The following is a 57,671-nucleotide window of genomic DNA, read 5'->3' as shown; positions in this document are numbered from 1 at the left end:
GCTCGAGCACAAGGCCGCGGTCCTGCTCGGGATGAAGGCCGGCGACGAAAAGGTCGAGAGGTTTCTCTCGAGCGGAATGAAGAATATCAATGGCTGGAACGTCGGTGCGTTCTTCGGTGATCAGGCGTTCTACCAGTCCAACTGGCTCATGCGGGCCGGTGCCGCGAAGGGCGGCCTGTACGGCAACGACGCCGCCGAGGCGATGTACCCCTATACGCGTACCGACGGCAGCGGCCAGACGCTCGATACCAGCAAGCACAATTACACGCTCACCTTCGCGGGCGGCAAGCTGCCGCCCGTCAATGCCTTCTGGTCGGTGACGATGTACGACGGCAAGAGCCAACTGCTGATCAAGAATCCGCTCAACCGCTACCTGATCAATTCGCCGATGCTGTCAGGCATGACGAAGAACGCGGATGGCTCACTGACCCTTTACATACAGAAGGATTCGCCGGGCAAGGCCAAGGAGGCCAACTGGCTGCCCGCGCCTGACGACACGGTGTACCTGGTGATGCGTCTCTACTGGCCGAAGACCGCACCGCCCTCGATTCTTCCCGCCGGTAACGGCAGCTGGCAGCCACCGGCGCTGGTGGTCGCGAAGTAGCGTGAATCTTGCGGCTGTTTGCGTCTGGCAAGCAGCCGTTCGCGCGACTGGCCGTGGGGTGAGTCCGATTTACGGATAACTAAACGCTTTCACCAACGTCAACTCCCCCACCGCCCGCATCGGCACCAGGAACGTCTCCATTTTCTCGCTAGGCGTCCCCTCCTCGGTAATCACGGTCACCTGCGCCGTCGTCAGCGGTTGCACCGCGTCCTCCTGCCCCTCTTCATCGCTGCGATAGCCACCGCCGAAGTAGTTCACATACACCAGGTACTGCCCCTTGATCGGCGCCGGCATGGCGAAGATTTCCGGGCCGTAGCCGGTGGTGACGTCGACATCAAGGGCGGCGCCGTTTGCCACGGCGCGGTCGCCGTACCAGATGTGGGCGCCGTCCGGGGTGATCAGGTGCAGGTCGAGGTCGGTGCCGTCGCTGTCCCAGGCCAGCAGCACGCGCAATTTGGCGGGTGTGGCGCCGACGCTGGTATTGAGGAATTGGGTCCGGTGGCGCTGCTGTCCGTCAGGGCTGCGGACTTCGACGCTGTTGCTGCCGTTGGGGAATGAGAATGGCCGATCGAAGCCGCCCTCTGGATCGATTTTCAGGGGCATGCTGACGCCGTTGACGATCAGCCGGCCGGGTTCACCGTTCTTCGGCGCTGTTTTGATCTGACCGGCGATGCGCGCGGTGTTTGCCTGCCCAGCCGGGGTGTTTACCGACGATGCCGGGTAGTTGACGACCTGACGAAAATTCTCGCCCTCACCTTCGGCGGCGCCGGTTCGCCAGCCGCCAGAAGGGGTGTCGAGTTTGACACTGTCGGCGGCGGTTGCCGGCGATAGCACGGCGAGCGCGCAGAGCAACAGCAAGACCTGTGGATAACGATGGGTCATGGTCTATTCCAGCAAAAGGTGGCGGGCGAGCCCTTCGATGTAGGTTTCATCCTGGCCGTTGGGGTGTGCTTCGAAGGCCAGGTGCAGGTATTCGTGGGTCAGGTCGAGGCGGTCCTGCAGCGAGAGCACGCCGCGCGCGTAGATGCGCTGGCGTTCGCGGTCGACAAAGGGGCGGCCGAATGCCAGGCGGCATACGGCGAAGGTACTGACTTCGTTGTAGCCGGCTTCGCTTTCAAGACGGGGTCGCCAGCCGCGGCGCTGTTTTTGCAGCCAGTCTTGCGCGGCGGGCAGCGCTTCACAGGAGGCAACAGGATTGTCCCAGCGGCTAAGGCTGGCCCGTGGGTAGGCGTGGAGCAGGATGGCGTCGAAGCGCTGGCCGGCGCTGGCTTGTTCCACGGCTTGTTGCCAGGACAACCTGTCGAGGCCTGGCTGGTTGGAGTGGTAGGTCACGGTGCTGCCGGCGAGTACCAGGTCGCTGGTCCAGGCGGCGATGCTGCGTGCTTGCGTCGTGGCCGGGCGTGGGGCGACGCGTTGGCGTTGACTGCTGTCGTCGATGCTCATGCAATCACCGCGGCGCGTGGCGTTTTGCAGCAGGTAGGTGCGGATGGCCACGGCGAGGGCCTTGGCGGCTTCCGCGGGTTCGGCACTGGCTTCACGCTGCAGCACACGGGCGACATACTCTTCACGGTCCAGGCGGGCGACCAGCTTGGGTGAAGGGCTGTCGTTGAGCAGAAACAGTTCGCCGTCGCTATGGATATCCAGTTGGTTGCCATTGGCGAACTCGACACGGTAGTCGCCCAGCAACTGGCGGGACGACATGACAGGGTCACCTGACACGACCCGCTGCAGTGGATAGCGAGAGAACAGATCGACCTCGACACACTTCCCCGCCTCCACCGGCCAGGACGTCGGCAGCACCGCCGACAACGCCTGGGCGTAATCGCGCAGGACCCGCTGGCTGGTTCCGCGCCCTCCCGCCCAGATCGGCGTGCCATCCACCGTCCAACCGGCGAACCCACCCTGACGCGACGCGGCATCCCGGTCCCCCAGCCAGCTCCAGGTCTTTACCCGCAAGCGGCTGCCGAGTTCGCCCACGACGTTGCCATCCGCCGCGTTCAACAGCACATCCAGCAACACGCGACGCGCCTGGTCCTGCGCCGGCATCCGCGCCAACATGCGCAGCAATTCCACCACCGGAACCCGGGTGGCAGGCTGCAAAGATGACAAATCCAGCAGCCACTCTGGCGCCTGTCGTGCCTGCCAATATTCGCGCCAGGCGCCTGGGTCGAGCGCCAGGCGCGCTGGCTCGAAATACAGCCCGCAGGATTTCACCAACGCCTGATCCCGCTCGATCTTGCCACCAGCAGCGCAGCAATAGACTTCCTCTCTCGATTGCCCGCGACAGCTATACGCCGGCTCGCGCGCACCGGTATCCACCAGCCAGCCGTACACGAACAGCTTCCAGACACTGCCCAAGGGTGCCTGCAAACTGTCGGATAACGGTTCGCGGGATATCAGTTGCGTGCGGCTCAACGTCAGCAATTGATCCTTGAAGGCCAGCCGCAACGGTTCTTCCTGCGCGGTGGCCAGCGCAGGAATCAGACTCAGCAGCAACCAGACCCAAGGCCGACGCATATCAGTGAACCGTCACCGAACCGAGCGCCGGCTTCTGCTCCTGGGCCTGATGCTGTGGCGCGTACACCTGGGTGAAGCGCGCCGGCGGCAGGCTGAACTGGCCTTTCTGCGAGAAACGCACCAGATGACGCAGACGCAGTTCGCCGCTCAAGGCATCCACCGGCACCGCGTAGGCCATTTGTCCCGGCTCGAAACGGGCCTTCTCCAACGCTGTCGGCTCGGTCCCGGCCTTGCCCATGAGCTTGATGCCCCAGGTGGTGCGTTCGACATCCGCGCCCGGTGGCAGCGGCACTTCGAGCAGGCCATAACGCAAGGGCCTGGCGGCTTTGCTGGTCAGGATCACTTCGTCGAGATACAGGTTGTCGCTGGACAATGGGGCATTGCCGACCGGCTGCAGCTTGAAGGTGAAGGCTTCATCGCCTGGCACCAGTCGCGACAGGCGACGGGTGATGGTCACCGGCAGCGGATCGACCGCTGGCTGTTTGCTCTGGAAGCTCAACGAGGCACTCAGTGGATGCTCCTGCGCACCGCTCAGCGACAACACCCCGGGTACCTGCGCGCCTTGCCATGTCCAATAGACTTCACCCGTCGCGCCCTGCTCCTGCTTCCAGCCGTCACCCGGTTTCAGGGCTGCAGCTGGCGCAGCCTGTTCGATACTGCGTTGCAACCAGGTCAGTGCCAACGCACGTTCCAGCGTGGATTGTTGTGGCAATAAACGCAGCAACAACGCTTGCGCATGCGCTAGATCGAACGGCTGCAGCGATGCATTCAGCGCCTCGGCAAAGGGTTCGGAGCTGGTCGTCAGTCGCTGCTGCGCATCGGCCAATTGGCGCTTGAATGCGTCCGGCAGAGCGACCTTCGATTGCCTGGCCAGCGAGGCGCTCAACGCCCGCGCAGCGGCCAAGCCCAGTGCCGAGTCCGGATCACCCATGACCAGGCTATCGCCAGCCACGTCCATGACGTTTGCGGTACTGCCCTCACCGGCGCGCATCAGGTCTTCCATCAATCCGCTGAGCAGGGTGTCGACCGGCAACTGCATCTGTTTGGCGAATGACAGAATCAGCGCCCGTTGCAACAGCGGCGTGTTTTTCGCTTGTTTCGCGTACACCTCCAGTACCCGTTGCCAGTGCTCCGGTGGCAAGCTCAGTTGCAGCACCCGGCTGGCGTGCCAGTCGGCGTAGTACGCGTAGGCGGTGAGAAACGCGTCCGGCTCGCCGTCCATGCCCCACCAGGTGAAGCTCGCCGAAGGGCCCGCCATTTGCACCAGGCGCAGGCGGCTGTTCTGCATGATCAGACGCAGGCGATCGCGAACCTGTGGGTTCGACGACAAGGCTGGATAGGCAATGCTCAACGGCAGCAATTGACTGGCGGTTTGCTCGACGCCGCCGTACGGGTAGCCCAGCAGATCATCGAGGGCAGAACGGAACAACGCTTGCGGGCTGTCATCCAGACGCAAGCGAATCTCCGATGCATCCGCCGGCAGGCTCAACGGCGTGTCTGCGCTGGTCACGTCCAGGCGTTGGCTTTGCGTGACTTGCCAGCCTTCACCGGTTGCTCCCAGGTGCACGGCCAAGGCATCGACGGTTTTGCCGTCCTGCACAAGCTCGGCACTCCACTCGCCATTGACTAACCCGAATACGGGTAGCGGTATGTAGTTGATGCCGCTGTCGAGCGTGACGGGAACCCGCTGTTCGCTGCCTGCGTAATGAATCACCAGCTCAGCCTTGACCTGGTTTTGCGCCTGGCTGAAAGCAAACACACCGAGATCCGGTTTATCGCCGACGCGGAATCGGGTTGGCCCGCTCCACTTCAGGTACAGCGGTTTCTCCGAGCGCAGGAATTGCTTCTTCTGCCCGACCTGGCCGTCGTCGGCAATGGCCCGGGCGGTGATGCGCCAGCGGGTCAGCGAGTCCGGCATCTTGAAGGTGAAACGGGTCTTGCCATTGGCGTCGGTCACAAGCTCCGGTTGCCAGGCGGCGGTGTCGACGTCTTCCCGACGGGGACGCTCCAGCACTTTCACACCGCGCTCGCTGCGGTTGGCCTTGCCCGGCGCACCGGGGCTGCCGGGCAACGCGACGTCGTAGCTGATGAACGAAAGACTGGCGCTGGTGCGCACGTTGTTGCGGCGCGGATGGTAGAAGAACTGGTCGATGGTCGGCGCGATTTCCGGTTGCAGGGCATAGACCATTTCGTCGACCACACTGACCGTCAGATGCGCCGGGATCGGCTTGCCGGCGAACTGCGTGGTCAGGTCGACCGACACGGTGTCGCCGGGCCGGTAGGTCTCTTTGTCAGTGGCGATGGCGACGTCGATCTGCGGTGTGATCACCTTGATGCCGGCGTTCTGGAAACTGTACTGACCACCCTTGGTGTACAGCACCGAGAACGTCAGGTTCGGCGCGAAGCTGTCCTGCACCGCAATGCGTGCGCGGTATTGGGTGTCGCTGAGTTTTTCCAGCTTCAACCAGTCGCCGCCCTTGGACAACAGCGCCGTCGCCTCGACCTTGTCGCGCTCCAGCGACAGCAGCGCATCGCTGATCGGCTCAGGGAAGGTGATCAACGCCAGCGCTTCATCGCCGGCTTTGTACTCGGGTTTGTCGAGGACGATTTCCACGGTTCCAGGTACCGCCTTGACGCCCTCGCCGGTGACGGAATGCCCCGTGGCGCCGAGCGTTCGGCCATGGTCATCCTTGAGCGTCAGGTTGTAGGTCCCCGGGCGCTCGAAGGCCAGGGTGAAGCCCTTGTCGGTTGCCGCGAGTCTGCTTTCGCCAGTGCTCTGGTCTTCCAGGCGAACCCAGCCATAGCTGCTGGGCGTGACCGCCTCAGCCTGCTCGCTTTCATTGACGTAGCTGAACGCAACCTTGTCGCCCACCGCACTGAAGCGCTGCGGCGCACTCAAGCGAAAATTCGCCGCACCGCGGTCGATGAGGATTTCCTTGGTGGTCTTGACCCGAAACGCCGCGCCATCGCTGGCGAACACGGTGAGCATGTAGCGACTCGGTTTCTCGGCGGCCGGTAAATCGAGAACGGCATTGCCCTTGGCATCGGTGGTCAGTTCGGTGCTGGTCAGCTCCACCGGGAATTGCCCGAGGTATTGCAGTTCGTTGTCGACCATCGACAGTTGCTGGGCGCGCAGGCTCAAGGTCAGCCTGGCATTGGCCACCGGCTTGCCGTCCGGATAGAGCAGCACCAGGTTGCCCTTGACCGGCTCGCCAGTGCGGTAATCCTGCTTGGCCAGGTTCAGGGAAATCTCGAAGTGTGGCTTGATGTATTCGGCCACGCGAAAGGCACTGCTGTAGGCCTGGTCCTTGTAGTTGAAACGCAACTCGTAACCCCCGGCCACCGCATTGTCGGGCAACTGGAAACGGCCTTGGGTGCCGGCCTTGGAGTCGAGCTTCAAATCGAGGGTTTGCAGCGCCGTACCGGTCGCATCCAGCACGGTCACGTTAACGTCGGCCGCGACGGGCTGCACTGAATCACGGGCATTCTTGAACTCGCGCCCGACGATCTTCAGCGACACCCAATCCCCTGGCCGGTACAGTGGCCGGTCGGTAAAGGCAAAGAGTTTGGTGTCGTAGATTTCGCTGTCGTAGTAGAAGTTTTCCGAGACGAAAACGCCGCCCTCTTCGTCCTCGCCAATCACGAACGAACGCTCGGGGCTGACGTGTTTCAGACGCAGCAAACCATCGGCATCGGTCGCGCCGCTGCTCATCACACCCAGGCCATCGGTCCACAGCACGTTGACCTTGGGCACAGAGCTGCCCTCGTGTTTGCGCGCGGCCCACACCAGCAACTCATCCCCGGTAATCTTGCTCACCGCCACGGTGTTGGAGACGAAGACCATGGTGGTGGCGCGGTACTTGCCGATCAGCGCTTCCACCAGGTACAGCCCCGGTTTCAAGTTGCCCAACGGGATGTAGACGTTGCCCGGCGCAACACTGACGAACTCGCTGGAAGACCCGGCGAGGTTCACGCCTTCGGGCGGCTGGATCGGTTTGGCTTGCCACAGCGGATAACGAAACTGGCTGACCACCGGCAGGCCCGGAATCAGGGCGAATTGTGGGTGCGCGTCGTAGGGGGTTGGCGCAGCCATGGCGCTACCCATCTTCAGTTCCGGTACTTCCTCGGTAACTTGTTTACGCGACTCGTAGGAAAACGCCCGCTGCATGACGCGACGGGATTTTCGGTACCAGTTGTCCCACAGGTAGGCGAGCGTATTCGACAGGCCTTCGCCCTTGAACTGGCCGTCACTGACTACCCGGTGCAGGTTCTTCTGCCGCTTGAGGAAGTCCAGCGGCTTGTCGATGCGATACACCCGGATGTCGGCGCCGCCGTAGGGTTCCATGCGCAGGCGACGATAGTCGCGACCCGGCGCTTCAAGGCGGACCATCGCCTGTTCGTCACTGGCGAAACTACTGTCGGCCAGCAGGAAAAAACTTTCACCGGCCACCGGCGTGTAGCCACTTGGCTCCACGGTATCGTCGGCGTTGACCGTCGAAAAAGGCAGCAGCAAAGCCAACAGCAGAGGCAGAAAACGCAGCATGCGGGCACCCATCATTGGGAGAGAAAATTCAGTCGATAGACGCCGATGAAGTTTGGGTTGGCTGCATCGGGTATCCATCGGGTGTCCTTCCATGTCATGAGTTGTTGCAGGCTTGCCGAACGCATGCCGTTGTCAGTGGGGCTGGTGGTGCCGGTGTGATAGGCGATGTAGCGGCCCATCCAGATCATCAGGTGCTGGTCGTCGCCCTGGTCGAAAAACATCAGGTCGCCGGGGCGCGCCTGTGCGACATCGCGGCCAACCAGCCGGCTGTTGAACTGGATCAGCTTGATCGCGTTGACGTAGGGGCCGACCTTGCCGCCACCCTGCTGCCATTGCTGGGCCAGGCCGCGCTGGGCCGCACTCAATTGCAGCTCCGGTGGTAGGTAGCGGTTGGACAGGCCATTGCTGCGCAGCCATTTGTCGTCATGGACTTTGAGCGCTTCGTTGGCGGCAAAACGCACCAGCCCCGCGCAGTCCTGCTGATACCAGCGTGGGCTTGGGCCCCGGCTCAGTTGCTCCTGGGCGATGCGCACGAACCAGGCGCGGAACACCTGGGATTGCTGCGGATCGAGTGCCGGTGTCTCGATCGCCCAGGCGCCCGCGCTCAATAGCAAAGCGAGCACGCCGAGGCTGCGGATCAGTACGTTCACAGGGCTTTCCATTGCAGCGGCAGCCATTGCCAGTGGCCATCGGGCTCGCTGCCCTCGGGCAGGGTCAGGGCGTACTTGCCGTATCCGCCGAGCTTGCGCAGCTTGGGGATCAGGTAGGTTTGCGCCGCGTTGTAGAACACCGGTTCCATGTCTTGCGGCAGGCTGTCGAGGGTTTCGCGCTGCATCAGTTGCGCCATGGCGTCCGGTCCGAAGTACACCGGCATCAGCAGGTCTTTGGGCACCACGTCAGCCATCGGCGGGAAGCGTTTGTCGAGGGTGCCCAGGGCCTTGTCCAGCAGTTTGTCATCGAGGGAAAACAGCAGCGTCGAACCGTGGCGCGCCAGGCTGACGTTCATGAATGCCTTGCCGGTGATCGCCTCGGGGTTCTCGGCATCCTTGGCCGCATACGGACCGAAACTGGAACTGACCTGACGCTGCCATTGGCGGTTCTGACCTTGCTGTTTCTCGACCACCGCAAACGCGTGCTCATCGACCTTGCTTTCATAAGCGCCGACCATCGAACCAAACAGCTTGCCCAGTTCGCCATCGAGGCTGGCGCTGTCTTCATCCTTGAGGCTCGCCACCATCAGTGGCGTGTACAGCCGCGAATCGGCGTACCAGCACAGGCCCGCCGCGCCAGCCATGTGCTCGGTCAACGCCTGGGCCGCGGCCTCGTCAGCACCGAGCTTGAGCAGCAGAGGCTTCTGTTGTTCGGCGGCCAGCGGCAGGGCCACGCAAGCGCTGGCGCCCATGGGCATGGCTTGCCAGATCGGTTTGAAATCGAAGTCCGGCTGGTCGTCCAGTTCATCCATGGCCAGGAAGCTGTGCCAACCCTTGTCATCCATGTCGAAGCGCAACCCGGCGAAATTCGGAATGAAGCGCTGATACCCCATGGCCAGCACGCTGGCATTGACCGATAGCCGCTGCTTCACCTCAGGCGTGCGAGGTTGCAGGCCAAAGGCTTCGGGGAACAGTTTGTCACCGTTGAGCAGCGCGGCGATGGCTTGGGTCGAGACACCGCCCGATTCCTGCGTTGCCCCACTTTGCGGGTCGTAGAGTTTGGTCGGATTGGACAGCACCACCAGTTTGTCACCATGGGAAGCAAACAGCAGCGCCTTGCTGGCGTTGTAGCTGAGCTGATAAAGCGCCACGTCGTCGTTGCCGACTTTCACGACTGCGAGTTTGCTCAACTGCGCATCATCCAGCGCCACTTTGGCCAGCGGCTCCAGCACCTTGGCCAGGCCACCGCGGTCCATCACCAGCAGGAAATCCTTGAGCCGGCCATCCGCCCCGCGCCACAACGCAACATCCGCCGGCTGATCGAACAGTTGCTCGATCAGCGTGTCCTGCAACTTCAGGTCGTGCTCGTAAATGATCCGCCGCAGGCTGCCGATCAGCCCGAGGCGATCGGCGTGGGTTTCGTAATAGAAGACGAAATCTTCGGTCAGGGTTTCCTTGAGGAACGGCACCGCCAGCAGGTCCTTGGGCAACTGGCTAAGGGAGTGGGTCTCGAGCAAACCATCGGGACGGCTCATGCCGAGTTTTTCCGCCGCCAGTTGCGGTGCCGGGGTTTTGCCTTTCTGCATCAGCCAGCCCATGCCAGCAGCCACACCCACGACCAGACACAGCCCTGCCACAACGGCCGGCCAACGGCGGGGCGACTGGGGGCTCGGTGTTTCGGCGCCCGGGGATGCCGCCGGTAAAATAGTGCTATCGCTCATTTCACAAAACCCAGTTCATCCGTGGAGCGGGATGCTTAATAGTTGAAAGTCTTGACCAGCAGCAGGTCACCGATTGCGCGCAGGGGCACGATGAAGGTTTCGCGTTTTTCGTCGACGGTGTTTTCGTTCAACACCAGGTTGATCTGCGAGGTGATGACCTCGTTCTGGTTGCTGGTCTCATCGAAGTTATAGCCGCCGCTACCGAAGTTGCCCCAATAGTTGACGTAAACCAGATAGGTGCCATGCAGCGGCGCGGTCATGGTGAACATTTCCGGGCCAGGGCCGTCGACGCCGTCCGGGTCCAGGCCACCGCCATTGCTCATCGCCGGCCGGGCCCAGAACGCGTGCTGGCCGTCGGGGGTAACGATGTGCAGATCGAGTTCGGCTTTCGGATCGTCCCAGCCCAACACCACGCGAATCCGCGCCGGGGTGCGCAGGTTGTTGGCTTCATAGAACTGCACGCGCTTGAGCGACTGGCCCTCGGCACTGCGCACTTCGACGCTGTTGGAACCGGCACCGAACGCATAGGGCCGGGCGAAACGACCCTGGTCGTCGGTGTACAGGTTCAGTGGGTTGCCGTTGACTGCCAACGTGTGGGGTCCACGTTGCGTGCCGATGGCCTTAAGCTGGCCCTGGATCATCGTGCGATTGCGCTGAACACCGCGGTCGATGGGCGGCGTAGGATAGGCGACTTGCGGATTTTCCGTTCGATCCAGCAAACCGTTGAAGCGCCAGCCGCCCACCGGGTCCGACAACTCGGCACTCGGCGCGGCCAGGGCAGACGCACAAACCCACCCGATCAGCAGCAAAAGAAATGAGCGCATGTGACGCCTCCTGCCATGCATGACGAAACCTTGCGCCTGATCCTCGGCGCGTTACAGAGGTGGATACTGCGTTTCGTCTGAAAGACCCATGAATAGCGGGTCGTCGATGACGCGAAGGTTAGACGTGCGGGTGTTTTTTAACAATTGAATGCGTCAGGAATTGCGGGGAGAGTCACGGTGAGCCGATTAGCGTTCCTATTCGGCTCACAAAATGAGCCGAATAATTGTAGAGTCGAGTCGCCACAGGACTGGTTCCACTCAGGAAACGATGGCTGAAACACCCCGCTCATTTGCCCATAAACCCCCTATCTGCTAGTGTCGCGCCGGTTTAACGTCAACCGGAAATCGCCGCCATGGCCCGCAAAAAAGCTGCACTGGATTTCGAACAGTCCCTCGCTGACCTGCAAACGCTGGTAGAGCGTCTGGAGAATGGCGAATTATCGCTGGAAGACTCGCTGGCCGCTTTCGAGCAAGGCATCGGCCTGACCCGCGATTGCCAGGCGGCGCTGGCCCAGGCCGAGCAAAAGGTTCAGGTGCTGCTCGAGCATGATGGCGAGTTGGCCGAGGAACCCTTCGACGCGGATCAACCAGAATGATTGCAGCGTATTCGGCGACCAGCCAGGCCCGCGTCAACGCCGCCATGGAAACCCTGTTTGTCGCGCCTGGCCCTGAGCTGGCGCGTTTGTACGAGGCCATGCGCTACAGCGTGATGAACGGCGGCAAACGCGTGCGCCCGCTGCTGGCCTACGCCGCCTGCGAAGCGCTGGGCGGCAAGGCCGAGCAAGCCAATGGCGCGGCCTGCGCGGTGGAATTGATCCACGCCTATTCGCTGGTGCACGACGATTTGCCGGCCATGGACGACGACGATCTGCGTCGCGGCCAGCCGACGACGCACAAGAAATTCGATGAAGCCTGCGCGATCCTGGCTGGCGATGGTTTGCAGAGCCTGGCGTTCAGCGCCCTGCTCGACCCACGCCTGAGCGATGCCGACGCAGAGATCCGCCTGCAAATGGTCAGTGCGTTGGCACTGGCTGCAGGTCCGGCGGGCATGGTTGGCGGCCAGGCTATCGATCTCGGCTCGGTCGGCCTGAAGCTCGACCAGAAAGCCCTCGAATACATGCACCGGCACAAGACCGGCGCGCTGATCGAAGTCAGCGTCAAGCTCGGCGCCCTGGCCAGTGGCCGCGCCGAGAAGGACGAACTCAAGTCCTTGCAGACTTATGCACAGGCCATCGGCCTGGCCTTCCAGGTGCAGGACGACATTCTCGACGTCGAAAGCGATACCGAAACCCTTGGCAAACGCCAGGGCGCCGACATTGCCCGCGACAAGCCAACCTACCCGGCACTGCTCGGCCTCGACGCTGCCAAGGCCTACGCCCTGGAACTACGCGATCAGGCGCTGCATGCGCTGCGACCGTTTGACGCGGCTGCCGAGCCACTGCGCGAACTGGCCCGCTACATCGTCGAGCGACGCAGCTGACGACGTATCCGCCAAAAAAGACCAACGCGTGGGCAGGGGCCGATGCATCAGGTAAACTGCCGCATCTTTTATACCTATAACGATTCGCCTGATGCCCACGACGTTTCATGAGATTCCCCGCAAGCGCCCGACCACGCCCCTGCTCGACCGCGCGAATACGCCGGACGGCCTGCGCCGGTTAGGCGAAGCCGAGCTGGAAACCCTGGCCGATGAGTTGCGCCTGGAATTGCTCTACACGGTCGGTCAGACCGGTGGGCATTTCGGTGCAGGTCTGGGCGTCATCGAGCTGACCATCGCGCTGCATTACGTCTTCGACACCCCGGACGACCGGTTGGTGTGGGACGTGGGTCATCAGGCTTATCCGCACAAGATCCTCACCGGTCGTCGCGAGCGCATGGGTACTCTGCGCCAGAAGGACGGCATTGCCGCCTTCCCGCGCCGTTCCGAGAGCGAGTACGACACCTTTGGCGTCGGCCATTCCAGCACGTCGATCAGCGCAGCCCTGGGCATGGCCATTGCCGCCCGCCTGCAGAACAGCGATCGCAAGGCGATTGCCGTGATCGGCGACGGCGCACTGACAGCCGGCATGGCGTTCGAAGCGCTGAACCATGCCCCGGAAGTGGACGCCAACATGCTGGTGATCCTCAACGACAACGACATGTCGATCTCGCGCAACGTCGGCGGCCTGTCGAACTACCTGGCGAAAATCCTTTCCAGCCGCACCTACGCGAGCATGCGCGAGGGCAGCAAGAAAGTCCTGTCGCGCCTGCCCGGCGCCTGGGAAATCGCCCGTCGCACCGAAGAATACGCAAAAGGCATGCTGGTACCCGGCACCCTGTTCGAAGAGCTGGGCTGGAACTATATCGGCCCGATCGATGGCCACGACCTGCCGACCCTGATCGCCACCCTGCGCAACATGCGCGATCTCAAGGGCCCGCAGTTCCTGCACATCGTCACCAAGAAAGGCAAAGGTTTCGCCCCGGCGGAAGTCGACCCGATCGGTTACCACGCCATCACCAAGCTCGAACCCCTGGACGCCCCGGCCAACCCGCCGAAAAAGGCCAGCGGACCGAAGTACTCCGGCGTGTTCGGTGAATGGCTGTGCGACATGGCGGCTGCCGACCCGCGCCTGGTCGGGATTACCCCGGCGATGAAGGAAGGCTCGGACCTGGTGGCCTTCAGCGAGCGTTTCCCGTTGCGCTACTTCGACGTGGCGATTGCCGAGCAACACGCCGTGACCCTGGCGGCCGGCATGGCCTGCGAAGGCGCGAAGCCGGTGGTGGCAATTTATTCGACCTTCCTGCAACGCGGCTACGACCAGTTGGTGCATGACGTCGCGGTGCAAAACCTCGATGTGCTGTTTGCCATCGATCGCGCCGGCCTGGTGGGCGAAGACGGTCCGACCCACGCGGGCAGCTTCGACCTCTCGTTCCTGCGTTGCATCCCCGGCATACTGGTGATGACCCCGAGCGACGAAAACGAACTGCGCAAGATGCTCACCACCGGCCATCTGTATGAAGGCCCGGCGGCAGTGCGCTATCCGCGCGGCAACGGCCCGAATGCGACCATCGAGAAAGACCTCGAGCCGATCGAAATCGGCAAGGGCGTGGTTCGCCGCCAAGGCAACAAGGTCGCCCTGCTGGTGTTCGGCGTGCAACTGGCCGAGGCGCTGAAAGTCGCCGAGACGCTGGACGCGACCGTGGTCGACATGCGCTTCGTCAAACCGCTGGATGAAGCGCTGGTTCGCGAAATCGCTGGCAGCCACGAGCTGCTGGTGACCGTCGAAGAAAACGCCATCATGGGCGGTGCCGGCGGTGCGGTCAGCGAATTCCTCGCTCGCGAGAACATCCTCAAGTCGATGTTGCACCTGGGCTTGCCGGACATTTACGTCGAACACGCCAAGCCTGCGCAGATGCTGGCTGAGTGTGGCCTGGATGAAGCCGGGATCGAGGCTTCGATCCGCGAACGCCTGCAACTGCTTGCCATCTAAATACCATCCCCTGTAGGAGCCGGCTTGCCGGCGAAGGCGCCCTCACGGGCGCCAAAAGCTTCGCTGGCAAGCCAGCTCCTACAAGGACCGCGCCGTCCTTGATACACAAGAATTGACCATGAACTTCACTCGCCTGGCCCTGACGCTGACCCTGCTGCCAGCCGGCCCGCTGCTGGCCGACACCTTCGAACGCGACCAGGCCCTGAAGCTGCCCGACGTGTTGATCAGCGCCAACCGTCAGGTCGAGGCGCGCAATGACAGCAGCGCCGCCAACACGGTGTTCACCCGCGAAGACATCGACCGACTGCAACCCAACAGCGTCACTGATCTGCTGCGTCGTGTGCCGGGGGTGCAAGTGGCACAAACCGGCGGGCGCGGCAGCCTGCCGGGGATTTACATTCGCGGCACGCAATCGGCCCAGAGCCTGGTGCTGGTGGACGGCCAACGGATCGGCAACTCGTCCTCCGGCGACAGCAACCTGCAACACATCAACATCGACCAGGTCGAACGCGTGGAAGTGCTGCGCGGCTCCCGCTCGGTGATCTACGGCAGCGATGCGATTGGCGGGGTGATCCAGATCTTCACTCGGCGTGGCAGCGAACCCGGCCTGCAACCCAGGCTGCATATGGGGTTTGGCAGCAACCAGACCTGGGAGCGTAGCCTCGGCTTGTCTGGTGGCGATGAGCAGACCAGCTTCAACCTCGGCGCCAGCCTGGATGAAACCGCCGGGATCGATCGCACCCATGAGTCGTATCCCAGTGACGGCGATCACGACGCGTACCGCAACAAATCCCTGAGTCTTAGCCTGAGTCACGCCCTCAGCGACGACGTCGAGATCGGCGCCAACCTGCTGGATAACCGAGGCAAAAGCGAATTCGACAATCCGTTCGGCCGGTTCGACCTGAACACCTTCGAGTCAGTCCAGCAGCAGCCCTACAACAAATTCGATGTGAGCAGTGTCAGCAGCTACATCGACGCACGGGTCAACGACCTGTGGAAAACCCGCGTCGAATTCGGCCACAGCGAAAACCGCGAGAAGACGTTCGACAAGCTCAGCGATGAGCGCAGCGTGTTCAACACCTACCGCGACTCGGTGAACTGGCAGAATGACCTGACACTCGACGAGCGCAACAGCCTGATCCTCGGTGGAGACTGGTACGAAGACCGGGTCAACAGCAGCACGCCGTTCGACGAAGACAGTCGCTGGAACCGCGCGGCATTTATCCAGCATCGTTACCAGGCCGACAGCTTCTCCACCGAACTGGGCCTGCGCCGCGACCAGAACCAGCAGTTCGGCGGCAAGAACAGCTGGAGCGGCACCTTCACCCTGCCGCTGAACCCGGATAACGATGTGCTGCTGACCTACAGCGAAGGTTTCCGTGCACCGACCTTCAACGACCTGTACTACCCTGACTTCAGCAACCCGGACCTGAAACCCGAGACCTCGAAAAGCTATGAACTGCAATGGCGCAGCCAATTGACCGAGAGCAGTCGCCTGGAGGCCTCGCTGTACCGCACGGATCTTGAAGACGCGATCATCTTCGGCAGCAATTCTCGGCCGGAGAACGTGGCCTCGGCACGCATCAACGGCTTTGAAGCGGCGCTGAAACAGGAGCTGTTCGGCTGGCAAAGCAACCTCGGCGTAGCGATTATCGACCCGCGGGATCGCGACACCGGGCATACCCTGGCCCGTCGTGCGCGACGTACGTTGAGCTGGGATCTGGATCGACAGTTCGACCGCCTGGGCCTGGGCGCCAGCTGGCAAGCGGTGAGCAGCAGCTATGACGACTTGAACAATCAACAGCCGTTGGGTGGCTATGGATTGCTGGGACTACGCAGCAGTTGGGCGCTCAACCCTGAGGTCAGCCTGGAGCTGAAGGTCGATAACCTGCTGGACAAGGGATACAGCCGGGCGCTGTACAGCCATGAAGGCAGCCAGTACGGGTATCGCGAGGAAGGTCGGGCGTGGGTGTTAGGGGTGACCTGGACGCCTGAGCTCTGATCTGGAATTCACCATGTTTGAACCGGCCTCATCGCGGGCAAGCCCGCTCCCACAAGGATCACATTGAACCGGTGGGAGCGGGCTTGCCCGCGATTGCAGGCGCCGCAGCCTCAGCGGTCAGGTGCAATCTCACGGCACAATTTGGCCGTAGCCTCGACCATCTGCCCGCTCGGCCGTTCCAGGCCCTTGTCCGTGACCAATCGCAACTGCCCCTGCCGCACCGCCGCCACCTGCGGCCACGCCTTCCATGCATCCAGCTGCGCCTGATCGCCAGCTAGAATCACCTCGGGATTGCGCTGCAACACCGCCTCCACACTGACCTGCGGTGCCGGCAGAGTCAGTTCGGCAAACACGTTTTGCGCCCCACAGACGTCAAGCGCAGCGCTGATGATCTGCCCACCGCCCACGGTATAGAGCGGCCGGTCCCAGACCTGATAGAACACCCGCAACGGCTGATCGCGCCTATAGCGCTTGCGCAACTCAGCCAACCGCTGACGCAAACCGCCGGCCAACGCAACCCCACGCTCAGGCCGACCAAGCTGCAAGGCGATCGCTTCGATCTGTGCGGTGAGTTGTTGGAAATCATGGGGTTCGGCGACGTAGGTCGGGATATTCAAGCGCTTGAGTTGCTCACGCTGGGCCGGGCCGACACTGCCGGGCCAGAGCAGAAGCAAATCAGGCTGGAGGCTGAGCAAGCGCTCCATGTCCAGCTGGCCGTAGCGGCCCACGGTGGGCAAGTCCTTGAGTTCGGCGGGACGCTCACCAGCGTCCAGCACGCCGACCAGCAGGTCGGCCGACCCCAGTTCGACGACCATTTCAGTGAGGGACGGGGCAAGGCTGACAACCCGCTCCACCGCCCCGATCGAGCCGCTGGTGGCCAGCAGCAACAGCGCCAGCCAGGCAAGACGCATCAACCGAGCTGACGCGGAATACGGTAGAGGTAGAACAGCACCGCGGTCGACAGCGCCAGCAGCATCAGTGGCACCGCTTCGAGACCGACGAACACCGCCAATGCACCGATCCAGGCCGGCAGGCCGGCCGCGAGGAATGCCGTGCGCCGCTTGGCCGCCAGACAGATCCATGCGCCCGGCTCCTCAGGGGTATCGAGGGCTTTCTGGGTGGCGATCAACGCATGTTTGTAGGCGCCAAAAAACTTCAGGCTGACAAACATCGAGGCGACACCGGCGATGAACAACGGCATCGCCAGCACCGGCAGGATCGCTTCACTCTGGCCGAACACCGCGTTGATCACGAACAGCGGCAACAAGGCCAACGCCAGGTATTGCCACCAGTTGACGGCCAGTCGCCGCCGTACCTGACCGCGGGTCACGCCCGGTCTACCTCGCCCTGATGTTCGTTGCCCATCATGTGGTCGAGTTTGCTGGCCTTGGTCGCCAGGTAGAGTTTGTTGTGCGGGTTGTGGCCAGTGTGCAGCGGCACGCGCTCGGCGACCGCGATACCCATGTCGGTCAAGGCTTTGACCTTGCGTGGGTTGTTGGTCATCAGGCGCAGGGATTTCACCCCCAGGTGCTCCAGCATCGGCAGGCACATGGCGTAATCACGCTGGTCGGCGGCAAAGCCCAGGCGCTCGTTGGCTTCAACGGTGTCGGCCCCGCCATCCTGAAGCTCATAGGCGCGGATCTTGTTCAGCAGGCCAATGCCACGGCCTTCCTGACGCAAATACAGCAATACGCCCCGACCTTCACGGGCAATGGCCTGCAGCGCGGCCTCAAGTTGCGAGCCGCAGTCGCAACGCTGGCTGAACAAGGCATCGCCCGTCAGACATTCGGAGTGCAACCGACCGAGTACCGGGGCACCGTCGGCGATCTCACCCAGGCTCAGCACGACGTGCTCGCGACCGGTGGCCTCATCGAGAAAGCCGTGCATGATGAATTGCGCAAAAGGCGTTGGCAGCTTGGAAGCGGCGACAAAAACGACAGGCACCGGTGTGCTCCTGATCTAAAAGTCTGAAGATTCGCAGGCCGGCATTGTAACAGCAGGTTCCAACCCACGCTTAGGCTGAATTATCGGCCATAACTATCAAAAAGTTTGATTACTGGCCGGTCAGTTGCTCATTCTCATTGAATGGATAGGGTTGCTTCCAGCGTTCGAAGATCGGCCTGAGCTCACCGCTTTTGACCAATTGCGCCATGCGCTGGTCGAACAACGCCATCAGGCTGCGGGCCGCCGGGGTCTTGGCAAAGCACAGGTACAACGGTAATTCGGCGATATGGGTGCGACGGAACTGGGAAGGATCCTTGGCCCGACTGAGCACCCAATCGACTTCGGTCAGCGCGTCGATGTAGAAGTCGGCGCGGTTCTGCGTCAGCATCGAAACGATGCCGGTCCGCCTTAACACTTCGTTGTAACGGCGAATATTTGGCAGATAATCCTGATAGTCGTAGCCACGTACCCACGCCAGGCGGTAATTGCCCAAGGTTTGCGGGGTCGGTTGCGGACTGCTGGCCAGGCCCAGGGCATAGATATGATCGATATCGAAGTTCCAGCGCGGATAAAGCACATCGCTGGACTCTTCATGGTAGGAGCCGACACAGGCATCGACTTCACCCCGCTCGGCCAACCCCATCGAACGCACATAGGGTTCGGTGCGGATGTCCAGCTTGACCCCCGCCGGCTCGAAGACTTTGCGCAACACATCCCAACCCAGGCCGTGGCCGTCGGCAGCGGTATAGTCTTCCCAGTCTTCGCTGGCCAGATGAATCACCGACGGAGCGGTGGTTGCCTCCTCCGCCTGGGCGAATGCACCGAACACCGCAAACACCATCGCTACCCAGCAGTGTCGAACCATCCCTAGTTCTCCTAATTAATCCCTCAGGCGAAAATCCATACCAGCCCCTGCATCGCCAACCACGCAAACACCCCGGCCAACACATCATCGAGCATGATGCCGACACCTCCATGCACATGCCGGTCAACCCAGTGAATCGGCCACGGCTTGAGGATATCGAAGAAGCGGAACATCAGGAATCCCGCCAGCAGCCACTGCCAACCTTCCGGCACCAGCCACAGGGTGATCCACATGCCGACCATTTCGTCCCAAACGATGCCCTCGTGGTCGTGCACCCGCAAATCATCGGCCACCTTGCCGCACAACCAGAAGCCGAACAACATGGTGATGCCCAGCATCAGCCAGTAACCCCAGTCGGGCAACATCTGCCATAACGGGATAAAGGGTAGCGCAACCAGCGACCCCCAGGTGCCCGGTGCCTTTGGCAAGGTGCCCGAACCAAAGCCAAACGCAAGGAAATGCCAGGGATTGCGCCAGACCGATGGCGGTACGAACTCCGCCGGAACCTGTTTGGGATGATCTGTCACGGTGTCTCCCGAAAATGTTGATAGCCCCGGGTTTGCGGGGTTATGTCTTTGCCTTCGGCGTCCAGCAACATCACGCCCTGCCCTGATATCACCCGCCCGATCACATGGATCGGCCAGCCGTCGGCCAGCAACAGTGGTAACTCGACGGACGGTAAGGTGAAGGCCAGTACGTAATCGTCGCCACCGCTCAGGGCCGCAACCTGTGCGTGCGCTTTACCGAGAAATTCGACCAGGCTCTGCGACAGCGGCAAACGATCCCGTTCGACTTCGATTCCAACCTTCGAGGCCAGCGCGATATGCCCGCAATCAGCGAGCAGACCATCGGAGATATCCATGGCCGAAGTGGCCTTGCCACGCAGCGCCTGACCCAAGCCGAGCTGCGGTTGCGGCGACCAGTAATGCGCCAGCAACGGCTCGGCAATGCGCGCTTGGGCCGTGCGCTGGCCGAGTACCAATGGCAAGGCACCGGCGGCATTGCCCAGGTCGCCGCCTACACACAGCAGATCACCCGGTTGCGCACCGCTGCGGGTCAGCGCCAGACCGCCCGGCACGCGCCCGAACACGGTCATGGTCAGGCTCAACGGCCCGCGGGTCGTGTCGCCACCTACCAGCGCCACGCCGCAGCTCTGCGCCATAAGGTTCAAACCACGGGCATAGGCTTGCAGCCAATCGGCGGTCACCGTCGGCAAGGTCAGGGCAAGGGTAAACGCAACGGGCGTGGCGCCCATGGCAGCCAGGTCGCTGACGGCCACGGCCAGCGAGCGCTGACCGAGCAGAAACGGATCGCAGGGGTCGGCGAAATGCACGCCAGCCACCAGGGTGTCGGTGGAAATCGCCAACTGCTCCCCGGGAGGAATAGCCAGCAAGGCGCAGTCATCGCCAATCCCGAGGGCAACGCCTTCGCCGCCCTGCGCACAAGGCGCGGCGGCGAAGAAATTGCGGATCAGCTCAAACTCGCCCATGGCCGAGAAAAAGTATTCAAGCGCCGATCAGCGCTTGAACGCCTTCACTTCAGCTTCACGCAGACGCGGGGCCAGCTTGTCGAGCACGCCGTTGACGAACTTGTGGCCATCGGTGGAACCGAAGACCTTGGCCAGTTCGATCCCTTCGTTGATCACCACGCGGTAAGGCACGTCGACACGCTTGAGCAGTTCCCAGGTGGACAGGCGCAGAACCGCCAGTTCAACCGGGTCCAGCTCTTCGATGGTCAAGTCCAGGCAAGGCTTGAGCGCGGTGTCGATTTCGGTCTTGAACTGCGGAACCCCGTGCAGGATTTCGCGGAAGTACGCACCATCGACATCGGTGAAATCGTTATCGACCCGGAACTGCGCTTCGATCTCGTTCAGCGACTGCTTGGCCATGTGCCATTGGTACAGCGCTTGAGTCGCGAGCTGACGGGCTTCGCGACGCTTGGCGCTTTTCGATGGCTTGCCAGCATCCGCAGGTTTTGGATCGCGCGGGTTGAAACGATCGCTTTCGTCGCTAATCACTTGGCCTCCAACTGCGCCAGCAGGCTGACCATTTCCAGAGCGGACAGGGCAGCTTCGGCACCTTTGTTCCCGGCCTTGGTGCCGGAACGTTCAATGGCTTGCTCGATGGAATCAACGGTCAGGACGCCGAAAGCGACCGGCACGCCGAACTCCATGGACACCTGGGCCAGGCCCTTGGTGCACTCGCCAGCCACGTATTCGAAGTGCGGAGTACCGCCACGAATGACCGCGCCCAGGGCGATGATTGCCGCGAACTCGCCCTTCTGGGCGACTTTCTGCGCAACCAGCGGAATTTCGAAGGCGCCAGGGGCACGGATGATGGTGATGTCGCTTTCGCTCACGCCATGGCGAACCAGGGCATCAACAGCACCGCTGACCAGGCTTTCAACGACGAAACTGTTGAAACGGCCTACTACCAGAGCATAGCGGCCTTTAGGGGCGATGAAGGTACCTTCGATGGTCTTCAGGGTCATTCGATAGATCTCTTAAAGAGCCGGGACGCGTCTCGTACGCGTCCCTCGGTGATTTATTTGCCGCGAATTCAAGTCCGGAAACGACCGGTCATTATTCGGAGGGCACGTATTCTACAACTTCCAGATCGAAACCGGATATCGCATTAAATTTCATTGGTGCCGACATCAGGCGCATTTTGCGCACACCGAGGTCACGCAGGATCTGCGAACCGGCACCCACGGTGCTGTAGGTGGTCGGCTTTTTCACCGCCAGGTGATCGGCGGTTTCGCGAATGTGCGCCAGCAATACATCGCCATCCAGTGGGTGGCCGAGCAACAGCACTACGCCGCTGCCAGCCTCGGCAACCGCGGACATGGCGGCGCGCAGGCTCCAGCGGCCCGGTTGCTTGACCATCAGCAGGTCGCGCAGCGGGTCCATGTTGTGCACGCGCACCAGGGTCGGTTCTTCGGCGCAGACAGTGCCCAGGGTCAGGGCCATGTGCACGTCGCCTTCCACGGAATCACGATAGGTCACCAGGTTGAATTGGCCCAGTTCGCTGTCCAGAGGCTGTTCGGCAATCCGCTGAACGGTACGTTCGTGGATCATCCGGTAGTGAATCAGGTCGGCGATGGTGCCGATCTTGATGTTGTGTTCAGCGGCGAAAGCTTCCAGTTCGGCACGACGGGACATGGTGCCGTCGTCGTTCATCACTTCGCAGATCACCCCGCTCGGCTCGAAACCGGCCATGCGCGCCAGATCGCACGCCGCTTCGGTATGGCCGGCGCGGGCCAGGGTGCCGCCGGCCTGGGCCATCAGCGGGAAGATGTGGCCGGGGCTGACGATGTCTTCAGCCTTGGCATCACGGGCGGCCGCCGCTTGCACGGTGCGCGCACGGTCGGCGGCAGAGATGCCGGTGGTGACGCCTGTGGCCGCTTCGATCGACACGGTGAACTTGGTGCCGAAACCGGAACCGTTGCGCGGGGCCATCAGCGGCAGCTTGAGCAGTTCACAGCGCTCGCGGCTCATCGGCATGCAGATCAGGCCACGGGCGTGCTTGGCCATGAAGTTGATGTGTTCGGCCTGGCAGCACTCGGCGGCCATGATCAGGTCGCCTTCGTTCTCGCGGTCTTCGTCATCCATGAGGATGACCATCTTGCCTTGGCGGATGTCTTCAACCAGTTCTTCGATGCTATTGAGCGCCACAAGGCACCCCCTTCAGTCAGGATTTGAGGTAGCCGTTGGCGGCCAGAAAGCTTTCGGTAATGGTGCTGCCGGCAGTTGGCTCAGCGGCCTTGTCGCCCAACAGCAGACGCTCCAGATAACGCGCCAGCAAGTCCACTTCCAGGTTCACCCGGCGACCTGGCTGGTACGACGCCATGATGGTTTCGCTCAGGGTGTGCGGAATGATCGTCAGCAAAAACTCGGCGCCATCGACCGCGTTCACGGTCAGGCTGGTGCCGTCGACGGTGATCGAACCCTTATGGGCGATGTACTTGGCCAGCTCCTTGGGCGCGCGAATGCGAAATTCCACGGCACGGGCATTTTCGGTGCGGGCAACCACTTCGCCCACACCATCCACATGGCCACTGACCAGATGCCCGCCCAGGCGAGTCGTCGGGGTCAGGGCTTTTTCCAGGTTGACCGGGCTGCCGCTTTTGAGGTCATTCATGGCGGTGCAGTCGAGGGTTTCGCGACTGACGTCAGCCGCGAAGCCGTTGCCCGGCAGTTCAACAGCGGTCAGGCACACGCCGTTGACCGCGATGCTGTCGCCCAGTTTGACGTCGCTCAGGTCGAGCTTGCCGGTTTCGACGTGGACCCGCACATCTCCGCCTTTAGGGGTCAATGCACGAATACTGCCGATGGATTCGATGATGCCGGTGAACATGGGGTTCTCCTCGAGAACAGAGCCAGCGCTATAGCGATGGCCGGAAATTATACGCTCGCTGCCGGTGAAGGAATGGCAGTGACTCGCCAGTCATCGCCCACCGCGCGAATTTCGGTGATTTTGAGCTCGGGTGCATCTTTCATTTGCGCGAGCGGCCAGTCCAGCAGCGGCCGTGCCGAGGAACCCAAAAACTTGCCGGCAATGAAAATCTGGAATTCATCCACCAAACCGAGTTGAGCGAAAGCACCGGCCAGCCGCGGACCGGCCTCCACCAACACCTCGTTGGCGCCACGGTTGGCGAGCTCGACCAGTAGCTGACGCAGATCGACCTGACCGTCGTAGCCGGGCACGATCAAGCATTCCGGGCCATTGGCGTACTGCTCTTCCACCGCGACACAGGTGGCGACCAGCGCCGGGCCGGCCTTGAAGAATGGTGCATCCAGTGGCACGCGCAGACGCCCGTCGACCAGTACGCGCAGTGGCGCACGGCTCATCACCTGCGCGGTTTGCTCGGCATCCAGTCCCAGTTCGTCGGTTCGCACGGTCAAGCGGGCGTTGTCCGCCAGTACGGTGTCGGCACCGGTCAGCACCACGCTGGCCTGGGCACGCAGGCGTTGCACCGCCGAACGCGCCGCGGGCCCGGTGATCCATTGGCTTTCGCCACTTTCCATGGCCGTGCGACCGTCCAGGCTCATGGCCAACTTGACCCGCACGAACGGCAAGCCATGTTCCATGCGCTTGAGGAAGCCTTCGTTAAGCTTGCGCGCCTCACCTTCCAGCACTCCGCTTTCGGTGGCGATGCCGGCCTCGGCCAGGCGTTGCAGACCACGACCGGCAACTTCCGGGTTCGGGTCCTGCATCGCCGCGACGACCCGCGCCACACCGGCGTTGACCAACGCATCGGCGCACGGTGGCGTGCGACCGTGGTGGCTGCAGGGCTCGAGGGTCACGTAAGCGGTGGCGCCACGGGCCAGCTCACCGGCGGCGCGCAACGCGTGGACTTCGGCGTGGGGCTCACCGGCGCGTTCGTGCCAGCCTTCGCCAACGATCTGCCCGCCCTGCACGATCACGCAACCGACCCGCGGGTTGGGGTGCGTGGTGTAATGACCTTTGCGCGCCAGTTCCAGCGCACGGGCCATGTAATGGGCGTCGAGGACAGCAAGCTCTGCGGATGTGGTCATTCTTTCACCGGTTCCCGGGCCAGGCGATCGATCTCCTCGCGGAACTCATTGAGGTCCTGGAAGCGGCGATACACCGAAGCGAAGCGAATGTAGGCGACTTCGTCGAGCTTTTGCAGCTCGGCCATCACCAGCTCACCAACCACGAGGGACTTGACCTCGCGCTCGCCAGTGGCGCGCAGTTTATGTTTGATGTGCACCAGCGACGATTCGAGGCGCTCGACACTCACCGGGCGCTTTTCCAACGCACGCTGCATGCCGGCGCGGAGTTTTTCTTCGTCGAACGGCTGGCGACTGCCGTCGGTTTTGATCAGGCGCGGCAACACCAGTTCAGCGGTTTCGAACGTCGTGAAACGTTCGCCGCAGGCCAGGCATTCACGCCGGCGGCGCACCTGTTCGCCCTCGGCGACCAGACGCGAGTCGATGACCTTGGTGTCGTTGGCACCGCAGAAGGGACAGTGCATGGTGGCAGGCAACAAAAAAAGGGAGGGCCATGGTAGCGCATCCGGGTGGCAAGACAAGCCATAGGGTTTGCGGTATACAGACGGGATGATCACATGATCCATGGATTTCGCCCTTCCGGAGCTACCAATGCCGTTACGACCGCTCGTTTTGCTCAGCCTTTTCAGCCTGTTGGTGGCTTGCAGCAGCGATGCCCCCCAGCCACCAACACCAGGCCCGGCGCCGCAGCAAGCGCAGAAGAAAGCCCGGGAATCGGCCAACCTCGGCCCGCTGCCGGCCTATCAGCGCGAATTGAGCGGTACCCTGCAAGGCGTACCGGAAGGCGCCGAAGTCGAGCTGGCGCTGCTGGTGATCGACGAAAAGGACCGCCCGCAACAATTGCTCGCCAGTTCCAACCTGATCGGCACCAACCAGGTGTTGCCGTTTCATCTGCGTTTCAATCCAGACTCGTTCCCGGCGGGTGCCCGGGTTGAACTGCGCGGTCGCGCCAGCCAGTCGGGCCAACTGATCCTGCACCTGCCATCACAGCGGATCTACCAGCCGACCACCCAGGCGCTGGGACAACTGCAATTCGTCAAAGCCCCATGAAGTCGCCGCTGGACCTGCAACAGGCGTTGGGTGAATTGCTCGGGGATGCGCGCCTGGTCGCCTGCGGGTTGCCGCAGACTGATCTGAAGTTGTGGCTGATCGATGGCGACAACATGGACCGCGCCTTCAGCCCGGAAGAGACCCGGCGCATTCTGCATGAGCCGCCGTACTGGAGTTTCTGTTGGGCCAGCGGCCTGGCCGTGGCCCGTTACCTGGCGCAGAACCGGCATTGGGTCGAAGGCAAGCGGGTGCTGGATTTCGGTGCCGGCTCTGGCGTGGCCGGGATTGCCGCGGTCAAGGCCGGCGCGCTGGAAGTGGTGGCCTGCGACCTTGACCCGCTGGCAATTGCCGCCTGTCGGGCGAACGCCGAACTCAATGAAGTACAGCTCACTTACTCGACGGATTTTTTCGCCGAAGACGACCGTTTTGATCTGATCCTGGTGGCGGACGTGCTGTACGACCGGGCGAACTTGCCGTTGCTCGATGAATTCCTCAGTCGTGGCCGGGAAGCGCTGGTGGCGGATTCTCGAGTACGGGATTTCCGCCATCCGTTGTATCGGCGCATCGAAATGCTCGAAGCCATGACCTTGCCGGATCTGTGTGAGCCCGAAGAGTTTCGGCATGTGAGCCTCTACCACGCGCGGCGCACTTAGAAGCTTCGCGGGCAAGCCTCGCGCCTACAGGTCCGCGCCGATTTCAAAACGGATAACGGACCTGTAGGAGCGAGGCTTGCCCGCGAAGGCATTCTCTCAGACTGCCCATACTTCCGGCCGCCCCCCGCCAGGCCGTATAGTTGCCCCATTCACGCTTTTACGAGATCCCCCATGAGTCAGCAAACGCCGTACATCTTCGACGCCACGACTGCCGATTTCGACCAGTCGGTGATCGAGAACTCCTTCCACAAACCGGTGCTGGTGGATTTCTGGGCCGAATGGTGTGCGCCCTGCAAGGTGCTGATGCCGATGCTGCAGACCATTGCCGAGAGCTATCAGGGCGAGCTGCTGCTGGCCAAGGTCAACTGCGACCTCGAACAGGACATCGTCGCCCGCTTCGGTATTCGCAGCCTGCCGACCGTGGTGCTGTTCAAGGATGGCCAGCCGGTGGATGGTTTTGCCGGTGCGCAGCCGGAGTCGGCCGTTCGGGCGCTGCTCGAGCCCCATGTACAAATGCCGCCACCGGCCGCCGCCGATCCGTTCGAACAGGCCCAGGCCTTGTTCGACGACAGCCGCTTCGCCGATGCCGAAGCCCTGCTCAAAGTCCTGCTGGGCGAAGACAACACCAACGCCAAGGCGCTGATTCTTTATGCCCGCTGCCTCACCGAGCGTGGTGAGCTGGGCGAAGCGCAAGCCGTGCTCGACGCGGTCAAGAGCGATGAACACAAGGCCGCCCTGGCCGGCGCCAAGGCGCAGATCAAGTTCCTCGGCCAGGCCAAGGATTTGCCGGATGCCGCCGACCTGAAGGCGCGCCTGGCGAAAAACCCGCAGGACGATGAAGCGGTCTACCAACTGGCCGTGCAACAACTGGCCCGCCAGCAGTACGACGCGGCACTGGATGGACTGCTCAAGCTGTTCATCCGCAATCGCAGCTACAGCGAAGGTTTGCCGCACAAGACCTTGCTGCAGGTATTCGAATTGCTGGGTAACGACCATCCGCTGGTGACCACCTACCGCCGCAAGTTGTTTGCTGCGCTGTATTAACATCAAAAGATCGCAGCCTGCGGCAGCGCCTACAAGGAAACGCATTCCAATGTAGGAGCTGCCGCAGGCTGCGATCTTTTACGGTTTATTCGATCCAGCGGAAAATCGGCGTATCGCCGCCGCTCTCGACTTTCACATCCGCGCTATGACGCAAACGCACCAACAGGCGCTTGCCCGACGCCGCACTGCCGGTCAATCCTTCCAACTGCTCCAGCAGATCCGGCCCGCTCAATTGCCCGGCCTTGCGCAGCAAATCCCTGGCGACCTGCCACAGCGCATCGTCCTCATTCAGCGGTTTCGCCGCAGGCACACTGACCTCGGTTTTTTCCACCTGCAACTGCGCACCCAGCCGCGCCCAATCGGCGTCATCCATCTCCAGCGTCAAATCCACCGGCCAGTCGCCGATGCTTCCGCGAATTCGCAACATGAATCAGCTCCCGAACATTTCTTCACGCCCATGCTCCCATGGGGCTTGTGCAACGCCAAGCTGGCAGTCACAATTCGCGCACTAACGTTATAAGATTACATAACATTTTATTCATCTTGTGTTTCGGAGACTCGCCATGCGTAGCCTGCTTCTCGCCCTGCCGTTTGCCTTGTTGCCGCTGGCTGTCGCCCATGCCGCTGACGAACATGACCGCGACCATGAGCAAGGCAGCCTCGGCGCCCACGAGCACGGCGTCGGTCGCCTGAACGCGGCGCTGGACGGCCAGACCCTGGAGCTGGAGCTGGACAGTCCGGCGATGAACCTGGTGGGGTTCGAGCATGCCGCCACCACCGATGCCGACAAAGCCAAGGTCGCCGCAGTTCGCGCTCAACTTGAGGAGCCGGTGGCGCTGTTCAGCCTGGCGAAAGCCGCCGGTTGCGTGGTCGCGAGCCAGGAACTGGAGAGCCCGCTGTTCGGTGACAAACCGGAGGCCGATGACGAAGACGCCAAGGACGAACATCACCACGACCACAGCGAAATCCACGCCCATTACCAATTCACTTGCGCCACACCCGGCGCGCTGAAGACCCTGGACCTGGCGAATATTTTCAACGCATTCCCGGCCACACAGAAAATTCAGGTACAACTGATCGGCCCGAGCGGGCAGCAAGGGGTTGAAGTGACAGCGAAGACTGCCTCCCTCAAATTCTGATCCGCCGCCGCTCCCACAAAGGGTTCTCTATCAACCTGACCGGTTTCACATGACCCAAGCACTCATCGAACTGTCCGACCTGGGCTTCAGCTGGCCCGATCATCCGCCTTTGCTGGATATCCCGGCGTTTCGCCTGGAGCGCGGAGAAACCCTGTTCCTCAAGGGCCCCAGCGGCAGCGGCAAGACCACCCTGCTCGGCCTGCTCGGCGGTGTGCAAAAACCCGATCGCGGCAGCATTCGCCTGCTTGGCCAGGAGCTCACCGCACTCTCGGCCGGCGCCCGCGACCACTTTCGCGTCGATCACACCGGCTACATCTTCCAGCAGTTCAACTTGCTGCCGTTTCTGTCAGTGCGCGAGAACGTCGAACTGCCCTGCCACTTTTCCAAATTGCGCGCCGAGCGGGCGAAACAGCGCCACGGCAGTATCGATCAGGCCGCCGCCACCCTGCTCGCCCACCTGGGTTTGAAGGACGACAACATCCTCGCTCGCCGCGCCGACTCCCTGTCCATCGGCCAGCAACAACGAGTGGCCGCCGCGCGCGCGTTGATCGGTCAACCGGAACTGGTGATCGCCGATGAGCCGACTTCGGCCCTCGACTACGACGCCCGGGAGAACTTCATTCGCCTGCTGTTCGCCGAATGCCGCGAAGCCGGTTCGAGCCTGTTGTTCGTCAGCCATGACCAGAGCCTGGCACCGCTGTTCGATCGCCACCTGTCGCTGGCCGAACTCAATCGCGCCGCCACGTCTGCAGAGGTCTGAGATGTATCTGTTTCGTCTAGCCATGGCCAGCCTGGCTAACCGCCGTTTCACCGCGATCCTCACCGCGTTCGCCATTGCCCTGTCGGTGTGCCTGCTGTTGGCCGTGGAACGGGTGCGCACCGAGGCCAAGGCCAGCTTCGCCAGCACCATCAGCGGCACCGACCTGATCGTCGGCGCGCGTTCCGGCTCGGTCAACCTGCTGCTGTACTCGGTATTTCGCATCGGCAACGCCACCAACAACATCCGCTGGGACAGCTTTGAACACTTCGCCAACAACCCGAAAGTGAAGTGGGCCATTCCTATGTCTCTCGGCGATTCCCATCGCGGCTATCGGGTGATGGGCACCACCGAGGCGTACTTCGAACACTACCAGTACGGCCGCCAGCAACACCTGGAACTGGCCGATGGCCGTGCTTTCGCCACCGACCCGTTCGAAGTGGTGCTCGGCGCCGAAGTCGCGGATGCGTTGCACTACAAGCTCGGCGACAAGCTGGTGCTGGCCCATGGCGTGGCCGTGATCAGCCTGGTCAAGCATGACGACAAGCCATTCACCGTAGTCGGCATCCTCAAGCGTACCGGCACCCCGGTGGACCGCACGCTGCACATCAGCCTCGGCGGCATGGAGGCCATTCACATCGATTGGCACAACGGCGTGCCGGCCCGGGGCAACGGGCGGATCAGCGCCGATCAGGCCCGCAACATGGACCTGACGCCCCAGGCGATCACCGCGTTCATGATCGGCCTCAACAGCAAGATTTCAACCTTTGCCTTGCAGCGCGAAATCAATGAATTCCGTGGCGAGCCGATGCTGGCGATCCTGCCGGGCGTTGCGCTGCAGGAGTTGTGGAGTTTGATGAGCACAGCGGAAAAAGCCTTGTTCGTGGTGTCGCTGTTCGTGGTGCTGACCGGGTTGATCGGCATGCTCACGGCGATTCTCACCAGTCTCAATGAACGCCGACGGGAGATGGCGATCCTGCGTTCGGTGGGCGCGCGGCCTTGGCATGTCGCGACGCTGCTGGTGCTGGAGGCGTTCGCCCTGGCGCTGGCCGGCGTGGTTGCCGGCGTGGCGCTGCTTTACGCCTGCATCGCGGCGGCCCAGGGTTACGTGCAAGCCAATTACGGCCTGTTTCTGCCACTGGCGTGGCCAAGTGAATATGAATGGACGCTACTCGGTGGCATCCTGATCGCTGCGTTGCTGATGGGCAGCGTGCCTGCCTGGCGCGCCTATCGCCAATCCCTGGCCGATGGCCTGTCGATCCGTTTATGAGGACGTTGAAATGCCCCGCGCTGTCTTTGCGCTGTTGATGCTGGTCGCCCTGCCGTTGTGGGCGGCTGCGCCGAAAGAGCTGACCTGGTCGGAAATGATCCCGCCGGATGCGGCGCCGGAAGTACCGAACATGACGCCACTGCATGACCTGTCGAAGATGAGCGATGCGCTGTCCGCCGAATCGGCGCCGGCAGCGAAGCAGGACATGCCCAATGCCCCGGTGGTCAAGGCCCTCGACGGGCAGAATATTCGGTTGCCGGGCTATATCGTGCCGTTGGAAGTGAGTGAAGAAGGTCGTACCACGGACTTTCTGCTGGTGCCGTATTTCGGCGCCTGCATTCATGTGCCGCCACCGCCGTCGAACCAGATCGTGCATGTCAAAAGCGAAGTGGGCGTGAAGCTCGACGAGCTGTATCAGCCGTACTGGATCGAAGGTGCGTTGCAGGTAAAAGCGTCCACCAGCGAGTTGGCGGATGCCGGTTACCAGATGGAGGCGGACAAGATTTACCTGTATGAATTGCCGTAGGAGCGAGGCTTGCCCGCGAAGAGGCCCTCACAGGTTCCCCAAAAACCAATCTCATCCCACTTTCATTGAGCTGCATCAAAAGACCGAATCGTTAGCCGGCTTACCATTGGACATCGAACATTTTTAACGTCCTCTGGAGCCCCCATGAACAAGTCCCTGCTCGGTGCCTCGCTGATTGCCCTCGCGCTCACGGCCCCGCTCGCCCACGCTCACGAAAAAGGCGACATCCTCTTGCGTGCAGGCGCGATCACCGTCGACCCCAATACCGACAGTTCCAGCGTCAAGGTCGATCAGGGCCCATTGAGCGGTGCCGACCTGGGCGGCGAGGCGACGCTGAGCAGCGACACACAACTGGGCCTTAACTTCGCCTATATGATCACCGATCACCTTGGCATCGAATTGCTGGCGGCCACGCCGTTCGAGCATGACGTAAAACTCAAGGGCACCGCCCTGAGCGCAGCCAACGGCAAACTCGGCAGCTTTAATCAACTGCCACCGACCTTGAGCCTGGTGTACTACCCGCTCGACCCCAAGTCAGCGTTCCAGCCCTATGTCGGTGCAGGCGTCAACTACACCTGGATGTATGACGAACACCTGAGCAGCGAAGCGCGCGCCAATGGTTTCAGCAACTTCAAGACCGAAAACTCCTGGGGCGTGGCCTGGCAGGTAGGTGCCGATTACATGCTGACTGACAACATCCTGTTCAACGCGCAGATGCGCTACATCGACATCGACACGCGTGCGACCGTGGAAAACAACGCCATCGCGCCGGGCACCCGGGCACGGGTGAACGTGGATGCGGATCCGTTTATCTACATGGTCGGCCTGGGTTACAAGTTCTAAGCATTCACGTGGTGGTGATGATCGCTCCTACGCGCAGCAATGAATGCAGCCCGGGACGCTCCGCGTTCCAAGAGCAGGCGCAGAGCGTCCATTGAGGCATTTCTTTGCAGCACGTGGGAACGATGGGTAACAAAAGGCGCCTCAACGGGCGCCTTTTTCTATTGGCCCAGCAACCGCGCCAGCCCGACACTCAACGGCGTCGGCTCGGGCGCTCTGAAGCGCTCCAGCATGCGCCGGTTGTTGGCCCGTGAATGACGAATGTCCCCGGAGCGCGCCGGGCCGTAGCTCACCGGTGGCAGTTTGCCGACCACTACCTCAAGGGCTGCAAGCATCTGCTTGAGGCTGGTGGCGTGGTTCCAGCCGACGTTGACTGCGCCGTCTTCGACCTGAGGTTTCTCGATGGCCTGCACCAGCAAATCGACCAGATCCTCGACGTAGAGAAAATCCCGCGTCTGCTCGCCGTCGCCAAACACGGTGATCGGCAGGCCTTTCTGGGCGCGCTCGCTGAAAATGCTGATCACCCCGGAGTACGGCGAGGACGGATCCTGGCGGGGGCCGAAGATGTTGAAGAAGCGAAAAATCACCGGCTCCAGCCCATGCTCGCGCCGGTAGAAATCGAAGTATTGCTCGCTCGCCAGCTTGTCCGACGCGTAGGGCGTCAACGGCGCCTTGGGCGTGTCTTCATCAATTGACTCGCCTTCGCCGTTGTTGCCATACACCGCGGCACTGGAGGCGAACAGTACGCGCTTGACGCCCGACTGGCGCATGGCTTCACAGACATTCAACGAGCCGATGAAGTTGCTCTGGTGGGTCTTTACCGGGTCGTCCACCGACGCCTGTACCGACGCCACTGCCGCCAGGTGCGCCACGGCGCTGCAACCGGCCATCGCACGAGCTACCAGGGCGGCATCGGCCACGTCGCCGACGATCAGTTCTACCTTGGGATTGTCCAGCGGCAGGTTGCTGCGTTTACCGGAAGACAGATCATCAAGAATCCGTACCAAATAGCCCTTGCCGAGCAAGGCATCGGTGAGATGGGAGCCGATGAAGCCGGCCCCTCCGGTAATCAAAACGGGGCGATCAGCCATGACGATAGAACCTGTCCAGAAGACTCGGAAGGGCCGCACGCCAGGCGCGTGGCTTGATTCCGAAGGTATGCAGAATTTTCTTGCAGGCCAGTACCGCGTGCTGCGGTTCTTCCGCGGCGTCCGGTCGCGCGGCGTGAGCCTGGGCGGTCGGCGCTTCGATGGCCAGCGGGTGCAGGGCGCGGGCTTCAGTGAGAATCGCCTGCCCCAGGGCCAACGGCGTGGTCGCCTCATGCCCGGCGTAGTGGTAGGTGCCCCACAGCGGTGCGCTGCAGTCCAGTTGCTTGAGCACCGAAATGATCACGCGGGCCGCGTCGTCCACCGGAGTCGGATTGCCCCGGCGGTCGTCAGCCATCAACAGTTCCTGTGCCTGCTCGGCGCGGCCGAGGAAGCGCCCGAGGGTGCCGTCGGGACTGTCATCGAGCAGCCAGCCGAAACGCAACAGCACGTGTTGCGGGCAGGTGGCACGCACGCTTTTCTCGATTCGCCACAAGGCCTGGCCACGCAGGCCCAGCGGCATGGGCTCGTCTTTTTCGCTGTAGGCTGTCGCGCGGTTACCGTCGAACACGCGATAACTCGAGGGTTGCAGCAAAACGATGTTGTGATGCTGGCACAGTTCGGCCAGGCGCTCGATCGCCCGCTCCTGCCCGGCCAGGCGCTGTTCGCTGACCGCCTCCGCCTGGAACCAGTCGAAGTAGTAGGCGAGGTTGATCAACGCGTCCGGGCGGGTGTCGTCGAGCAGTTGCGTCAGGCTCGCGGCATCCCAGCCGTCTTGCGGTGGGCGGGGGGCGAGGAAACCGATGTCTTCCTCCGCACCGAGGCGAATCAGCGCCTGCCCAAGGGCATTTCCGCCGCCCAGTAACATAAGGCGCATTCGCATAGAGTCAGCAGGCCCAGTCTGATTGGAACGATGGCTTTATCGACAGCGCCCGCGGGCGATGTCGTCGATAGTTGCCGGAATCGTTGCATTTTGCGGGTTTAGTGCGCAACCGTCATCCGTAAAGTGTAGATGTCCCGGTTTTGTAGTGCCGCTACTGGCAAGCCAGCGCCTACAAGAGCACTGCCGGCCCTGTAGGAGCTGGCTTGCCAGCGAAGAGGCCTTGCCAGTCAACGGAGATCCTGAGCGGTACTTGCATCTTCACTGAGTCACCCGCATAAATCAGACCATGAACCTGCCCATCCCCGCAGACAGTGCCCTGACCGGCTTCCACCCCGCCATCAGCGCCTGGTTCAGCAAGACTTTCGCGACGGTCACCGCCGCCCAGGCCCGGGCGTGGCCGCTGATCCGCCAGCGCCGCTCGACCCTGATTGCCGCGCCCACCGGTTCCGGCAAGACCCTCACCGCCTTCCTCGCCGTTATCGACGATCTGGTCCACCGTGGCCTGGAAACCACTGAAGGCCTGCCGGACGAAACCCTGGTGGTCTATGTCTCGCCGCTCAAGGCGCTGTCCAACGACATCCAGATCAACCTGCAAGACCCGCTGGCCGGCATCACCGAGCAGTTGCGGGTGATGGGTCTGCCCGAGCTGCGGATCAGCACCGCCGTTCGCACCGGCGATACCCCGCAAAAAGACCGCTCGGCGATGCGCAAGACCGCGCCGCACATCCTGGTCACCACCCCGGAATCGCTTTACGTGCTGCTCGGTTCCGACTCAGGCCGAAAAATGCTCGGCACCGCACGCACGGTGATCGTCGACGAAATCCACGCCATCGCCGCCAGCAAGCGCGGCAGCCACCTGGCCCTGAGCCTGGAACGCTTGCAGGCACTGTGCGCCGAACCGCTGATGCGCATCGGCCTCTCGGCCACGCAAAAACCTATCGAGGCAGTGGCGCGCTTTCTGGTCGGCCGCGATCGAGACTGCGAAATCATCGACATCGGCCACGCCCGCCCACGGGACCTGGGCATCGAAGTACCTCCCGTGCCGCTGTCGGCGGTGATGGCCAATGATGTCTGGGAGCTGGTCTACGACCGTCTTGCCGCCCTCGCCCGCGAACACCGCACCACGCTGGTGTTCGTCAACACCCGGCGCCTGGCCGAACGCCTGAGCCGGCATCTGAGCGAACGCCTGGGCAAGGACGCCGTGGCCGCCCACCACGGCAGCCTGGCCAAGGAGTTTCGCCTGGACGCCGAACAGCGGCTCAAGCGCGGCGAGCTGCAGGTGTTGATCGCCACCGCGTCGCTGGAGTTGGGCATCGATATTGGCGACGTCGACCTGGTGTGCCAGATCGCTTCGCCGCGTTCGATCGCCGGCTTTCTGCAACGGGTCGGTCGCTCCGGGCACCAGGTCGGCGGTACACCCAAGGGCCGTTTGTTCGCCACCACCCGCGACGACCTGATTGAATGCGTCGCGCTGCTCGATTGCGTGCGCCGGGGCGAGCTCGACACCCTGCTGATCCCCGAGGCGCCGCTGGACGTCCTGGCGCAACAGATCATCGCCGAAGTCAGTTGCCAGGAATGGCCAGAGGACGCGTTGCTGGCGCTGTTCCGGCGTGCCTCACCCTACACCGCCCTCGACGAAAAACATTATCAGGCACTGCTGCGGATGCTTGCCGAGGGCTACAACGGGCGCCAGGGTATCCGCAGCGCCTACCTGCATCGCGATGCCGTGAACCATACCCTGCGCGGTCGTCGCGGCGCCAAGCTGACAGCCGTGACCAGCGGTGGGACGATTCCGGACAACGCCGACTACAGCGTGTTGCTGGAGCCGCAAGCGCTGAACATCGGCAGCGTCAACGAAGATTTCGCTGTGGAAAGCATCGCTGGCGATGTGTTCCAGTTGGGCAATACCTCTTACCGGATCCTGCGGGTCGAAACCGGCAAGGTCCGGGTCGAAGACGCTCAGGGACAACCTCCGACCATTCCGTTCTGGCTCGGCGAGGCGCCGGGGCGCAGCGCGGAGCTGTCGTTTGCCGTCGCGCGCCTGCAAGCGCGTCTCGATAAGCTACTGGGCGCCACGCCCGGCAACTTGCAACCAAGCCTGGATTGGCTGACCGACCACCTCGGCCTGAACCTGGCCAGCGCCGAACAATTGGTCGAATACCTCGCCCGTGCGCGCCAGTCCCTCGGCGCCCTGCCCTCGCAAGACACGCTGGTGATGGAGCGTTTTTTCGATGAATCGGGCGGTACGCAACTGATCATCCATAGCCCGTTCGGCAGCCGCATCAACCGCGCCTGGGGCCTGGCCCTGCGCAAGCGTTTTTGCCGCACCTTCAATTTCGAATTGCAGGCGGCCGCCAGCGAGGACGCCATTGTCTTGTCGCTGTCCACCAGCCACAGCTTTGAGCTGGATGAGGTCTGGCGCTATCTGCACAGCAACAGCGCGGAGCACATACTGACCCAGGCCGTGCTCGACGCGCCGCTGTTCGGCGTGCGCTGGCGCTGGAATGCCGGCGTGGCGCTGGCGTTGCCGCGCTATACGGGCGGGCGCAAAGTCGCGCCGCAGATACAGCGCATGAAAAGTGAAGACCTGATCGCCAGTGTCTTTCCCGATCAGATTGCCTGTGTGGAAAACCTGGTCGGCGAACGGGAAGTTCCCGAGCATCCGCTGGTGGAGCAAACGCTCGACGATTGCCTGCACGACGCCATGGACAGCGAAGGCTGGCTGGCGTTGTTGCGGCGCATGGAACGCGGTGAGATCCGCCTGATCAGCCGCGACCTGCCGGCGCCCTCGCCGCTGGCGGCGGAAATACTCAGCGCCCGGCCCTACACCTTTCTTGACGATGCGCCGCTGGAAGAGCGCCGCACGCAAGCCGTCATCAATCGGCGCTGGAGCGAGCCACAATCCACCGATGACCTCGGTGCACTGGACGCCGAGGCGATTGGCGCCGTGCGCGAAGAAGCCTGGCCGGCGCCCAACAGTGTGGATGAAATGCACGAGGCGCTGATGAGCCTGGCGTGCATCACCGGAGCCGAGGCCAGCGCCAACGCCCCTTGGCTCGATTGGTTGAATACCCTGGCCGACAGCGGCCGTGCCTGTCGCATCAACCCTTCACTCTGGCTGGCGCGGGAACGACTGAGCTGTCTGCGGGCCATTTATCCACAGGCTGTCTTGTTGCCGGCGCTGGAGGCGTTGCCGGGGTTCGATGAACACTGGGAAGCGGACGACGCCGTGCTTGAAGTGATCCGCGCACGGCTCAGCGCTTTTGGTCCATTGCCGTTGAAGGCGATTGCCGCACCGCTGCAATTGCCGGTGACTCAAATCAGCCAGGCGCTGGCGCAACTCGAACGCGAAGGCTACGTGCTGCGCGGTCGGTTCACTCCGGGCAGCACTGAAGATGAGTGGTGCGAGCGACATTTGCTGGCTCGAATTCATCGCTACACCGTCAAGCGCCTGCGCCGGGAAATCGAGCCCGTGGCCTTGCAGGATTTCATGCGTTTTCTGTTCGACTGGCAGCACCTGTCCAACGCCACCCGAGGCCAGGGCAGCGCGATGTTACCGGCGATCGTCGCTCAGTTCGAAGGCTACCCCGCCGCCGCTTCAGCCTGGGACAGCGACCTTTTGCCCGCGAGGCTCAAGGACTATTCGCCCACCTGGCTTGATGATGCGTGCCGTAGCGGCAAGCTGGTCTGGACCCGGCTGACCGCGCGCAACCGCAGCACCGGCACCGCGCTACGCAGCACGCCGATCCTGTTGTTGCCGCGTCAACGGGTCGGTCTCTGGAGCGACTTGACCGAGCAGACGCCCGTCAGCGAACTGTCGCCCAAGACACAGAAGGTTCACGCCGCCCTCAGCCAGCACGGCGCGCTGTTTTTCGATGAGCTGATTCACGAAGCTCATTTGTTGCGCTCGGAACTGGAAATCGCCCTGCAGGAACTGGTCGGTGCCGGGCTGGTGAACGCCGACAGCTTTGCCGGCCTGCGGGCGCTGATTACGCCGGCCAGCAAGCGCCAGCAGCGTAGTAGTCGCCGAGGGCGCGGCGCCTTTGTCGGCGGCATGGACGATGCCGGGCGCTGGGCACTGATGCGCCGCGGGGTTGCCGCGCCGGTTGTGGATAACTCGCGGCCGAGGCCAACACCGGCAGACACCCTGGAACACATCGCCATGATATTGTTGCGCCGCTACGGCGTGGTGTTCTGGCGATTGCTGGAACGGGAGGCCGATTGGCTGCCGAGCTGGCGGGAATTACTGCGCACCTTTCATCGGCTGGAAGCGCGGGGCGAGATTCGTGGTGGGCGCTTTGTCAGTGGCCTGGCGGGCGAACAGTTCGCGCTGCCGGAGGCGATTCCATTGCTGCGCGAAGTGCGGCGCCGACCCCATGACGGCAGCTTGATCGCGATCTGCGGGGTGGATCCGCTGAACCTCGCCGGCACCCTCCTGCCCGGTGCAAAAGTGCCGGCGCTGGCGAGTAATCGACTGGTGTATCGCGATGGTTTGCCGGCTGCTGCGCAGATCGCGGGCAAGCAGTATTTCTGGTTGGAACTGGATCAGCAGGCGATGGCTGAAGTGCAGAGCAAGCTGATCCGGCATTGATGTTGTCTGGGACGGCCTCATCGCGAGCAAGCTCGCTCCCACAGGGTTCGTCGGTGAACACAGAGTTTGCGAACAATCGAGATCACTGTGGGAGCTTGCTCGCGATGAGGCCATCCCTGACGACAGCTTATTGGGGCCGAGGCCGATCCGGCATCAACACCGCCGCATGCTCCGGCTCAGCCGCCCCATCATGCACAGGTTCCGCCGCCTGCCTCGGCATCAAGACCTGCTGTGGATAAGTCTGCGCGAAATGCACCCACGGACTGTTATCCACAAGCTTTTTCAACCGCTGGTTGAAGGCCCGGCTCACCGCATACTGCCCACCCGACACGGTGCGAAATTGTGCCGTCAGGACCACGCCATTGAGGTCCATCCTGTCGACGCCGAACACATCCAGCGGTCCTTGCAGGTTGTACCTGAGGAACGGGTCGTCGCTGATCGAATGCCCGGCCTCGCGAATCAGTTCGATGGCCTTGTCGACATCGGTGTCATAGGTGAACTGCACGGAAAAGAAGGCATAGGCAAATTGCCGCGATTGGTTGGTCACGGCCTTGATCTGGCCAAAGGGTACCGAGTGCACGAACCCTTTGCCGTCGCGCAGGCGCAAGGTGCGGATGGTCAGGCCTTCGACCGTTCCGGCATGCCCGGAATCGAGCACCACCCAGTCACCGATCGACAGGGTGTCCTCGATGATGATGAACAACCCGGTGATCACGTCCTGCACCAGTTGCTGGGAACCGAAACCGATGGCCAGGCCAATGACCCCGGCACCGGCCAGGAACGGCGCGACATTGATTCCAAGATTGGCCATGGTGGTGATGGCGCAGATCACCACCAGGATGATTTTGATCGCATTGCGCAGCAACGGCAGGATGGTCTTGACCCGCGTACTCGGCTGGCGTGCCCCGCGTTTGTTGGTCGGCGGTTTCAGGGCTTCCTGGATCGCCGTGTCGAGCACGACCCAGACCATCCACGTCACCAGGAAGATCAAGCCGATATGGCTCAACGAGTCACTGATCGCCCGCCCCACGGCGTTGCTGACCGCAAAATCGAACAGTGACACGCCCCAGATTCGTCCGAGGATATCGATGAACACGATGGCCATGGCGATACGCAACAGCGCATGGGAGAGGCTCAGGAAGCGCTCTTTGTAGGCGCCACTGCGGCGCACGTCGGACTCGCTGCGGGTCTTGAACAAGTGGTGCAGCGTGGTGCTGAGAAACACCGTCGCAATCAGCAGTACCGTGGTGAACAGCGCGCTGCGTAGCACTTGCTGGTTGTCATCGCCAATGCCGATCAGGTTGATGATAGAGACCAGCACCATCAACAGGATCGGCCAGTACCAGAGCCCGGAAAAAATCCGCAGAGTTTCGCGCAAGGCCGGCTGCGCCCGTCGCTGGGCCAGCGGCAGGATTCGGATCACGTGGGCGACCGGACGGCGCATGCGGATCACCAGCAAACCAAAGGAAATCGAGGCCGCCAGCCCGGTAAACACGGCGATGCTGCTGGTGAGATTGTTACCCAGTTGGTGCGCGATCTGCGGGCTGGTCAAGGCATCGCTGAGGGCGACGAGGAAGCCGATCGCGAACAGCGGCCGTGGGCTGTCATGACGAATGATCTGCACCGCCCGGCGTTTGTGCCCGACATTGAACAGCACCACCAGGGACATCACCAACGCTGCTGCGAACACGCCACTGCTGGTGGCATAGGCAAGACACAACGCCAGCGCCCGACCCGCCGATACAGGCATGAACTGGCTGGCATAAATCGTCAGTGGCAGGCTGATCACCGCAGGGAGGCTGTAGGGCAATACATAGCCAAGTAATGCCTGTCCGCGCTCTCGACTGAGCAGCAAGCGATGGCGGCACAGGCGTTCGGCCAGGAACTTGCCGAACATCCAGAGCAGGCCGAAGACACCCGCCCACACCGCCGTCAGCAGCAGGAAATCCCCCGCCACGCTCCAGCTCGAACGGGCCGATGGACGATTGACCAGTTGATCCACCTCATCGGCCGCACGGTCAGCGCGCAGGCGCCAGGCGTCGAGCAGGTCCTTGTTGAAATCGAGCTTGTTCTGGATGTCATCAATGCTCGAACTGATGGCCCCCAGCAATCCGCCCTGTACCAAGGGTTCAGGGTGTGCCGGCGGTGTGGCGGCGGTGGCCGCTGCCGGCACCCCCGGTATCGCCGCGGCCTCCAGTTCCTCGCTGCCGAGGAACAACATCGCCCCCAGTAATATCGCCGTCTTGAGCCTGATCAAGGCATCCGCTCCTTTGGATAGGACTGTAAGGAACTGATCGAGAAATGCCGGACTAGTTCGGTGCTGGCCGGCAAATGCCCGGCAATCTTTGCGCTCAAGACAAATATCAAATGCTCATCCCTGTATTTTTCCGCACGACCCAAACCCTGACACTGCGCTCCATCCAATCAACCCACCGGAGTTGCAGTCATGCCCATTGCCTTGCTCGCGCTGACCCTCAGCGCCTTTGCCATCGGGACGACCGAGTTCGTCATCGTTGGCCTGTTACCCACCATTGGCGCCGACCTCGGTGTCAGTCTGCCGTCGGCCGGCCTGCTGGTCAGCCTGTATGCGCTGGGCGTCGCCGTCGGCGCCCCGGTACTCACCGCCCTGACTGGCAAAGTGCCGCGTAAATTGCTGCTGTTGTCATTGATGGTGTTGTTCACCTTGGGCAACCTTCTGGCCTGGCAAGCGCCGAGCTACGAGTCGCTGATCCTGGCGCGGATCGTCACCGGCCTGGCGCACGGGGTATTTTTCTCGATTGGCTCGACCATCGCCACCAGTCTAGTGCCCAAGGAAAAAGCCGCCAGCGCGATCGCGATCATGTTCACCGGCCTGACCGTGGCCCTGGTGACTGGCGTACCGCTGGGGACTTTCATCGGTCAGCATTTCGGCTGGCGTGAAACCTTCCTCGCCGTATCGGCCCTGGGTGTGATCGCTTTTATCGGCAGCCTGCTCTATGTGCCGAAAAACATCGCCCACAGTAAACCCGCTTCGCTGCTGCAGCAGTTGCAGGTACTCAAACAGCCGCGTCTGCTGCTGGTGTACGCCATGACGGCGGTCGGTTACGGCGGTTCGTTCATCGCGTTCACGTTCCTCGCGCCGATCCTTCAGGACATCGCAGGCTTCAGCGCCAGCACCGTCAGCCTGGTGCTGCTGGTCTACGGCATCTCGGTGGCAGTCGGCAACATCTGGGGCGGCAAACTGGCGGACAAGCGTGGCCCGATCAGCGCCCTGAAACTCATCTTCGCCCTGCTTGCCGCGGTGCTGTTCGTGCTGACCTTCACCGCCGGCAACCCGTGGCTGGCACTGGCCACCGTACTCGTCTGGGGCGCCGTGGCGTTCGGCAATGTGCCAGGGTTGCAGGTGTATGTGGTGCGTCAGGCTGAACATCACACGCCCAATGCGGTGGACGTGGCTTCCGGGCTGAACATCGCCGCGTTCAACCTTGGCATCGCCGGTGGCGCCTGGGGTGGGGGCTTGATCGTTGCACACATGGGGTTGATCCATACCGCGTGGATCGGTGGGTTGGTGGTGTTGGTGGCGTTGGCGTTGACTGCGTGGAGCGGTCGCCTGGATCGGCTGGGGCCAGTGTATGCCGAAGGGGCTGCCCGCATTATCACCGGTCACTGATAACCCCTGTAGGAGCTGGCTTGCCGGCGAAAGCGATTTGTCATTCAACATTTTCGTTGCCTGACCCACCGCATTCGCTGGCAAGCCAGCTCCTACAGAGTTGATCTGCAGTGGTCTATCGAGTGTGTACCGTCCGTAGTCCCACCGAAACTTTCGTCACCGTCTGGCAGTCATCAAAAGATCAGGGGCAGTCAGACGGGAGGCGACATGGCGGCGATTCACATCGGCATTTCAGACTGGCGCTACACGCCCTGGCGGGGGGATTTCTACCCGAAGGGGCTGGCCCAGAAGCGCGAATTGCAATTCGCCTCACGGGCGGTCAACAGCATCGAAATCAATGGATCGTTCTACGCCCTGCAACGGCCCGAACGTTACGCCCAGTGGTATGCCGAAACCCCGGTGCACTTCGTGTTCAGCGTCAAGGCGCCGCGCTTCATCACCCATATCAAGCGTCTGCGTGACATCCACAACCCTCTGGCGAACTTCTTTGCCTCCGGGGTCCTGGAGCTCAAGGAAAAACTCGGCCCGATTCTCTGGCAGTTTCCGCCCAACTTCAAATTCGACGCAGAACTGTTCGAGGCCTTTCTCGAGCAATTGCCCCACGACACCCAACAGGCCGCCGCCCTCGCCCGCCAGCACGATGCCCACGTTAACGGCCACGCCAGCCTCAAGGCGAGCAGAAAAAAGCTCTTGCGCCATGCCGTGGAAATCCGCAACGAGAGCTTCATCGATCCGGCATTTGTGCGCCTGCTCAAACGCTATAACACGGCCCTGGTAATCGCCGACACCGCCGGTAAATGGCCATATCGCGAAGACCTTACCAGCGACTTCGTGTACGTGCGCCTGCACGGTGCCGAAGAGCTCTACGCCAGCGGCTACACCCCTCAGGCCCTGAAGCGTTGGGCTGAGCGGATCGATGCCTGGCATCACGGGCGACAACCGGCTGATCCGCAGCTGATCGCGCCGCGCTTGAAAGGAGTGCTGCCATGAGCGTATCCGAACCGGTTGGCACCACCGACGAGCAGGCGACCATCGATACCACGGTGCACCGTTTCACCGTACTGACGGTCAACACCCACAAGGGTTTCACCGCGCTAAACCGGCGTTTCATCCTGCCTGAACTGCGTGAAGCGGTGCGCAGTGTATCCGCCGACGTGGTGTTCCTGCAGGAGGTACACGGCACTCACGAACATCACCACAAGCGCTACGACAATTGGCCGGCGATGCCCCAGTATGAATTCCTCGCGGACACCCTATGGCCGCAGTTTGCCTACGGCCGCAATGCGGTCTATCCGGCAGGCGATCACGGCAATGCCTTGCTGTCGAAATTCCAGATTGTCCGGCACGACAACCTCGACGTGTCCATCAGCGGCCACGAGAACCGCGGCATTTTGCATTGCGTGCTGCGCCTGCCGGGCGAAGGCCCGGAGGTGCATGCCATTTGCGTCCATCTCGGCTTGCGCGAAACCCATCGCAATGCACAGCTCCAGTTACTGCGGCGCCGGCTTGAGTCGTTGCCGGACGAGGCACCGGTGATCGTCGCCGGTGACTTCAACGACTGGCGCCAACGCGCCGATGCCCTGCTCAAGCCCTGCGGTTTGCGCGAAGTGTTCGCCGAGCACCACGGCAAGCCGGCGCGCAGTTTCCCCGCGCGATTGCCGACACTGCGCCTGGACCGTATCTACGTACGCAACCTCAAGGCCAGCCATCCGCAGGTACTGACGACGCGCCCCTGGTCGCACCTCTCGGATCACGCACCGTTGTCGGTGGAGATCGAGCTATGAGCATCCCGTCGATGGAAAAAAACACCGTGAAAAGCACCATTGCTGCGCCGCCCATCAGCGAGCCGACAGCCGTCGACGTCGAGTACGGTTGGCAAGGCAACAATCGGGTCGAACTGCTGGAAAACGGCGAAGCCTATTTCCCCAGGGTGTTCGAGGCCATGCGCCAGGCCAAAACCGAAATCCTCCTGGAAACCTTCATTGTGTTCGAGGACAAGGTCGGTGAAGAACTGAAGACCGTACTCATCGAGGCGGCGCAACGGGGTGTACGCGTAACTGCCAGTTTCGACGGGTTTGGCTGCGCAGAACTGACTGCCGACTATCTCACCGCCCTGAGCGGTGCCGGCGTGCATCTACAAATGTTCGACCCGGCGCCCAAGCGCCTGGGCATCCGCACCAACTGGTTCCGACGCCTGCACCGCAAGATCGTGGTGGTGGACGGGACGATCGCATTCATTGGCGGGATCAACTTCTCCGCCGATCATTTGGCCGATTTCGGCCCCGAGGCCAAGCAGGATTACTCGGTTGAGGTGCAAGGCCCGGCGGTGGCCGACATCCATCACTTTGCCCTGCTGCAGTGCGGTCGCCCGGCCCACGCAAAATACTGGTGGCAACGGCGTCGGCAACGGCGTTCGGAACTGGCCGTCACTGATCACGATGGCCAGGTACGGCTGGTGTACCGCGATAACGCCGAGCACGCGACCGACATCGAAGAGGTTTACCGGCTGGCGCTGCGCACGGCGCAGCGGCGCGTGGTCATCGCCAACGCCTACTTTTTTCCAGGCTATCGATTACTGCGCGAGATCCGCAACGCTGCGCGCCGCGGGGTCGAAGTGCGACTGATCCTGCAGGGGCAGCCAGACATGCTGGTGGCCAAACTGGCGGCACGCATGACTTACGATTACCTGCTCAAGTCCGGGGTGAAAATCTTCGAATACTGCGACCGGCCGCTGCACGGCAAAGTCGCGCTGGTGGACGAAGACTGGAGCACCGTCGGCTCCAGCAACCTTGACCCGTTGAGCCTGTCGATGAACCTGGAAGCCAACGTGTTGATCCGTGACCGCGCATTCAACCGTGACCTGTTCGATCGGCTTGAAGAACTCAGCGATAACCATTGCAAGGCCATGTCGGTGGACAAAGCGCCGCGCGGGCGAATCTGGCACATGACCGTGGGCTTTCTGGTGTTCCACTTCCTGCGCCATTTCCCGGCATGGGCCGGTTGGTTACCCGCGCATAAACCACGCCTGAAAGCGTTCACCCCACCGACCGGGAGCGATCAACATGAGCCGCACTGAAACACACGCGGCGTCCCACGCCGAGCACCCGGCCAAATCACGCTGGAGCCGTTGGAAAAGACCGCTGACGATGCTGTTTTTCCTGGCGCTGATCGTCCTCTTGACGATGTTTGCCCAGCGCATCGAATGGGGTGAAGTGCTCGAGACCCTGGCCGATTTCAAGGTGCGCACCCTGATCATCGCCTCCGGACTGACCCTGACAAGTTTCCTGGTCTACGCCTGTTTCGACCTGATCGGTCGCACCTACATCCGCCAGGACCTGACGTGGAAACAGATCCTGCCGGTGGGCATCATCAGCTACGCCTTCAACCTCAACCTGAGTGCCTGGGTCGGCGGCGTTGCCATGCGCTATCGGCTGTATTCGCGGCTCGGGGTGAGCAAAGCCAACATTGCGAAAATCCTCGGCCTGAGCCTGGCGACCAACTGGTTTGGCTACATGGTGATTGCCGGCGCGGTGTTCAGCAGCGGGCTGGTGCGCATGCCGCCAGGCTGGAAACTCAGTAGCGGCGCGCTGCAAGGCGTGGGCGTTTTGTTGCTGCTGGTGAGCGCGGGATACCTCGTGGCCTGCCAGTTTTCCAAACGCCGCGAGTGGGCGATTCGCGGGGTCGAAATCAACTTGCCATCAGTGCGCATGGCGGTCCTGCAACTGGCCCTCGGGGCGCTGAACTGGTCGTTGATGGCCGCGGTCATTTTCACGCTGCTACCGAGCAAACTGGACTATCCGCTGGTGCTTGGCGTGTTGCTGATCAGCGCCATCGCCGGGGTCATTACCCACATCCCGGCCGGGCTCGGCGTGCTGGAAGCGGTGTTCGTGGCACTGCTGCAACACGAGGCATCGCGAGGCAGCCTGGTGGCGGGGTTGCTGGCGTACCGGGCGATTTATTTCCTGTTGCCGTTGTTGATCACCCTGGTGATGTATCTGCTGGTGGAGGCGAAGGCCAAGTCGCTGAGGATTTCGAAAAAACCCAAGTGATTTTTGCTGTCAGTCCTGACGCCTTCGCGGGCAAGCTCGCTCCCACAGGGTTCTCGGTGTTCACAAATAATGAGTTCACCACGATCACTGTGGGAGCGGGCTTGCCCGCGAAGGCGCCCGCATGAACACCACAAATCATTTTGACTGAATAATGCTCAACCGCTCACCCACCACCATTTCCGTGATCCAGTCCACCAGAATCGAGGTGTAGGCCTGCTGTGAAACAGGATCGCTGAGGGCATGGTCGGCACCATCGATAATCCGGTGAGTCAGTGAATGGGTCCGCTGGCACGCCGCGCGATAACTCATGATGGTCGCGTGGGGCACATAGTCGTCGGTCTCCGACTCCACCAACAGCACATCTCCGGTAAATTCGGAGCAGGCATGCAGTGCCCGATTGCCATCGGCGCGCACCAACGTACTGCGGTAATCGCGCAGATCGAGCTTGTCCAGATCTCGCTTGGGTGTGTGCCATTGATCGTCGCGGTACAGCGCCGGCACCCGCAGCGCCAGCCAGCGCACCGGCCGTAGCGAGGTGAGGATCGAGGCCAGGTACCCGCCGTAACTGGTGCCGACCACGGCAATTGCCGAAGTATCCAGCGCCGGGTGCGCAAGCAGGCGGTCGTAGGCCGCCAGCAAGTCACGCAGATTGTCTTCACGGGTCACGCGGGTCAAAGGAATACCCGTGCCGCCGGTATGCCCGCGCAGGTCGAAGGTCAAACACACGCAACCCAGCCCGGCGATGCCTTTTGCCCGTTCCAGATCGCGCTCCTGGCTCCCGCCCCAACCGTGCACGAACAACACGCCGGGGACTTTCGATTTGGGGCTGAGAAAAGTCCCGCTCATCTGTTCGTCGTCAATGTCGATTTGAATGCTTTCGCTTCTAGCCGTCATAGGATTTGACCGTTACGTACTTGAGGAGGAAATCACTGTTTTCTGCCGGACCGCGGTACACCTCGATGGCGTCCGCCGGCAGCGGCTGATCGATATAGGTTTCCACCGAAGACACGCGAATCGCGCGCATCCCCGGATCGTTGACGAAGCTCTGCAACGCCGCCACTTCAGCGCTACTGGCCCCGCCCATGCGCCAGGATTGCTCGAGTACGCCGCTGCGTCGCTGGCCGTCACTGGCGATACCCTGGGCGATGTCGTAATTGCGCCGCGAGGCGTAGAAACCGGGATAGGCTTCATCGGCGGCGGCGTCGAACACCTTGGCCTGCCTGATTGCCAGTCGCACATCGTCAGGCAAGTCCAGCGCCAGCAGATCGTCGTAGCCACCCTGCACCACCAGCAGGTTAGAACCACCATAGACTTCTTCGCCGCGAGCGTCTTTGGTCAAATATTGATCACCGCAATAACTCAGCAACCTGGCGCCGATGAAACTCTGCCCGACGCTGTGGGTAATCACCTGGTCCAGGTCCTGCTCCAGTACCACACCTTCATTGAACATCGCCTTGGCTTCAGGGCGGGCGAGGATTTCGTCGAACTGGTCGAGGCTGTTGATGACTTCCTGACCGCGCCCGGCGCAGGCATGAATCGGTTTCATGCGGATCGGACCGCTGTAAAGCAGATGCTCCGCCGCCGGCCGCGCATCGTCGAAGGAGAAAACACTGAGACCGTCGAGCACCACCGTGCGCACCCGCTCGGAAAACATCGGGGCCCAGCCTTGCGGTGCATGAGCATGCCTGTTCAACAAACCATGGCTGATGGCTTTGGTGCAGATGAAATCGTGCTCGACGTAACCGCCCCACAAATCCTCTGGGCCCTTGACGCCCAACTGCTTCGCGGCAGCGGCGCCCACCAGTGTCTGGGTCGGCAACAGATAGATGTCCCGCCCGCCATGCACCTGCGAGTCGTAGCTGCCGCCGAATTTGAGCCCGAGGATCTGCGCCAGCCAACGGGCCAGGGCGCGATTGGTTTCGACTTCGTGCTGCGGCGCATCGGGGCGCACCGAATGGGCGACTACCAGTTTCTTGCGGTTGGATGGGGTCATGCGTCCCCCTTCAGTTGTCGCTAAATGAATGTAGCTGATGGGGTGCAGAGTTCAGGCCAACCGTTCCCCTAAGGAAAACCGTCTTGAAATCAGTTAGTTGTGAATAAAGTATAGCGCCGAGTCTGCTTTATTCTGCACGACGCGCATCAAGACTCTGGCATTTTGCACGACTCACGCCTGGTAAATGTTCTATCGAGGTGCCGCACTCGGCATCACCCCAAACCGCGCCCGGTAATCACTCGGCGCCAGCCCGGTAATCTTCTTGAATGTCGAACGAAACGCCCCGGGATCCTGATATCCCACGGTCCAGGCGATGTGATCGATGGTGCCATTGGTAAATTCGAGCATTTCCCGGGCCTTGCCGACTCGCAGGTGCTGGCAGTACTCCGTGGGCTTAAGTCCGGTTGCCGCCCGGAATCGGCGCAGGAACGTCCGCTCTTCCAGCCCTGCCCGCTCAGCCATCGCCGTCAGCGAAACATCGGTGGCCCCGGTGCTTTGCAACCAGTGTTGAACCTTGAGAATCGCAGCATCGCCATGGTTGAGAATCGGGGCGAAATTGCTGCCGCATTCACTGGCGCTGTCGCTGTGTTCCACCACTAGAAAACGCGCAGTGCCGGTGGCGATGGTCGGGCCCAACAGACGATCCACCAGGCGCAGACCCAGTTCAGACCACGCCATCAGGCCGGCAGTGGTAATCAGGTCGCCGTCATCGACGATGGGCGTTTCGGCTTTGAGCTTGATCGCCGGGTAGCGCTCGGCGAAGGTTTTGGCGGAAGTCCAGTGAGTGGTGGCGCTACGACCGTCGAGCAGTCCACTTTCAGCCAATAGCAGCGAACCCACACAGACACCGCCCAGGGTCGCGCCATTGGCGTGTTGCTGGCGAAGCCAACGCAGCAGCGCTTGCGGCGCCTGGGCTTCGCTGAACCCGGCAATAGACGGTGGAATCAACACTGCCACCAATGCGCCGTCCGCAGCGGGGTGACTGTCATAGACACGAACGGGTGCCTGCTCGCCGTCGACCTGCCAATGGCTGATCCGCAACAAAGGCAAGCGCGCGGCCTGATGCTCGGCGGCGATGCGGTTGGCCACCCCGAACAGATCCGTCAACCCATGCACCGCCGCCATCTGCGCGCCGGGATAGATCAACACGCCCAGTTCGACGATTGCCCTTTGTGCATCCATTGTCAGTTTTCCCCCCTCTATTGTCGGTGCGGCCAATCCCCGGACGGTCTGCCAGGGTCAATACTTCATCCCACATTCAAACCGCACTTCGAGGAAACAGTCATGGCCAAGCAAGCACTCATCGTAGTCGATATCCAAAAAGACTACTTCCCCCAAGGCAAGTGGCCATTGGCCGGCGCCGATGCCGCTGCGGACAACGCCGTTCGTCTGCTCAAGGCCTTTCGTGAGGCCGGCGATTCGGTAGTGCACATCCGCCACGAATTCACCTCCGCAGACGCACCGTTTTTCACCCCCGGCTCCGACGGCGCGAAACTGCACCCGAAAGTCCTCAACCAGGATAATGAGCCGGTGGTGCTCAAGCACTTCGTCAACTCGTTCCGCGAGACCGAACTGCAGTCCATTCTCGATGAGCAAGGCATCAAGGAGCTTGTGGTGGTCGGCAGCATGAGCCACATGTGCGTCGACGGCATCACCCGCGCTGCCAATGACCTGGGCTACAGCGTCACGGTGATCCACGATGCCTGTGCCTCCCGTGACCTGGAATTCAACGGCCTCACCGTCCCGGCCGCCCACGTGCATGCCGCTTTCATGTCGGCATTGGGTTTTGCCTACGCCAAGGTGGTGTCTACCGACGAATTCCTCGCGAACTGAAATTTTATTCACAGAAATTTCACCGCAAAAAAAACCCGCACTTCCAGATCGAAGTGCGGGTTTTGTTTTTCAGCTTGCCGCTTGTAGCTTGGGGCTTACAGCTGTTTTAGAACGGAATATCGTCATCGAAGCTGTCGAAGTCCGGAGCTGGCTGCGGTGCGGCCTGCTGAGGAGCCGGGCGCGACTGTTGCGGTGCCGACTGCTGTGGACGCGGAGCCTGCTGGCGCGGAGCGGATTGCTGGTAGTTGTTACCGCCGCCCTGGCCTTGTTGGTCACCCTGTTGAGGACGACCGCCCAGCAGCTGCATGGTGCCTTGCATGTCGACCACGATTTCAGTGGTGTAACGCTTGATACCGTCTTTTTCCCACTCGCGGGTCTGCAGCTTGCCTTCGATGTAGACCTGCGAACCTTTACGCAGGTATTCGCCGGCGATTTCCGCGACCTTGCCGAACATCGACACACGGTGCCATTCGGTTTTTTCGACTTTCTGACCGGTCTGCTTGTCGGTCCACTGTTCGCTGGTTGCCAGACTCAGGTTGGTCACGGCGTTGCCATTCGGCAGGTAACGAACTTCAGGATCCTGACCGCAAGTGCCGACCAATATGACTTTGTTAACCCCACGGGCCATTACGTTCTCCTAGGCTACGCACGCTGCCCCGGCCGGGTTGTTCACCAGGCTTTCAAGGGTGGTGCGATCCAATAGTTCGGTGTCCAATTTGATGTAAATGGCCGCCTCATCGGCGACTATCACTGCATCTGTTACCCCTACGACAGCCTTCAGGCGCTCGACCAGACCCGCTTCGCGGATCGCTTCGGGCGACAATGGCAAGCGCAGGCTTGTCACGTAGGGAGGTTCTCGCATGGTAACAGCAAAGGCCAGCCAGAGGGCAGCCAGACCGGCGCATCCAAGGAACACAACCGACAGACCGCCATGCTGGAACAGCCAGCCACCGAGTATGCCGCCCAGTGCCGACCCGAGGAACTGACTGGTGGAATAGACCCCCATCGCCGTGCCCTTGCCGCCCGCCGGTGAAACCTTGCTGATCAGCGACGGCAACGAAGCTTCCAGCAGATTGAAGGCGGTGAAAAACACCACCGTACCAATCACCAGAGTCCGCAAACTATCGCCGAACTGCCAGAAGAATAGCTCAGTGAGCATCAGCGTCACGACGGCGCCGAGCAAAACTCGTTTCATTTTGCGTCTCTTCTCGCCGTAGATGATGAACGGGATCATGGCGAAGAAGGAAATCAGCAGCGCGGTCAGGTACACCCACCAATGCTGCTCCTTGGGCAGCCCGGCTTTTTCGACCAGCGCCAGCGGCAGGGCAACGAAACTCGACATCAGCATCGCGTGCAACACGAAGATACCAAGATCCAGGCGCAGCAGGTCCGGGTGCTTGAGCGTCGGGATCAACGCCTGACGGGCGACGCCGGATTCGCGGTGCTGCAACGGCCCCGTGGAGCGCGGCACCATGAACATCACAATCACGATGCCGACCAGCGCCATGCCACCGGTGGCAAGGAACAATCCGGACAGCCCGAAAGCACGGGTCAGCAACGGCCCCACTACCATGGCGACAGCAAACGACAGGCCGATCGTCATGCCGATCATGGCCATGGCTTTGGTCCTGTGCTGTTCGCGGGTCAGGTCAGAGAGCAACGCCATGACCGCCGCGGAAATCGCCCCGGCACCTTGCAGGATGCGCCCGGCGATCACCCCCCAGATCGAGTCGGCGTTAGCCGCCAGGACGCTGCCGAGGGCGAAGACGATCAGCCCCAGGTAAATTACCGGACGGCGGCCGATACGGTCGGAAATGAAGCCGAAGGGGATCTGGAAAATCGCTTGGGTCAGGCCGTAAGCGCCAATCGCCAGCCCGATCAGGGCCGGGGTCGCTCCCGCCAGGTCCATGCCGTAGGTCGCCAGGACCGGCAACACCATGAACATGCCAAGCATACGGAAGGCGAACACCAGGGCCAGACCGCTTGCCGCGCGGGTCTCGCTGCCACTCATGCGCTCGCTGTGGGGATCGTGCATGGAAAAACCTCATGTGAACCGGCGGCGATTCTACCAGTCCCATCGATTGGCAGGGTATATCGCGACGCTTTGCCGCGTGTAGATGACAGAGCTTTCATGTAAGGCAGCATCAGCAACATTCGATAGTGTGCATCCATCCAGTATTTGGCCGTATACTCCTACGTTTTCGACGCCCGCCGAGCGAGGCCACCTTGGACAAGATCCTGATTCGTGGGGCTCGAACCCACAACCTGAAGAACATCGACCTGACCCTGCCACGGGACAAGCTGATCGTCATCACCGGCCTGTCCGGCTCGGGCAAGTCGTCCCTGGCTTTCGACACGTTGTACGCTGAAGGCCAGCGCCGCTATGTCGAGTCGCTGTCGGCCTACGCCCGGCAGTTCCTGTCGATGATGGAAAAACCTGATGTCGACACCATCGAGGGCCTGTCGCCAGCGATTTCCATCGAACAGAAGTCGACCTCGCACAACCCGCGCTCGACTGTCGGCACCATCACCGAAATCTACGACTACCTGCGCCTGCTTTATGCACGCGTCGGCATTCCGCGGTGCCCGGATCACGACATCCCCCTGGAGGCACAGACCGTCAGCCAGATGGTCGACCTGGTCCTTGCCCAACCGGAGGGCAGCAAGCTCATGCTGCTGGCCCCGGTCATTCGCGAGCGCAAAGGTGAGCACCTTTCAGTCTTCGAAGAACTGCGCGCACAAGGATTCGTCCGTGCCCGGATCAACGGCAAGCTGTATGAGCTGGACGAAGCACCGAAGCTCGATAAACAGAAAAAACACACCATCGATGTCGTGGTCGACCGCTTCAAGGTCCGCGCCGATCTGCAACAGCGCCTGGCCGAATCCTTCGAGACCGCACTGAAACTGGCAGACGGCATCGCCCTGGTGGCGCCGATGGATGATGAGCCGGGCGAAGAGATGATCTTCTCCGCTCGCTTCGCCTGCCCGATCTGCGGGCACGCTATCAGCGAACTTGAGCCCAAGCTGTTTTCCTTCAACAACCCGGCCGGCGCCTGCCCGACGTGTGACGGCCTGGGGGTCAAGCAGTTCTTCGACATCAAGCGTCTGGTCAATGGTGAGCTGACCCTGGCCGAAGGCGCGATACGCGGCTGGGACCGGCGCAACGTCTATTACTTCCAGATGCTTGGCTCGCTGGCCTCCCACTACAAGTTCAGCCTGGAAGTGCCATTCAACGAACTGCCGGCCGATCAGCAGAAGAGCATCCTGCACGGCAGCGGTTCGCAAAACGTCGATTTCAAATACCTGAATGACCGGGGCGATATCGTCAAGCGCTCGCACCCGTTTGAAGGCATCGTGCCGAACCTGGAACGTCGCTATCGTGAAACCGAGTCGGCCTCGGTGCGCGAGGAGCTGGCCAAGTTCCTCAGTACCCAGTCCTGCCCCGATTGCCGCGGCACCCGTCTGCGTCGCGAGGCGCGGCATGTGTGGGTCGGCGAGAAAACCCTACCGGCGGTGACCAACCTGCCAATCGGCGACGCCTGCGATTATTTCGAAGGAATGAAGCTGACTGGCCGCCGCGGCGAGATTGCCGACAAAATCCTCAAGGAAATTCGCGAGCGTTTGCAGTTCCTGGTCAACGTCGGCCTCGATTATCTGTCTCTGGATCGCAGCGCAGACACCCTGTCCGGTGGTGAGGCCCAGCGTATTCGCCTGGCCAGCCAGATCGGCGCCGGCCTGGTCGGCGTTCTGTACATCCTCGACGAACCTTCGATCGGCCTGCACCAGCGTGATAACGACCGGTTGCTCGGCACCCTGAAACACCTGCGAGACATCGGCAACACGGTGATTGTGGTCGAGCACGATGAAGACGCGATTCGCTTGGCCGACTATGTGGTGGATATCGGCCCGGGCGCAGGGGTTCACGGCGGGCACATCGTCGCCGAAGGTTCGCCGGCCGAGGTAATGGCCCATCCCGATTCCCTAACCGGCAAGTACCTGTCGGGCCGGGTGAAGATCGCGGTGCCGGCCAAGCGTACGCCGCGCAACAAGAAGCTGTCGCTGACGCTCAAGGGTGCCCGTGGCAACAACCTGCGCAACGTCGACCTGGAGATCCCTATCGGCCTGCTGACCTGCGTGACCGGCGTGTCCGGTTCAGGCAAGTCGACGCTGATCAACAACACGCTCTTCCCGTTGAGTGCCACGGCGCTCAACGGTGCAACCACCCTTGAAGCAGCTGCTCACGACAGCATCAAGGGCCTGGAACACCTGGATAAGGTCGTCGACATCGACCAGAGTCCCATCGGCCGTACGCCGCGCTCCAACCCGGCCACCTACACTGGCCTGTTTACACCGATTCGCGAGCTGTTTGCCGGTGTACCGGAGTCTCGCTCGCGCGGTTATGGCCCAGGGCGCTTCTCCTTCAACGTGAAGGGCGGACGTTGCGAGGCCTGCCAGGGTGATGGCCTGATCAAGGTGGAAATGCACTTCCTGCCGGACATCTATGTGCCCTGCGATGTCTGCAAGAGCAAGCGCTACAACCGTGAAACCCTCGAGATCAAATACAAGGGCAAGAGCATCCATGAAACCCTCGAGATGACCATCGAGGAAGCCCGGGAGTTCTTCGATGCGGTACCGGCCCTGGCGCGCAAGCTGCAAACGCTGATGGACGTCGGCCTGTCATACATCAAGCTGGGGCAATCGGCAACCACGCTGTCCGGCGGTGAAGCCCAGCGGGTGAAACTGTCCCGCGAGCTGTCCAAGCGTGATACCGGCAAGACCCTGTACATCCTCGATGAGCCGACCACTGGCCTGCACTTCGCGGATATCCAGCAACTGCTGGACGTGTTGCATCGCCTGCGCGACCACGGCAATACGGTGGTGGTGATCGAGCACAACCTCGACGTCATCAAGACCGCTGACTGGTTGGTGGACCTGGGGCCGGAAGGTGGTTCCAAGGGCGGGCAGATCATTGCCGTCGGTACGCCTGAGGAAGTATCCGAGATGAAGCAGTCTCACACCGGTTACTACCTCAAGCCTTTGCTGGAGCGCGACCGGGCTTAACCGGGCCCCATGAAAAAGCCCCTGTCACTTCATCAGTGACAGGGGCTTTTTTGTATCCGCCGCAATCAGGTGTGGGATTGCAGGTAATTCTCGAGACCGATCAACTTGATAAGGCCCAACTGTTTCTCGAGCCAGTAGGTGTGATCTTCTTCGGTGTCATGCAATTGGACCCGCAGCATTTCGCGGCTGACATAGTCCTTGTGCTGTTCACAGAGCTTGATGCCCTTGCACAGCGCGGCCCGCACCTTGTATTCGAGGCGCAGGTCAGCTTCGAGCATCTCTGTCACCGTGGTGCCGACATCCAGATCGTCCGGCCGCATACGCGGCGTGCCTTCGAGCATCAGAATCCGGCGCATCAGTGCATCAGCGTGCCCTGCTTCCTCTTCCATCTCGTGGTTGATTCGTTCGTAGAGCTTGGTGAAACCCCAGTCCTCATACATCCGCGAGTGGACGAAATATTGATCACGCGCGGCCAGTTCGCCGGTCAGCAACGTGTTGAGGTAATCGATAACGTCTGGGTGGCCTTGCATCGCCCTACATCTCCCTGCTTTAAAGTCTGTAGTTTGAACCAACCTGACCGCAACGTCACTCGCCATACGCAATAAAAGCGAAGATATTCTGAGAAAAGCAGGTTAAATAACGCAAAAACCGCCCGAATAAGGGCGGTTCTGCTTCTCATTTAGACTTCGTTAAGCTGTACGTTGAGCAGCGTTGCGATTCCTTCTCCATACGCCGGATCGGCCTTGTAGAAATGCTGCAATTGACGATCAACGACGTCGGTGGAAACACCTGCCATGGCGCCGGCGATGTTATTGACCAGCAGCATTTTCTGCTCGTGACTCATCAGTCGGAACAACGCACCGGCATGACTGTAGTAGTCAGTGTCTTCACGATGATCGTAGCGATCGGCGGCACCACTCAAGACCAGCGCTGGCTCGGCATAACGAGGCGCCTGCTTTGGCGATTCGATGTAGCTGTTGGGCTCGTAGTTAGGCGCCGCACCACCATTGCTGCCAAAAGCCATGGAGCCATCGCGCTGATAGGTGTTCACCGCGCTGCGTGGCGTGTTGACCGGCAACTGCTGGTGATTGGTGCCGACACGGTAGCGGTGCGCATCCGCGTAAGCGAACACACGACCTTGCAGCATGCGATCGGGCGACAGACCTACACCTGGCACCATGTTGCTTGGGCCGAATGCGGCTTGCTCGACCTCGGCGAAGTAGTTCAGTGGATTTCGATTAAGCTCCAACTCACCGACTTCGATCAACGGGAATTCCTTCTGTGACCAGGTTTTAGTCACATCGAACGGGTTCTGGTAGTGCGCTGCAGCCTGAGCCTCGGTCATGATCTGGATGCACACTCGCCATTTCGGGAAGTCACCGCGCTCAATGGCTTCGAACAAGTCGCGCTGGGCGTAATCCGGATCGGTACCCGCCAGCCGCGCTGCCTCGGCAGGTGCGAGATTCTTGATCCCTTGTTGGGTCTTGTAGTGCCACTTCACCCAATGACGCTCTCCACTGGCGCTGATCAGGCTGTAAGTGTGACTGCCGAAACCGTGCATGTGGCGGTAGCCATCGGGAATGCCCCGGTCAGAGAACAGAATGGTGACCTGGTGCAACGCTTCTGGAGAGTGCGACCAGAAGTCCCACATCGCCTGTGCGCTTTTGAGGTTGCTTTGCGGCAGACGTTTTTGGGTGTGGATAAAGTCCGGGAATTTGAGCGGATCGCGGATGAAGAACACTGGCGTGTTGTTGCCGACAATGTCCCAGTTGCCTTCTTCGGTGTAGAACTTCAGCGCGAAGCCGCGAGGATCGCGCTCGGTATCCGCCGAACCGCGCTCACCACCGACTGTGGAAAATCGCAGGAAAGTTGGCGTTTGCTTACCGACAGCCTCAAACAGCTTGGCGCTGGTGTACTGGGTGATATCGCGAGTAACGGTAAAGGTACCGTAAGCACCCGAGCCCTTGGCGTGCACGCGACGCTCCGGGATGTTTTCACGGTTGAAGTGTGCAAGCTTCTCGATCAGGTGGAAATCGTCGAGCAACAATGGGCCGCGAGGGCCGGCGGAGCGGGAATTCTGGTTGTCGGCGACAGGAGCGCCACTGGCGGTTGTAAGCGTGTTGTTTTGGCTCATGTGATCTTCCTTCCTCTGTCGGTCTTGAACTGCCGGCTAATCGGCTGAGAAGGAGTATTGATCATCAATGTGACACCTACAAATTCATTAACCTGCAGGCATCGATAGAAAATTACTAATGATCATCCCCGACCCATGATGACCACTTGAAGCGGTTAAAAGCTTGTACGCAGCGCGCTTTACTTACAGGCACAAAAAACCGGGCACTAGGCCCGGTTTTTTGTTTCAGACTGACGTCTTACTCGGCGGATACAGCTTCGCCAGCAGTAGCACGATCAACCAACTCGACGTACGCCATAGGCGCGTTGTCGCCAGCGCGGAAACCGCACTTGAGGATGCGCAGGTAGCCACCCTCACGGGTAGCGTAACGCTTGCCCAGGTCGTTGAAGAGCTTACCAACGATAGCTTTCGAACGATTACGGTCGAAAGCCAGACGACGGT

50 protein-coding genes and 1 pseudogene (1 of these 51 running past the window's edge) are annotated in these 57,671 nt (G+C 61.7%); 21 read left to right on the top strand and 30 right to left on the bottom strand.

Going from position 1 to position 57,671, the window contains the following annotated elements; all coding sequences use genetic code 11:
- Window positions 1–604: the final stretch of a DUF1254 domain-containing protein gene (locus ACIO0C_RS25990; protein WP_401316450.1), read on the top strand. The gene continues 869 nt to the left of window position 1, outside the view; the window shows 604 of its 1,473 coding nt (coding positions 870–1,473); its start codon lies off the left edge, out of view; it ends in the stop codon at window positions 602–604.
- A gap of 69 nt (window positions 605–673) precedes the next feature.
- Here the strand turns inward: ACIO0C_RS25990 and ACIO0C_RS25985 are convergent, their stop codons facing one another.
- The 6 genes from ACIO0C_RS25985 to ACIO0C_RS25960 are packed head-to-tail and all read right to left on the bottom strand — an operon-like array spanning window position 674 to window position 10,859.
- A complete protein-coding gene (locus ACIO0C_RS25985; RefSeq protein WP_401316428.1) occupies window positions 674–1,486 on the bottom strand; it encodes a YfaP family protein in 813 nt (270 codons plus the stop codon).
- A 3-nt stretch (window positions 1,487–1,489) separates the two neighbouring features.
- Window positions 1,490–3,121 (bottom strand): DUF2300 domain-containing protein, encoded by a 1,632-nt coding sequence (locus tag ACIO0C_RS25980; RefSeq protein ID WP_401316425.1) that lies wholly within the window; start codon window positions 3,119–3,121, stop codon window positions 1,490–1,492.
- A gap of 1 nt (window position 3,122) precedes the next feature.
- Entirely contained in the window at window positions 3,123–7,679 is a 4,557-nt protein-coding gene (locus ACIO0C_RS25975; protein WP_401316423.1) for an alpha-2-macroglobulin family protein, read from the bottom strand.
- Window positions 7,676–8,326 carry a DUF1175 domain-containing protein gene (locus ACIO0C_RS25970; protein ID WP_401316447.1) on the bottom strand — a complete coding sequence of 217 codons (651 nt, stop codon included), beginning with the start codon at window positions 8,324–8,326 and terminating at the stop codon, window positions 7,676–7,678. Before ACIO0C_RS25970 ends, ACIO0C_RS25975 begins: the two co-directional genes overlap by 4 nt.
- Window positions 8,311–10,035, bottom strand: coding sequence for a DUF2138 domain-containing protein (locus ACIO0C_RS25965; protein WP_401316420.1), 1,725 nt, complete (start codon window positions 10,033–10,035; stop codon window positions 8,311–8,313). The genes ACIO0C_RS25970 and ACIO0C_RS25965 overlap by 16 nt, the downstream gene beginning before the upstream one ends.
- A gap of 35 nt (window positions 10,036–10,070) precedes the next feature.
- Window positions 10,071–10,859: a YfaP family protein gene (locus tag ACIO0C_RS25960; protein WP_401316417.1), complete on the bottom strand. Its 789-nt coding sequence runs from the start codon at window positions 10,857–10,859 to the stop codon at window positions 10,071–10,073.
- Between the two features lie 353 nt (window positions 10,860–11,212).
- Between ACIO0C_RS25960 and ACIO0C_RS25955 the strand changes: the two genes are divergently transcribed.
- From ACIO0C_RS25955 to ACIO0C_RS25940, 4 genes are all read left to right on the top strand, one after another.
- Window positions 11,213–11,455 (top strand): exodeoxyribonuclease VII small subunit, encoded by a 243-nt coding sequence (locus tag ACIO0C_RS25955; protein ID WP_401316415.1) that lies wholly within the window; start codon window positions 11,213–11,215, stop codon window positions 11,453–11,455.
- Entirely contained in the window at window positions 11,452–12,339 is an 888-nt protein-coding gene (gene ispA, locus ACIO0C_RS25950) for a (2E,6E)-farnesyl diphosphate synthase (protein WP_401316412.1), read from the top strand. The genes ACIO0C_RS25955 and ispA overlap by 4 nt, the downstream gene beginning before the upstream one ends.
- Window positions 12,340–12,430: 91 nt before the next feature.
- Window positions 12,431–14,329, top strand: coding sequence for a 1-deoxy-D-xylulose-5-phosphate synthase (dxs, locus tag ACIO0C_RS25945; protein WP_401316410.1), 1,899 nt, complete (start codon window positions 12,431–12,433; stop codon window positions 14,327–14,329).
- A 118-nt stretch (window positions 14,330–14,447) separates the two neighbouring features.
- Window positions 14,448–16,331 (top strand): TonB-dependent receptor domain-containing protein, encoded by a 1,884-nt coding sequence (locus ACIO0C_RS25940; protein ID WP_401316408.1) that lies wholly within the window; start codon window positions 14,448–14,450, stop codon window positions 16,329–16,331.
- 110 nt (window positions 16,332–16,441) lie between these two features.
- Here ACIO0C_RS25940 and ACIO0C_RS25935 read toward each other — a convergent pair whose 3' ends face one another.
- From ACIO0C_RS25935 to nrdR, 12 genes are all read right to left on the bottom strand, one after another.
- Window positions 16,442–17,242: a cobalamin-binding protein gene (locus tag ACIO0C_RS25935; protein ID WP_401316405.1), complete on the bottom strand. Its 801-nt coding sequence runs from the start codon at window positions 17,240–17,242 to the stop codon at window positions 16,442–16,444.
- Window positions 17,242–17,661, bottom strand: coding sequence for an MFS transporter (locus tag ACIO0C_RS25930; protein WP_401316403.1), 420 nt, complete (start codon window positions 17,659–17,661; stop codon window positions 17,242–17,244). The genes ACIO0C_RS25935 and ACIO0C_RS25930 overlap by 1 nt, the downstream gene beginning before the upstream one ends.
- Window positions 17,658–18,275: a GTP cyclohydrolase II gene (gene ribA, locus ACIO0C_RS25925; RefSeq protein WP_008059515.1), complete on the bottom strand. Its 618-nt coding sequence runs from the start codon at window positions 18,273–18,275 to the stop codon at window positions 17,658–17,660. The genes ACIO0C_RS25930 and ribA overlap by 4 nt, the downstream gene beginning before the upstream one ends.
- Window positions 18,276–18,384: 109 nt before the next feature.
- Entirely contained in the window at window positions 18,385–19,140 is a 756-nt protein-coding gene (locus ACIO0C_RS25920) for a substrate-binding periplasmic protein (RefSeq protein ID WP_401316399.1), read from the bottom strand.
- A 23-nt stretch (window positions 19,141–19,163) separates the two neighbouring features.
- Window positions 19,164–19,667 (bottom strand): phosphatidylglycerophosphatase A, encoded by a 504-nt coding sequence (locus ACIO0C_RS25915; protein ID WP_008059518.1) that lies wholly within the window; start codon window positions 19,665–19,667, stop codon window positions 19,164–19,166.
- Window positions 19,664–20,629 (bottom strand): thiamine-phosphate kinase, encoded by a 966-nt coding sequence (gene thiL / locus ACIO0C_RS25910; protein ID WP_401316396.1) that lies wholly within the window; start codon window positions 20,627–20,629, stop codon window positions 19,664–19,666. The genes ACIO0C_RS25915 and thiL overlap by 4 nt, the downstream gene beginning before the upstream one ends.
- Window positions 20,630–20,656: 27 nt before the next feature.
- Entirely contained in the window at window positions 20,657–21,157 is a 501-nt protein-coding gene (gene nusB / locus ACIO0C_RS25905) for a transcription antitermination factor NusB (protein ID WP_095197200.1), read from the bottom strand.
- Window positions 21,154–21,630 (bottom strand): 6,7-dimethyl-8-ribityllumazine synthase, encoded by a 477-nt coding sequence (gene ribE / locus ACIO0C_RS25900; RefSeq protein WP_003228649.1) that lies wholly within the window; start codon window positions 21,628–21,630, stop codon window positions 21,154–21,156. The genes nusB and ribE overlap by 4 nt, the downstream gene beginning before the upstream one ends.
- Before the next feature lie 91 nt (window positions 21,631–21,721).
- A complete protein-coding gene (gene ribBA, locus ACIO0C_RS25895; protein ID WP_008059522.1) occupies window positions 21,722–22,813 on the bottom strand; it encodes a bifunctional 3,4-dihydroxy-2-butanone-4-phosphate synthase/GTP cyclohydrolase II in 1,092 nt (363 codons plus the stop codon).
- 16 nt (window positions 22,814–22,829) lie between these two features.
- Window positions 22,830–23,495: a riboflavin synthase gene (locus tag ACIO0C_RS25890; protein WP_008059524.1), complete on the bottom strand. Its 666-nt coding sequence runs from the start codon at window positions 23,493–23,495 to the stop codon at window positions 22,830–22,832.
- 47 nt (window positions 23,496–23,542) lie between these two features.
- Window positions 23,543–24,676 carry a bifunctional diaminohydroxyphosphoribosylaminopyrimidine deaminase/5-amino-6-(5-phosphoribosylamino)uracil reductase RibD gene (gene ribD, locus ACIO0C_RS25885; protein ID WP_401316393.1) on the bottom strand — a complete coding sequence of 378 codons (1,134 nt, stop codon included), beginning with the start codon at window positions 24,674–24,676 and terminating at the stop codon, window positions 23,543–23,545.
- Complete coding sequence (gene nrdR, locus ACIO0C_RS25880; RefSeq protein ID WP_003228656.1) at window positions 24,673–25,137, bottom strand: transcriptional regulator NrdR; 465 nt, start codon at window positions 25,135–25,137, stop codon at window positions 24,673–24,675. The genes ribD and nrdR overlap by 4 nt, the downstream gene beginning before the upstream one ends.
- Before the next feature lie 127 nt (window positions 25,138–25,264).
- Between nrdR and ACIO0C_RS25875 the strand changes: the two genes are divergently transcribed.
- The 3 genes from ACIO0C_RS25875 (at window position 25,265) to trxA (ending at window position 27,420) form a co-directional block, all read left to right on the top strand.
- Window positions 25,265–25,723, top strand: a complete 459-nt coding sequence (locus ACIO0C_RS25875) for a YbaY family lipoprotein (protein ID WP_401316391.1) — start codon at window positions 25,265–25,267, stop codon at window positions 25,721–25,723.
- Window positions 25,720–26,376: a class I SAM-dependent methyltransferase gene (locus ACIO0C_RS25870; RefSeq protein ID WP_401316389.1), complete on the top strand. Its 657-nt coding sequence runs from the start codon at window positions 25,720–25,722 to the stop codon at window positions 26,374–26,376. The genes ACIO0C_RS25875 and ACIO0C_RS25870 overlap by 4 nt, the downstream gene beginning before the upstream one ends.
- A gap of 171 nt (window positions 26,377–26,547) precedes the next feature.
- Window positions 26,548–27,420: a thioredoxin gene (gene trxA / locus ACIO0C_RS25865; protein WP_008065763.1), complete on the top strand. Its 873-nt coding sequence runs from the start codon at window positions 26,548–26,550 to the stop codon at window positions 27,418–27,420.
- An 85-nt stretch (window positions 27,421–27,505) separates the two neighbouring features.
- Here trxA and ACIO0C_RS25860 read toward each other — a convergent pair whose 3' ends face one another.
- Window positions 27,506–27,847: a hypothetical protein gene (locus ACIO0C_RS25860; RefSeq protein ID WP_401316386.1), complete on the bottom strand. Its 342-nt coding sequence runs from the start codon at window positions 27,845–27,847 to the stop codon at window positions 27,506–27,508.
- 136 nt (window positions 27,848–27,983) lie between these two features.
- Here ACIO0C_RS25860 and ACIO0C_RS25855 point away from each other — a divergent pair, with 136 nt between their 5' ends.
- From ACIO0C_RS25855 to ACIO0C_RS25835, 5 genes are all read left to right on the top strand, one after another.
- A complete protein-coding gene (locus ACIO0C_RS25855) occupies window positions 27,984–28,559 on the top strand; it encodes a DUF2796 domain-containing protein (RefSeq protein ID WP_401316383.1) in 576 nt (191 codons plus the stop codon).
- 49 nt (window positions 28,560–28,608) lie between these two features.
- Window positions 28,609–29,319, top strand: coding sequence for an ABC transporter ATP-binding protein (locus ACIO0C_RS25850; protein WP_401316381.1), 711 nt, complete (start codon window positions 28,609–28,611; stop codon window positions 29,317–29,319).
- Between the two features lies 1 nt (window position 29,320).
- A complete protein-coding gene (locus ACIO0C_RS25845; protein ID WP_401316380.1) occupies window positions 29,321–30,586 on the top strand; it encodes an ABC transporter permease in 1,266 nt (421 codons plus the stop codon).
- Between the two features lie 10 nt (window positions 30,587–30,596).
- Entirely contained in the window at window positions 30,597–31,112 is a 516-nt protein-coding gene (locus tag ACIO0C_RS25840; RefSeq protein WP_401316377.1) for a DUF3299 domain-containing protein, read from the top strand.
- A 144-nt stretch (window positions 31,113–31,256) separates the two neighbouring features.
- A complete protein-coding gene (locus ACIO0C_RS25835; RefSeq protein WP_401316374.1) occupies window positions 31,257–31,955 on the top strand; it encodes an OmpW family protein in 699 nt (232 codons plus the stop codon).
- Between the two features lie 158 nt (window positions 31,956–32,113).
- Here the strand turns inward: ACIO0C_RS25835 and ACIO0C_RS25830 are convergent, their stop codons facing one another.
- The gene (locus ACIO0C_RS25830) at window positions 32,114–33,043 is read right to left on the bottom strand and encodes an NAD-dependent epimerase/dehydratase family protein (RefSeq protein WP_401316372.1); all 930 of its coding nucleotides are present in this window, start codon (window positions 33,041–33,043) and stop codon (window positions 32,114–32,116) included.
- Window positions 33,036–33,920 (bottom strand): sugar nucleotide-binding protein, encoded by an 885-nt coding sequence (locus ACIO0C_RS25825; protein ID WP_401316369.1) that lies wholly within the window; start codon window positions 33,918–33,920, stop codon window positions 33,036–33,038. Before ACIO0C_RS25825 ends, ACIO0C_RS25830 begins: the two co-directional genes overlap by 8 nt.
- A gap of 286 nt (window positions 33,921–34,206) precedes the next feature.
- Between ACIO0C_RS25825 and ACIO0C_RS25820 the strand changes: the two genes are divergently transcribed.
- On the top strand, window positions 34,207–38,511 hold the full coding sequence (locus tag ACIO0C_RS25820; RefSeq protein ID WP_401316367.1) for a DEAD/DEAH box helicase: 4,305 nt from the start codon (window positions 34,207–34,209) through the stop codon (window positions 38,509–38,511).
- Between the two features lie 127 nt (window positions 38,512–38,638).
- Here ACIO0C_RS25820 and ACIO0C_RS25815 read toward each other — a convergent pair whose 3' ends face one another.
- Window positions 38,639–40,768, bottom strand: a complete 2,130-nt coding sequence (locus ACIO0C_RS25815; RefSeq protein ID WP_401316365.1) for a mechanosensitive ion channel family protein — start codon at window positions 40,766–40,768, stop codon at window positions 38,639–38,641.
- Between the two features lie 189 nt (window positions 40,769–40,957).
- Between ACIO0C_RS25815 and ACIO0C_RS25810 the strand changes: the two genes are divergently transcribed.
- The 5 genes and pseudogenes from ACIO0C_RS25810 (at window position 40,958) to ACIO0C_RS25790 (ending at window position 46,209) form a co-directional block, all read left to right on the top strand.
- The gene (locus ACIO0C_RS25810; protein WP_401316363.1) at window positions 40,958–42,160 is read left to right on the top strand and encodes an MFS transporter; all 1,203 of its coding nucleotides are present in this window, start codon (window positions 40,958–40,960) and stop codon (window positions 42,158–42,160) included.
- 207 nt (window positions 42,161–42,367) lie between these two features.
- Window positions 42,368–43,135 (top strand): annotated as a pseudogene (locus ACIO0C_RS25805) (DUF72 domain-containing protein); the annotation flags it as partial.
- An 11-nt stretch (window positions 43,136–43,146) separates the two neighbouring features.
- Complete coding sequence (locus ACIO0C_RS25800; protein WP_401316360.1) at window positions 43,147–43,944, top strand: endonuclease/exonuclease/phosphatase family protein; 798 nt, start codon at window positions 43,147–43,149, stop codon at window positions 43,942–43,944.
- Window positions 43,941–45,236 (top strand): cardiolipin synthase ClsB, encoded by a 1,296-nt coding sequence (gene clsB, locus ACIO0C_RS25795; RefSeq protein ID WP_401316359.1) that lies wholly within the window; start codon window positions 43,941–43,943, stop codon window positions 45,234–45,236. The genes ACIO0C_RS25800 and clsB overlap by 4 nt, the downstream gene beginning before the upstream one ends.
- Entirely contained in the window at window positions 45,223–46,209 is a 987-nt protein-coding gene (locus ACIO0C_RS25790; RefSeq protein ID WP_401316356.1) for a lysylphosphatidylglycerol synthase domain-containing protein, read from the top strand. Before clsB ends, ACIO0C_RS25790 begins: the two co-directional genes overlap by 14 nt.
- Window positions 46,210–46,344: 135 nt before the next feature.
- Here the strand turns inward: ACIO0C_RS25790 and ACIO0C_RS25785 are convergent, their stop codons facing one another.
- From ACIO0C_RS25785 to ACIO0C_RS25775, 3 genes are all read right to left on the bottom strand, one after another.
- Window positions 46,345–47,103: an alpha/beta hydrolase family protein gene (locus tag ACIO0C_RS25785; protein WP_401316354.1), complete on the bottom strand. Its 759-nt coding sequence runs from the start codon at window positions 47,101–47,103 to the stop codon at window positions 46,345–46,347.
- Window positions 47,093–48,202, bottom strand: coding sequence for a DUF3182 family protein (locus tag ACIO0C_RS25780; RefSeq protein WP_401316351.1), 1,110 nt, complete (start codon window positions 48,200–48,202; stop codon window positions 47,093–47,095). Before ACIO0C_RS25780 ends, ACIO0C_RS25785 begins: the two co-directional genes overlap by 11 nt.
- A 189-nt stretch (window positions 48,203–48,391) precedes the next feature.
- On the bottom strand, window positions 48,392–49,384 hold the full coding sequence (locus ACIO0C_RS25775) for a GlxA family transcriptional regulator (protein WP_401316348.1): 993 nt from the start codon (window positions 49,382–49,384) through the stop codon (window positions 48,392–48,394).
- Window positions 49,385–49,486: 102 nt separating this feature from the next.
- Between ACIO0C_RS25775 and ACIO0C_RS25770 the strand changes: the two genes are divergently transcribed.
- On the top strand, window positions 49,487–50,035 hold the full coding sequence (locus ACIO0C_RS25770) for a cysteine hydrolase family protein (protein ID WP_401316347.1): 549 nt from the start codon (window positions 49,487–49,489) through the stop codon (window positions 50,033–50,035).
- 106 nt (window positions 50,036–50,141) lie between these two features.
- Here the strand turns inward: ACIO0C_RS25770 and ACIO0C_RS25765 are convergent, their stop codons facing one another.
- Together ACIO0C_RS25765 and ACIO0C_RS25760 are read right to left on the bottom strand one after the other, a co-directional pair.
- Window positions 50,142–50,663, bottom strand: a complete 522-nt coding sequence (locus ACIO0C_RS25765) for a single-stranded DNA-binding protein (protein ID WP_020799826.1) — start codon at window positions 50,661–50,663, stop codon at window positions 50,142–50,144.
- A 9-nt stretch (window positions 50,664–50,672) separates the two neighbouring features.
- The gene (locus ACIO0C_RS25760; protein WP_401316344.1) at window positions 50,673–52,070 is read right to left on the bottom strand and encodes an MFS transporter; all 1,398 of its coding nucleotides are present in this window, start codon (window positions 52,068–52,070) and stop codon (window positions 50,673–50,675) included.
- Between the two features lie 191 nt (window positions 52,071–52,261).
- Here ACIO0C_RS25760 and uvrA point away from each other — a divergent pair, with 191 nt between their 5' ends.
- Window positions 52,262–55,096, top strand: coding sequence for an excinuclease ABC subunit UvrA (gene uvrA, locus ACIO0C_RS25755; RefSeq protein ID WP_401316342.1), 2,835 nt, complete (start codon window positions 52,262–52,264; stop codon window positions 55,094–55,096).
- 65 nt (window positions 55,097–55,161) lie between these two features.
- Here the strand turns inward: uvrA and bfr are convergent, their stop codons facing one another.
- From bfr to ACIO0C_RS25740, 3 genes are all read right to left on the bottom strand, one after another.
- The gene (bfr, locus tag ACIO0C_RS25750; protein WP_008053867.1) at window positions 55,162–55,626 is read right to left on the bottom strand and encodes a bacterioferritin; all 465 of its coding nucleotides are present in this window, start codon (window positions 55,624–55,626) and stop codon (window positions 55,162–55,164) included.
- 149 nt (window positions 55,627–55,775) lie between these two features.
- Complete coding sequence (locus tag ACIO0C_RS25745; protein WP_401316339.1) at window positions 55,776–57,230, bottom strand: catalase; 1,455 nt, start codon at window positions 57,228–57,230, stop codon at window positions 55,776–55,778.
- A 238-nt stretch (window positions 57,231–57,468) separates the two neighbouring features.
- Window positions 57,469–57,671: bL17 family ribosomal protein (locus ACIO0C_RS25740; protein WP_401316336.1), on the bottom strand; the 203-nt coding region annotated here is incomplete at its 5' end.

The sequence above is a fragment of the Pseudomonas sp. NPDC087336 genome (assembly GCF_044744285.1).
GTDB lineage: Bacteria > Pseudomonadota > Gammaproteobacteria > Pseudomonadales > Pseudomonadaceae > Aquipseudomonas.
This window is presented reverse-complemented; position numbering and strand designations above follow the sequence as displayed.

Coding starts and splice junctions, on each gene's coding strand:
- ACIO0C_RS25985 (WP_401316428.1), bottom strand. CDS start 1,486: ATGACCCATCGTTATCCACAGGTCTTGCTGTTGCTCTGCGCGCTCGCC.
- ACIO0C_RS25980 (WP_401316425.1), bottom strand. CDS start 3,121: ATGCGTCGGCCTTGGGTCTGGTTGCTGCTGAGTCTGATTCCTGCGCTG.
- ACIO0C_RS25975 (WP_401316423.1), bottom strand. CDS start 7,679: ATGATGGGTGCCCGCATGCTGCGTTTTCTGCCTCTGCTGTTGGCTTTG.
- ACIO0C_RS25970 (WP_401316447.1), bottom strand. CDS start 8,326: ATGGAAAGCCCTGTGAACGTACTGATCCGCAGCCTCGGCGTGCTCGCT.
- ACIO0C_RS25965 (WP_401316420.1), bottom strand. CDS start 10,035: ATGAGCGATAGCACTATTTTACCGGCGGCATCCCCGGGCGCCGAAACA.
- ACIO0C_RS25960 (WP_401316417.1), bottom strand. CDS start 10,859: ATGCGCTCATTTCTTTTGCTGCTGATCGGGTGGGTTTGTGCGTCTGCC.
- ACIO0C_RS25955 (WP_401316415.1), top strand. CDS start 11,213: ATGGCCCGCAAAAAAGCTGCACTGGATTTCGAACAGTCCCTCGCTGAC.
- ispA (WP_401316412.1), top strand. CDS start 11,452: ATGATTGCAGCGTATTCGGCGACCAGCCAGGCCCGCGTCAACGCCGCC.
- dxs (WP_401316410.1), top strand. CDS start 12,431: ATGCCCACGACGTTTCATGAGATTCCCCGCAAGCGCCCGACCACGCCC.
- ACIO0C_RS25940 (WP_401316408.1), top strand. CDS start 14,448: ATGAACTTCACTCGCCTGGCCCTGACGCTGACCCTGCTGCCAGCCGGC.
- ACIO0C_RS25935 (WP_401316405.1), bottom strand. CDS start 17,242: ATGCGTCTTGCCTGGCTGGCGCTGTTGCTGCTGGCCACCAGCGGCTCG.
- ACIO0C_RS25920 (WP_401316399.1), bottom strand. CDS start 19,140: ATGGTTCGACACTGCTGGGTAGCGATGGTGTTTGCGGTGTTCGGTGCA.
- thiL (WP_401316396.1), bottom strand. CDS start 20,629: ATGGGCGAGTTTGAGCTGATCCGCAATTTCTTCGCCGCCGCGCCTTGT.
- ribE (WP_003228649.1), bottom strand. CDS start 21,630: ATGACCCTGAAGACCATCGAAGGTACCTTCATCGCCCCTAAAGGCCGC.
- ACIO0C_RS25890 (WP_008059524.1), bottom strand. CDS start 23,495: ATGTTCACCGGCATCATCGAATCCATCGGCAGTATTCGTGCATTGACC.
- ribD (WP_401316393.1), bottom strand. CDS start 24,676: ATGACCACATCCGCAGAGCTTGCTGTCCTCGACGCCCATTACATGGCC.
- nrdR (WP_003228656.1), bottom strand. CDS start 25,137: ATGCACTGTCCCTTCTGCGGTGCCAACGACACCAAGGTCATCGACTCG.
- ACIO0C_RS25875 (WP_401316391.1), top strand. CDS start 25,265: ATGCCGTTACGACCGCTCGTTTTGCTCAGCCTTTTCAGCCTGTTGGTG.
- ACIO0C_RS25870 (WP_401316389.1), top strand. CDS start 25,720: ATGAAGTCGCCGCTGGACCTGCAACAGGCGTTGGGTGAATTGCTCGGG.
- trxA (WP_008065763.1), top strand. CDS start 26,548: ATGAGTCAGCAAACGCCGTACATCTTCGACGCCACGACTGCCGATTTC.
- ACIO0C_RS25860 (WP_401316386.1), bottom strand. CDS start 27,847: ATGTTGCGAATTCGCGGAAGCATCGGCGACTGGCCGGTGGATTTGACG.
- ACIO0C_RS25855 (WP_401316383.1), top strand. CDS start 27,984: ATGCGTAGCCTGCTTCTCGCCCTGCCGTTTGCCTTGTTGCCGCTGGCT.
- ACIO0C_RS25850 (WP_401316381.1), top strand. CDS start 28,609: ATGACCCAAGCACTCATCGAACTGTCCGACCTGGGCTTCAGCTGGCCC.
- ACIO0C_RS25845 (WP_401316380.1), top strand. CDS start 29,321: ATGTATCTGTTTCGTCTAGCCATGGCCAGCCTGGCTAACCGCCGTTTC.
- ACIO0C_RS25840 (WP_401316377.1), top strand. CDS start 30,597: ATGCCCCGCGCTGTCTTTGCGCTGTTGATGCTGGTCGCCCTGCCGTTG.
- ACIO0C_RS25835 (WP_401316374.1), top strand. CDS start 31,257: ATGAACAAGTCCCTGCTCGGTGCCTCGCTGATTGCCCTCGCGCTCACG.
- ACIO0C_RS25830 (WP_401316372.1), bottom strand. CDS start 33,043: ATGGCTGATCGCCCCGTTTTGATTACCGGAGGGGCCGGCTTCATCGGC.
- ACIO0C_RS25825 (WP_401316369.1), bottom strand. CDS start 33,920: ATGCGAATGCGCCTTATGTTACTGGGCGGCGGAAATGCCCTTGGGCAG.
- ACIO0C_RS25820 (WP_401316367.1), top strand. CDS start 34,207: ATGAACCTGCCCATCCCCGCAGACAGTGCCCTGACCGGCTTCCACCCC.
- ACIO0C_RS25810 (WP_401316363.1), top strand. CDS start 40,958: ATGCCCATTGCCTTGCTCGCGCTGACCCTCAGCGCCTTTGCCATCGGG.
- ACIO0C_RS25800 (WP_401316360.1), top strand. CDS start 43,147: ATGAGCGTATCCGAACCGGTTGGCACCACCGACGAGCAGGCGACCATC.
- clsB (WP_401316359.1), top strand. CDS start 43,941: ATGAGCATCCCGTCGATGGAAAAAAACACCGTGAAAAGCACCATTGCT.
- ACIO0C_RS25790 (WP_401316356.1), top strand. CDS start 45,223: ATGAGCCGCACTGAAACACACGCGGCGTCCCACGCCGAGCACCCGGCC.
- ACIO0C_RS25785 (WP_401316354.1), bottom strand. CDS start 47,103: ATGACGGCTAGAAGCGAAAGCATTCAAATCGACATTGACGACGAACAG.
- ACIO0C_RS25780 (WP_401316351.1), bottom strand. CDS start 48,202: ATGACCCCATCCAACCGCAAGAAACTGGTAGTCGCCCATTCGGTGCGC.
- ACIO0C_RS25775 (WP_401316348.1), bottom strand. CDS start 49,384: ATGGATGCACAAAGGGCAATCGTCGAACTGGGCGTGTTGATCTATCCC.
- ACIO0C_RS25770 (WP_401316347.1), top strand. CDS start 49,487: ATGGCCAAGCAAGCACTCATCGTAGTCGATATCCAAAAAGACTACTTC.
- ACIO0C_RS25765 (WP_020799826.1), bottom strand. CDS start 50,663: ATGGCCCGTGGGGTTAACAAAGTCATATTGGTCGGCACTTGCGGTCAG.
- ACIO0C_RS25760 (WP_401316344.1), bottom strand. CDS start 52,070: ATGCACGATCCCCACAGCGAGCGCATGAGTGGCAGCGAGACCCGCGCG.
- bfr (WP_008053867.1), bottom strand. CDS start 55,626: ATGCAAGGCCACCCAGACGTTATCGATTACCTCAACACGTTGCTGACC.
- ACIO0C_RS25745 (WP_401316339.1), bottom strand. CDS start 57,230: ATGAGCCAAAACAACACGCTTACAACCGCCAGTGGCGCTCCTGTCGCC.